Origin of the sequence: Sphingomonas hominis (assembly GCF_013328205.1) — a bacterium.
Classification (GTDB): domain Bacteria; phylum Pseudomonadota; class Alphaproteobacteria; order Sphingomonadales; family Sphingomonadaceae; genus Sphingomonas; species Sphingomonas hominis.
This window is the reverse complement of sequence record NZ_JABULH010000008.1, coordinates 1-55252: the sequence shown is the minus strand read 5'-3', so window position 1 is coordinate 55252 and position 55252 is coordinate 1. Positions and strand designations below refer to the sequence as shown.

The 55252-nt window shown below is 66.1% G+C and carries 59 protein-coding genes (1 of these 59 cut by a window edge); 33 read left to right on the top strand and 26 right to left on the bottom strand.

Annotation, left to right across the window (positions count from 1 at the left end; genetic code table 11):
• From HRV97_RS15175 to HRV97_RS15140, 9 genes are all read right to left on the bottom strand, one after another.
• Positions 1-202: the start of a HesA/MoeB/ThiF family protein gene (locus HRV97_RS15175; protein ID WP_174195091.1), read on the bottom strand. It extends 1145 nt beyond the left edge of the window; 202 of the gene's 1347 nt are visible here — the first part of the coding sequence; it begins with the start codon at positions 200-202; its stop codon lies beyond the left edge, outside the window.
• Positions 199-582, bottom strand: a complete 384-nt coding sequence (locus HRV97_RS15170; RefSeq protein ID WP_174195090.1) for an E2/UBC family protein — start codon at positions 580-582, stop codon at positions 199-201. Before HRV97_RS15170 ends, HRV97_RS15175 begins: the two co-directional genes overlap by 4 nt.
• On the bottom strand, positions 582-1325 hold the full coding sequence (locus tag HRV97_RS15165; protein WP_174195089.1) for a multiubiquitin domain-containing protein: 744 nt from the start codon (positions 1323-1325) through the stop codon (positions 582-584). The genes HRV97_RS15170 and HRV97_RS15165 overlap by 1 nt, the downstream gene beginning before the upstream one ends.
• 88 nt (positions 1326-1413) lie before the next feature.
• Positions 1414-4815 (bottom strand): UvrD-helicase domain-containing protein, encoded by a 3402-nt coding sequence (locus HRV97_RS15160; RefSeq protein ID WP_174195088.1) that lies wholly within the window; start codon positions 4813-4815, stop codon positions 1414-1416.
• Between the two features lie 3 nt (positions 4816-4818).
• On the bottom strand, positions 4819-5370 hold the full coding sequence (locus HRV97_RS15155) for a hypothetical protein (RefSeq protein ID WP_174195087.1): 552 nt from the start codon (positions 5368-5370) through the stop codon (positions 4819-4821).
• A gap of 31 nt (positions 5371-5401) precedes the next feature.
• The gene (locus HRV97_RS15150) at positions 5402-6211 is read right to left on the bottom strand and encodes an RNA polymerase sigma factor (RefSeq protein ID WP_174195086.1); all 810 of its coding nucleotides are present in this window, start codon (positions 6209-6211) and stop codon (positions 5402-5404) included.
• Positions 6212-6605: 394 nt separating this feature from the next.
• Positions 6606-7991: a hypothetical protein gene (locus tag HRV97_RS17485; protein WP_246248781.1), complete on the bottom strand. Its 1386-nt coding sequence runs from the start codon at positions 7989-7991 to the stop codon at positions 6606-6608.
• Positions 7992-8162: 171 nt separating this feature from the next.
• A complete protein-coding gene (locus HRV97_RS17480) occupies positions 8163-9236 on the bottom strand; it encodes a DEAD/DEAH box helicase family protein (protein ID WP_246248780.1) in 1074 nt (357 codons plus the stop codon).
• Positions 9236-10810 (bottom strand): site-specific DNA-methyltransferase, encoded by a 1575-nt coding sequence (locus HRV97_RS15140; RefSeq protein ID WP_246248779.1) that lies wholly within the window; start codon positions 10808-10810, stop codon positions 9236-9238. The genes HRV97_RS17480 and HRV97_RS15140 overlap by 1 nt, the downstream gene beginning before the upstream one ends.
• Before the next feature lie 93 nt (positions 10811-10903).
• Between HRV97_RS15140 and HRV97_RS15135 the strand changes: the two genes are divergently transcribed.
• The 3 genes from HRV97_RS15135 (at position 10904) to HRV97_RS15125 (ending at position 14536) form a co-directional block, all read left to right on the top strand.
• Positions 10904-12052, top strand: a complete 1149-nt coding sequence (locus tag HRV97_RS15135) for an AAA family ATPase (RefSeq protein WP_174195103.1) — start codon at positions 10904-10906, stop codon at positions 12050-12052.
• 149 nt (positions 12053-12201) lie between these two features.
• Positions 12202-13257 carry a ParB/RepB/Spo0J family partition protein gene (locus HRV97_RS15130; protein ID WP_174195085.1) on the top strand — a complete coding sequence of 352 codons (1056 nt, stop codon included), beginning with the start codon at positions 12202-12204 and terminating at the stop codon, positions 13255-13257.
• 103 nt (positions 13258-13360) lie between these two features.
• A complete protein-coding gene (locus tag HRV97_RS15125) occupies positions 13361-14536 on the top strand; it encodes a replication initiator protein A (RefSeq protein ID WP_174195102.1) in 1176 nt (391 codons plus the stop codon).
• 1010 nt (positions 14537-15546) lie between these two features.
• On the opposite strand, the gene HRV97_RS15120 is transcribed toward HRV97_RS15125, so the two are convergent.
• Positions 15547-15966, bottom strand: a complete 420-nt coding sequence (locus HRV97_RS15120) for a helix-turn-helix domain-containing protein (RefSeq protein ID WP_174195084.1) — start codon at positions 15964-15966, stop codon at positions 15547-15549.
• 6 nt (positions 15967-15972) lie between these two features.
• Here HRV97_RS15120 and HRV97_RS15115 point away from each other — a divergent pair, with 6 nt between their 5' ends.
• The 10 genes from HRV97_RS15115 to HRV97_RS15070 all read left to right on the top strand — a co-directional run bounded on the left by HRV97_RS15115 (position 15973) and on the right by HRV97_RS15070 (position 25106).
• Positions 15973-16491, top strand: a complete 519-nt coding sequence (locus tag HRV97_RS15115; RefSeq protein WP_174195083.1) for a hypothetical protein — start codon at positions 15973-15975, stop codon at positions 16489-16491.
• Entirely contained in the window at positions 16488-16817 is a 330-nt protein-coding gene (locus tag HRV97_RS15110) for a protealysin inhibitor emfourin (protein ID WP_174195082.1), read from the top strand. Before HRV97_RS15115 ends, HRV97_RS15110 begins: the two co-directional genes overlap by 4 nt.
• 254 nt (positions 16818-17071) lie before the next feature.
• Positions 17072-17908 carry a hypothetical protein gene (locus tag HRV97_RS15105; protein WP_174195081.1) on the top strand — a complete coding sequence of 279 codons (837 nt, stop codon included), beginning with the start codon at positions 17072-17074 and terminating at the stop codon, positions 17906-17908.
• Between the two features lie 53 nt (positions 17909-17961).
• Positions 17962-18357 carry a hypothetical protein gene (locus HRV97_RS15100; protein WP_174195080.1) on the top strand — a complete coding sequence of 132 codons (396 nt, stop codon included), beginning with the start codon at positions 17962-17964 and terminating at the stop codon, positions 18355-18357.
• On the top strand, positions 18354-18929 hold the full coding sequence (locus tag HRV97_RS15095; protein ID WP_174195079.1) for a hypothetical protein: 576 nt from the start codon (positions 18354-18356) through the stop codon (positions 18927-18929). Before HRV97_RS15100 ends, HRV97_RS15095 begins: the two co-directional genes overlap by 4 nt.
• Entirely contained in the window at positions 18926-19309 is a 384-nt protein-coding gene (locus tag HRV97_RS15090; protein WP_174195078.1) for a protealysin inhibitor emfourin, read from the top strand. The genes HRV97_RS15095 and HRV97_RS15090 overlap by 4 nt, the downstream gene beginning before the upstream one ends.
• 334 nt (positions 19310-19643) lie before the next feature.
• On the top strand, positions 19644-19961 hold the full coding sequence (locus HRV97_RS15085) for a hypothetical protein (RefSeq protein WP_174195077.1): 318 nt from the start codon (positions 19644-19646) through the stop codon (positions 19959-19961).
• Positions 19958-20770, top strand: a complete 813-nt coding sequence (locus HRV97_RS15080; RefSeq protein WP_174195076.1) for a hypothetical protein — start codon at positions 19958-19960, stop codon at positions 20768-20770. The genes HRV97_RS15085 and HRV97_RS15080 overlap by 4 nt, the downstream gene beginning before the upstream one ends.
• Positions 20767-23760 carry a MobF family relaxase gene (mobF, locus tag HRV97_RS17805; RefSeq protein ID WP_174195075.1) on the top strand — a complete coding sequence of 998 codons (2994 nt, stop codon included), beginning with the start codon at positions 20767-20769 and terminating at the stop codon, positions 23758-23760. Before HRV97_RS15080 ends, mobF begins: the two co-directional genes overlap by 4 nt.
• 143 nt (positions 23761-23903) lie before the next feature.
• Entirely contained in the window at positions 23904-25106 is a 1203-nt protein-coding gene (locus HRV97_RS15070) for a Fic family protein (RefSeq protein ID WP_246248778.1), read from the top strand.
• Here the strand turns inward: HRV97_RS15070 and HRV97_RS15065 are convergent.
• Complete coding sequence (locus HRV97_RS15065) at positions 25091-25495, bottom strand: dual specificity protein phosphatase family protein (RefSeq protein WP_174195074.1); 405 nt, start codon at positions 25493-25495, stop codon at positions 25091-25093. The genes HRV97_RS15070 and HRV97_RS15065 overlap by 16 nt on opposite strands.
• Before the next feature lie 121 nt (positions 25496-25616).
• Between HRV97_RS15065 and HRV97_RS15060 the strand changes: the two genes are divergently transcribed.
• The gene (locus HRV97_RS15060; RefSeq protein ID WP_066781557.1) at positions 25617-26636 is read left to right on the top strand and encodes an IS110 family RNA-guided transposase; all 1020 of its coding nucleotides are present in this window, start codon (positions 25617-25619) and stop codon (positions 26634-26636) included.
• 612 nt (positions 26637-27248) lie between these two features.
• Here HRV97_RS15060 and HRV97_RS15055 read toward each other — a convergent pair.
• Positions 27249-27917, bottom strand: coding sequence for a nucleotidyl transferase AbiEii/AbiGii toxin family protein (locus tag HRV97_RS15055; protein ID WP_174195073.1), 669 nt, complete (start codon positions 27915-27917; stop codon positions 27249-27251).
• A gap of 5 nt (positions 27918-27922) precedes the next feature.
• Positions 27923-28186, bottom strand: coding sequence for a hypothetical protein (locus HRV97_RS15050; RefSeq protein ID WP_174195072.1), 264 nt, complete (start codon positions 28184-28186; stop codon positions 27923-27925).
• Positions 28187-28571: 385 nt separating this feature from the next.
• Here HRV97_RS15050 and HRV97_RS15045 point away from each other — a divergent pair, with 385 nt between their 5' ends.
• The 3 genes from HRV97_RS15045 to HRV97_RS15035 all read left to right on the top strand — a co-directional run bounded on the left by HRV97_RS15045 (position 28572) and on the right by HRV97_RS15035 (position 29795).
• Positions 28572-29126: a hypothetical protein gene (locus HRV97_RS15045; RefSeq protein WP_174195071.1), complete on the top strand. Its 555-nt coding sequence runs from the start codon at positions 28572-28574 to the stop codon at positions 29124-29126.
• Positions 29127-29421: 295 nt separating this feature from the next.
• Positions 29422-29559, top strand: coding sequence for a hypothetical protein (locus tag HRV97_RS15040; RefSeq protein WP_174195070.1), 138 nt, complete (start codon positions 29422-29424; stop codon positions 29557-29559).
• A gap of 65 nt (positions 29560-29624) precedes the next feature.
• Entirely contained in the window at positions 29625-29795 is a 171-nt protein-coding gene (locus HRV97_RS15035; RefSeq protein WP_174195069.1) for a hypothetical protein, read from the top strand.
• A gap of 403 nt (positions 29796-30198) precedes the next feature.
• Here HRV97_RS15035 and HRV97_RS15030 read toward each other — a convergent pair whose 3' ends face one another.
• Positions 30199-30603: a MerR family transcriptional regulator gene (locus HRV97_RS15030; protein WP_174195068.1), complete on the bottom strand. Its 405-nt coding sequence runs from the start codon at positions 30601-30603 to the stop codon at positions 30199-30201.
• 63 nt (positions 30604-30666) lie between these two features.
• On the opposite strand from HRV97_RS15030, the gene HRV97_RS15025 reads away from it, so the two are divergent.
• Both HRV97_RS15025 and HRV97_RS15015 read left to right on the top strand, forming a co-directional pair.
• Positions 30667-31434, top strand: coding sequence for a MauE/DoxX family redox-associated membrane protein (locus HRV97_RS15025; RefSeq protein ID WP_174195067.1), 768 nt, complete (start codon positions 30667-30669; stop codon positions 31432-31434).
• A gap of 405 nt (positions 31435-31839) precedes the next feature.
• Entirely contained in the window at positions 31840-32055 is a 216-nt protein-coding gene (locus HRV97_RS15015; RefSeq protein ID WP_174195065.1) for a hypothetical protein, read from the top strand.
• 40 nt (positions 32056-32095) lie between these two features.
• Here HRV97_RS15015 and HRV97_RS15010 read toward each other — a convergent pair whose 3' ends face one another.
• The 9 genes from HRV97_RS15010 to HRV97_RS14970 all read right to left on the bottom strand — a co-directional run bounded on the left by HRV97_RS15010 (position 32096) and on the right by HRV97_RS14970 (position 38992).
• Positions 32096-32542 carry a DUF411 domain-containing protein gene (locus HRV97_RS15010; protein ID WP_246248777.1) on the bottom strand — a complete coding sequence of 149 codons (447 nt, stop codon included), beginning with the start codon at positions 32540-32542 and terminating at the stop codon, positions 32096-32098.
• A 57-nt stretch (positions 32543-32599) separates the two neighbouring features.
• On the bottom strand, positions 32600-32980 hold the full coding sequence (locus tag HRV97_RS15005; RefSeq protein ID WP_174195064.1) for a DUF305 domain-containing protein: 381 nt from the start codon (positions 32978-32980) through the stop codon (positions 32600-32602).
• 74 nt (positions 32981-33054) lie between these two features.
• Positions 33055-33657 (bottom strand): DUF305 domain-containing protein, encoded by a 603-nt coding sequence (locus HRV97_RS15000; protein WP_223176890.1) that lies wholly within the window; start codon positions 33655-33657, stop codon positions 33055-33057.
• 35 nt (positions 33658-33692) lie between these two features.
• Positions 33693-34406 carry a PepSY domain-containing protein gene (locus HRV97_RS14995; protein WP_343044529.1) on the bottom strand — a complete coding sequence of 238 codons (714 nt, stop codon included), beginning with the start codon at positions 34404-34406 and terminating at the stop codon, positions 33693-33695.
• 20 nt (positions 34407-34426) lie between these two features.
• Positions 34427-35698 (bottom strand): copper resistance protein B, encoded by a 1272-nt coding sequence (locus HRV97_RS14990; protein ID WP_174195063.1) that lies wholly within the window; start codon positions 35696-35698, stop codon positions 34427-34429.
• Entirely contained in the window at positions 35695-37650 is a 1956-nt protein-coding gene (locus tag HRV97_RS14985) for a copper resistance system multicopper oxidase (RefSeq protein ID WP_174195062.1), read from the bottom strand. Before HRV97_RS14985 ends, HRV97_RS14990 begins: the two co-directional genes overlap by 4 nt.
• 66 nt (positions 37651-37716) lie before the next feature.
• A complete protein-coding gene (locus HRV97_RS14980; protein ID WP_174195061.1) occupies positions 37717-38286 on the bottom strand; it encodes a sigma-70 family RNA polymerase sigma factor in 570 nt (189 codons plus the stop codon).
• Positions 38283-38723 (bottom strand): periplasmic heavy metal sensor, encoded by a 441-nt coding sequence (locus tag HRV97_RS14975; protein WP_069319183.1) that lies wholly within the window; start codon positions 38721-38723, stop codon positions 38283-38285. The genes HRV97_RS14980 and HRV97_RS14975 overlap by 4 nt, the downstream gene beginning before the upstream one ends.
• A complete protein-coding gene (locus tag HRV97_RS14970) occupies positions 38720-38992 on the bottom strand; it encodes a hypothetical protein (protein ID WP_069319182.1) in 273 nt (90 codons plus the stop codon). Before HRV97_RS14970 ends, HRV97_RS14975 begins: the two co-directional genes overlap by 4 nt.
• Before the next feature lie 119 nt (positions 38993-39111).
• On the opposite strand from HRV97_RS14970, the gene copC reads away from it, so the two are divergent.
• The 7 genes from copC to arsH all read left to right on the top strand — a co-directional run bounded on the left by copC (position 39112) and on the right by arsH (position 43780).
• Positions 39112-39483 (top strand): copper homeostasis periplasmic binding protein CopC, encoded by a 372-nt coding sequence (copC, locus tag HRV97_RS14965; protein ID WP_069319181.1) that lies wholly within the window; start codon positions 39112-39114, stop codon positions 39481-39483.
• 1 nt (position 39484) lies between these two features.
• Positions 39485-40414: a copper homeostasis membrane protein CopD gene (copD, locus tag HRV97_RS14960; RefSeq protein ID WP_131818579.1), complete on the top strand. Its 930-nt coding sequence runs from the start codon at positions 39485-39487 to the stop codon at positions 40412-40414.
• Positions 40415-40544: 130 nt separating this feature from the next.
• Complete coding sequence (locus HRV97_RS14955; protein ID WP_069319180.1) at positions 40545-40877, top strand: ArsR/SmtB family transcription factor; 333 nt, start codon at positions 40545-40547, stop codon at positions 40875-40877.
• A gap of 11 nt (positions 40878-40888) precedes the next feature.
• Positions 40889-41317, top strand: a complete 429-nt coding sequence (arsC, locus tag HRV97_RS14950; protein ID WP_069319179.1) for an arsenate reductase (glutaredoxin) — start codon at positions 40889-40891, stop codon at positions 41315-41317.
• Positions 41317-42603 carry an arsenic transporter gene (locus HRV97_RS14945; protein ID WP_174195060.1) on the top strand — a complete coding sequence of 429 codons (1287 nt, stop codon included), beginning with the start codon at positions 41317-41319 and terminating at the stop codon, positions 42601-42603. The genes arsC and HRV97_RS14945 overlap by 1 nt, the downstream gene beginning before the upstream one ends.
• On the top strand, positions 42600-43034 hold the full coding sequence (gene arsN2 / locus HRV97_RS14940; protein WP_420911749.1) for an arsenic resistance N-acetyltransferase ArsN2: 435 nt from the start codon (positions 42600-42602) through the stop codon (positions 43032-43034). The genes HRV97_RS14945 and arsN2 overlap by 4 nt, the downstream gene beginning before the upstream one ends.
• The gene (gene arsH / locus HRV97_RS14935; RefSeq protein WP_069319176.1) at positions 43034-43780 is read left to right on the top strand and encodes an arsenical resistance protein ArsH; all 747 of its coding nucleotides are present in this window, start codon (positions 43034-43036) and stop codon (positions 43778-43780) included. Before arsN2 ends, arsH begins: the two co-directional genes overlap by 1 nt.
• Positions 43781-43811: 31 nt before the next feature.
• On the opposite strand, the gene HRV97_RS14930 is transcribed toward arsH, so the two are convergent.
• On the bottom strand, positions 43812-44225 hold the full coding sequence (locus tag HRV97_RS14930; protein WP_173655664.1) for a MerR family transcriptional regulator: 414 nt from the start codon (positions 44223-44225) through the stop codon (positions 43812-43814).
• Positions 44226-44292: 67 nt separating this feature from the next.
• Here HRV97_RS14930 and HRV97_RS14925 point away from each other — a divergent pair, with 67 nt between their 5' ends.
• From HRV97_RS14925 to HRV97_RS14915, 3 genes are all read left to right on the top strand, one after another.
• Complete coding sequence (locus tag HRV97_RS14925) at positions 44293-44925, top strand: cation efflux transmembrane domain-containing protein (RefSeq protein WP_069319174.1); 633 nt, start codon at positions 44293-44295, stop codon at positions 44923-44925.
• Positions 44926-45005: 80 nt separating this feature from the next.
• Positions 45006-45338 carry a hypothetical protein gene (locus HRV97_RS14920; protein ID WP_131818578.1) on the top strand — a complete coding sequence of 111 codons (333 nt, stop codon included), beginning with the start codon at positions 45006-45008 and terminating at the stop codon, positions 45336-45338.
• Positions 45339-45392: 54 nt separating this feature from the next.
• Positions 45393-46655 carry a TolC family protein gene (locus tag HRV97_RS14915; RefSeq protein WP_174195059.1) on the top strand — a complete coding sequence of 421 codons (1263 nt, stop codon included), beginning with the start codon at positions 45393-45395 and terminating at the stop codon, positions 46653-46655.
• Positions 46656-46761: 106 nt separating this feature from the next.
• On the opposite strand, the gene HRV97_RS14910 is transcribed toward HRV97_RS14915, so the two are convergent.
• Positions 46762-49731, bottom strand: a complete 2970-nt coding sequence (locus HRV97_RS14910) for a Tn3 family transposase (protein ID WP_174195058.1) — start codon at positions 49729-49731, stop codon at positions 46762-46764.
• 136 nt (positions 49732-49867) lie between these two features.
• Here HRV97_RS14910 and HRV97_RS14905 point away from each other — a divergent pair, with 136 nt between their 5' ends.
• The 4 genes from HRV97_RS14905 to HRV97_RS14890 all read left to right on the top strand — a co-directional run bounded on the left by HRV97_RS14905 (position 49868) and on the right by HRV97_RS14890 (position 54098).
• Positions 49868-50500, top strand: coding sequence for a recombinase family protein (locus HRV97_RS14905; protein WP_174195057.1), 633 nt, complete (start codon positions 49868-49870; stop codon positions 50498-50500).
• Positions 50501-50521: 21 nt separating this feature from the next.
• Entirely contained in the window at positions 50522-51265 is a 744-nt protein-coding gene (locus tag HRV97_RS14900; protein ID WP_174195056.1) for a hypothetical protein, read from the top strand.
• Between the two features lie 32 nt (positions 51266-51297).
• On the top strand, positions 51298-53586 hold the full coding sequence (locus tag HRV97_RS14895; protein WP_174195055.1) for an ankyrin repeat domain-containing protein: 2289 nt from the start codon (positions 51298-51300) through the stop codon (positions 53584-53586).
• 206 nt (positions 53587-53792) lie between these two features.
• Positions 53793-54098, top strand: coding sequence for an SEL1-like repeat protein (locus HRV97_RS14890; protein WP_174195054.1), 306 nt, complete (start codon positions 53793-53795; stop codon positions 54096-54098).
• Positions 54099-54114: 16 nt separating this feature from the next.
• On the opposite strand, the gene HRV97_RS14885 is transcribed toward HRV97_RS14890, so the two are convergent.
• On the bottom strand, positions 54115-55119 hold the full coding sequence (locus HRV97_RS14885) for a hypothetical protein (protein WP_174195053.1): 1005 nt from the start codon (positions 55117-55119) through the stop codon (positions 54115-54117).
• Positions 55120-55252 lie beyond the last annotated feature (133 nt).

Sequence of the window (55252 nt, the reverse complement as noted above, 5' to 3'; positions counted from 1 at the left end):
ATCCGGGTTTAAGGACGGCCGAGACGCAGTCGCGACGTTCGTAGGCGTCGTCCGGCACGGGAGCGGCGTCGGCGACGATCCAGGACCCGCTGGCGGGATCGTGGTGGGCGTAGCCGATGGCGCAGCTCTCAAGACCGTCAGCGTCGAGCAGGCCGGAGGCCAGCGCCGAATAGGTCGACGCCGCGAAGCGCAGGCCGCTCATCGGACCTGCCTCAGACGGTCGATCACCACGTTCATCCACGTCGATAGGGTGTCGCGGTTCGGGTTCCAGGCGCTCGCGAGGTGCCACGAGAACCACATGCCCTGCTGCAGGGTCTCCGGGATGACGTTCAGCGCCGCGTTCTGCGGCGTGGCCCCGTGGGCGAGAAGGAGGTCGGGATCCGCCCAGAAGCAGTCGAGCTGCGCGAAGGGGTAGCCGGGCGGGACGAGGAAGCGAATGGTGGTCGAGGACCTCGACCACCCCCCCGGCAGGCGCACCCCGGGCACGGTGACGAGCGTGGTGCCGCTCGCCATCGTGCTGGCGTGCGCTTCGCCGAAGCGCTCCCGCAGTTGCTCCAGCTGCATGCTGAGAATGCCCGACATCAGCCGAAGTTCGCCTTGGGGACCGACGAGAAGCGGCGAACGCCGTGCTTTGGGTCGAGGCTGACCGTCTCATCGTCGCCGATGATGCGATCGGGATCGTCGCCCGCGCCTTCAAGGGAGAGGTCGTGGGTCTGATCCCAGTCGGACACCATCGCCTTGATCTGCGCGCCGGTGACCTTCTTCTTGTCGGTCTTGTAGGGCTTGCCGTTGACGAAGAAGGTGTAGGTGACTTTGTTCGGCGCGGTGATGAACTTCTCGACGCCGTCGCCGGCGAGATCGGCCTCGCTGCCCGGCTCGATCAGCTTGTCCTTGCCGCCGCGCACGTCGAGAAACACGGCCTCGTCGTCGCCGATGCCGGCGAGCGAGCGGAGCACCGCTTCCGGGATGGAGGGACGGCCCCACACGATGCGGCTGTCGTTGAGCTTCACACGGTAGAGCGGATCGGTGCTGAAGGCGACGAACCGGTGGGCGGCGCGGTCGCGCAGGTCTACCTCCTCGTCGGCGCGGACGTCCTCGAAGTCGCCTTCGGGGGTGATGACGAACAGCGCGTGGCCGTCGACGTCCTTGATGCCACCCGCCTTCAGGATCTGGCGGCCGAGGGGCACGGGATCATCGAGGACGATCGGCTGGTAGTTGAGGTCGTCGAGCGCGAAGGAGACGCGGTAGCGTCCGGGACGCAGCGCGCGGCTCTCCTGAACGGCGCTCTCGACGTCGTCGATGTCGGGGTGGTCGATGATGGTCATGGTGTTGTTTTTCCTCTTCGGACCTCGGCGGATCTGCGTCGGTCTCGAAGGGTCAATCCCGCCAGCCCGGGTCGACCGGTAATTCCGGTCAGAGATTTTTTTGCAGGTTCCCGTCGGCGAGAGGGCCGCAGGTGAAGAAGGCGGGGCAGAAGGGACAGGTGCGGTCGGACCGCTCGGGTTCGAACCGGCCCGAGGCGATCGACTCCAGCGTCTCCGTCAGCTTGCCCAGGTTCCTGCCTAGTGCCTTGCCGTCGAAGGCAAGCGCGATGGTCGGCTCGTCATCGCCGAGGTGGATGATCTCCACGACGCAGCCGGGCAGCGACGCCGCGGCGGCCATCTGAAAGGCCGCGTCGGCGAGCGCCTTGCCGGTGGAGGACGACTTGTGCCCGGTCCTGATGACGCGGGCCACGTGCCGGCCCCCTGCGGTGACGACGTCGTCGGCGACCGCGGTCACCTCGTCGCCCCCGATCGTCGCCACCAGCGGCCCCGTGTCGGCGCGGGCCGCTCCCGCGCGGATTGTCACGAAGCGTCGGAGGAGGAGCGTGGCGACCTCCCGATGGAGGCGATACTCCTCGGTGGCGAGGGGACCCTCGGACCAGCGCAGTTCGAGCAGCGCCTCCATGTCGGCCATCGAGGATGCGGAGGAGTCACTGGCGGCGAGCTCCTTCACCACGCCTCGCACCAGGTCGTGCATCCTCGTCATCGTGGTCGGCGTGCGTCGCCCGCCCACGTCAAGGACGTGCGTGTAGAGGAAGCGGCGGGGACAGCGGGAGTAGAGGTCCAGCTGCGCGGTGGTGATGCGCACGGGCGGCCCGATGCGGATCGGAAGCGGCAGGGTCTCGGGATCGGCTGCACGTTCTGCATGCGCGATCGCCGGGCGTGCGTTCGTCACCCCTAGCCGGGCGATGAAGGGGGAGGCGTCGCGCCGGGCCCCTTTCGCCGTCCTGGTGGCCGAATACAGCAGCAGCCGGTCGCGCGCGCGAGATGCGGCGACGTAGAGCAGGCATTCCTGTTCGAGCGCGTGGTCCGCGGCGGCGAGGGCGACAGTGCCGCCCTGTCCTCCCTCGATCATCCCGTCCGGGACTGGGCAGGCGGGTTTGCGCGCCGTGCTCGGCATCGCGTTCTTGTTGAGGCCCATGACGTGCACTGCGAGGAACTCGAGCCCCTTGCTGCCGTGGATCGTCATCAGCCGCACGGCGTCGATGCCCTGCGCCGCCGTAGGGAGTTGGCGGAGGTCCCGCTCGTCGGCGAGCTGGACGAGGCGCCTGATCCCGTCGAGTGTGCGCTGGATCGGGAGGCCGGGTCCCGATCGCTCCGCGCGCAGGAAGCCCATCAGCTGCCAGATCGCCACGCCCATGGCGCGGCTCGAGACGTCATCCGCCGAGGCGAGCAGTGCAGCCGTCCGCGTCCGGTCGAGCAGGAGGTGGGCGAGCACTGTCCAGGGCCTCGCGTCGATGCCGAAGCCGGCCAGCATCCCGGCGGCACGATCGAGAGCGTCGGCGTCGCCCTGTCCCAGGTGCGGCGCCGTGGTCGTCGCGGACGCCCACGCCATCGGCCCCGCTTCGGTGGCGCGCGAGTGCTCGACGACTGCCGATGCGCCGGCAAGGCTCAGGCCCGTCGCGAGCCCTTCGAGCGTAGGTTTCCGGACGAGGCCCATCGCGCGTCGGTCGACCAGCAAAGAGAGGACGGACAGGAGATCCTTCACCTCGGGACGCTCGAACAGGTTGCCGAGGTAGAGCACCGGGATGCCGCGCCGCTCCAGTTCGCGGCCGACGCGGGTGAGCCGATCGTTCCCTGGGCAGAGCACCGCCTGATCGCGGAACGGCACCTGCGGCGAGACCCGCAGGATTTCGTTGGCGAGCGCGTCGGCCTCGTCGTCGTTGTCGCCGAAGGTGACGTGCTCAGGTGTGATCCCGATGGAAGCGCGAAAGGCGTCGAGCGACGCGTCGCCGGTGCCTGCCTGCATGCTCCCGCCAAACCTGGAGAATGCGCCAACGATCTCTGGCGTCGAGCGGTAGTTGACGCGCAGTCGGCTGCCCAAAGCGCGCGGGAAGTCGTGGGTCGCGAACCGGGACATGTTGAAGGACGAGGCGCCGCGAAACCTGTAGATCGCCTGCCGCGCGTCTCCCACGGCCCAGAGGTTCCGGCCGGCGTCGGTCAGCTTCTGGAGCAGCCGCACGCTGCTGCGGTTCACGTCCTGATACTCGTCGACGAGGATGTGCGAGTAGGTAGCGCGAAGCGCGGCCGCCGCCTGTGGATCGCCGTCGAGCAGCGTGACCGGCAGCGACACGAGGTCGCCGAAATCCACGGCGCAGGCCGCCTGCTTCAGCTCCTCGTATCTCCTGTAGACGAGCGCGACCTCGGCGCACCGCTCCCCCGCCTCGCGGGCGTCGGCGTCGACGGCGTTGTCCACCATCTTCTGAGCGAGGGACGCGAAGCGCTCGGCGTCGGCAACCTCGTCCTTCGCCCGCGACATCGCGCCGAGCATGTCCTTCAACGGGCGCGCCGGATCCATAAAGTCGCGGTGGTGCCGGAGTTTCAGGGCAAGGTATTCATGCTCCATGATGGCGATCGCCTCACTGCGATCCATCATGCGAGGTTCCCTCGCGAAGCCCAGCTGACGATGGTGGCGCCGTACGATGTCCAGCCCGAACGCGTGGAAGGTGCCGATCCACATCGCCGGTGCGGCGTCGGGGCGGAGCAGCGCGATGCGGTCTGAGAGCTCGCCTGCGGCCTTGTTCGAGAAGGTGAGCACCAGGATCGAGCGGGGATCGACACCGTCGTCGACCAGCCCGGCAACGCGCCCGACGAGCGTCTGCGTCTTGCCGGTACCCGGTCCCGCCTCGAGTAGGTAGGGGGCGCCGCGGTGTCGGGCGGCTTCTGCCTGTTCCGGGTTGAGGGGCTTGGGTGGGGACGCCGGCTGCTGTGGAAGGGCGGCGTCGATCTCGGGGAGCAGCAGGGCGTCGAGCAGCTGCATCGCGACCACGTCGAACGGAGCGCCGAGCCGATCGGCGATCTGCGTCGCTGTCATGCCGTCGAGATGCAGGGATCGCGCACGCGGCCGTGGCAGGATCAGCTCGCGGCCGAAGAGGTCCATCTGGACCTCCCGCCGTTGCCGCCGGCTGTAGTCCACGACCCGGTCCTCGCCGACCGGCGCCGCCTCAGCCGGACGGGCGGGATCGACCTCCAGAGCGATGTGCTCCGCGCGGTCGTCGCCCAGGGTGGCGTGCCCGAGCTCGTGACCGATCAGAAATGCCCGCGCGAACGCGTCACCCGCGTCCTCGTAGCGGATTGCCCGGTCACTCGGATCGAACTGCGCGCGGCCGCCGGCCAGGATGGGACTTCCCGCCTCGACCGGCTCGACGTCGAGACCTCTGTCGGCGGCGACGGCCGTGACGATGTCGATCGGATCCCAAGGGTCCGCGCCACCCGCGACGGCCGCATCATGCATGGCCCCGGCGCGCTGCCGCGCGAGTTCGACGGCGTCCACCCCTCAGTCTCGCAGGTTCAGCAGCTGCCTGCGCCTGTCCTCCGGCACCCTGCACTGCTCGAGCAGTGCCTCGAAGGTCACCTTGTCCCCGTCCGCGCTCGGCGCGTCGTCGGACTTGTAGCTGAGGCCCGGCGTCAGCCTCGGCGGACCCGCCAGGAAGGCGCTCAGCTCGTCGACCCCGGTGCGCAGGCCGCGGGCCATGTCCGCGAGGAAACCGACCGGGACGCTGGCGATGTCGACCGCCCGGGAGCGGAAGCCCTGTACCACGCCGCTGGGGACGTCGAGCGAGCGCCTGAGGGTGACGAGTTCGCCGGAGGAGATCGTGGCGAACGGATCGGCTACCTGCGCCGCCACGCGTGCCGGCGCCGCGGCATGGAAGTCGGCCAGCGACGCCTCGACCCAGGCCTCGTCGACGGGCGCCGAGATGTCGGCGGTCGCGCGCTGGAGCCGCAGCTCCATAGACAGATCGATGAGGTCCTCGGCGAGTTCGGGGTGGAGGCGCAGGTATCGTTCCAGCGTGCCCCGATCGTGCTCGGGCTCCACAGCGAAAGCCATCAGGACCTCCTCGGCGTCATGGTGAGCCTGGTCAGTCATTCCAGCTTCCGATCCCCAGCTGCTCCCGTATGGTCGCGATGGCGGCGTCGCGTCTGTTGCGCACGGTCTTCTCCGATCTCACGCCGAGGACCTTGCGTATCGTTAGGACGTCGTCGTCGATCGAGTCGATGGGCATGTCTTGGAGGAGCATCTCGATAACTCTGCGTTGCTTGTCTGGTAGCGTCCTGATCGCCTTTGCGACCTTCGACCGGTAATTTGGGTCGTCTGATAGCAGCTCCTGTTTGACGTCGAGGCTGCCGACCGCCTTCTCCACCGCGATGGATGGTTCGCCGCTCTCCTCGTCGTCGATGGCGTCCCTTCTCGCCATCTGCCGTCGCGCTCGGCTCATGGAGGTCTTGCGCAACGCCGCGACCGCGCCCGAAAACATGACTTCGAAGTAGTCGAGCGCGGATCCAGGAGCCGCACGGTCCTCGATCAGCCTGGCCTTGAAGATGTCGCGCACGCGATCTCGTGCGTCCGCCCCATAGACGTTCTCAGGACCGCCGGCCCGCTCTCCTTCAACGCGGGGAAGAGCGGACGCCAAACGCCGCATGAGTTCTCGGTAGAGTTCGTTGAAGTACCGCTCATCGTTGTCGTTCCGCGTGGCACGGATCAGGTAGACAAGGCACTCTGACTGCACATAGTTCGGTGAGGTCGAGTCTCGCACCTTCAGCCTCTTGAGGATCTCCTCGCGCGATAGATTGACCAGCGATTCCAGCGCGGCCTCAACCTCCCCACGTCGAGCGTAGGGAGTTCCATCCCGTTTCCTCTTGGTGAGCCCCTCTACCTGCCGTGTCTGCAAGATCATCCTCTGAGGTTTTCGCCCGTTTGGCGTTCTACTCCAAAGACCCGAGTGGCAGGCCGGACTGACCGACTGCTTCCACTCAAAATCTCTTTCGAGCCGATTCATAGAGCGAGGCGGGTCCTGGGCCAAGCGCCGCTGTCCGGGAGGGCGGGGTTCGAACCCCTTGTTCGAGCCTAGGTTCATTGGCTCTTGGTGTCACGACCGGTCAGTTCTGATCCTGCGCGTTGACGCACGGGTTTTCGCCGGCTTCCAAGTGTCGGAAGGCTACGTCACAAGTCCCAAGGGACGACGCGTTCAAGCTCACTGCGTCGCCTCATGAGCGAACGTCCGCTATACCGCGATCGCCGCCCAAAAGGGGCCATTCCGCTATCCACCCCGAAAGGCCGCCCGATCAGTTCCGCCCGATCGCGCGACGGATCTGATCTCGTACGTTTAACGCGTCTCGCTCCCGCTCAGCAAAGACATAAAGGCCTCCGCCGCTTCTCTCCCAAAGCTCACCGGCGAGACGCTTTTCCGATGCGTCGCGAACGAGATGGCCGCCCTTATATTCGACGACCAGGAGGCGGCCGTCCTTCAGCCGCGCCACGAAGTCAGGGTAGGTGCGACCGGTCGCCAGCGGCAGCCAGAAGGCGGCGGGATGGCTCGCGACGTTGCGGACCCAGACATCCACCTCCAGCACGGCGTCGAGCTGTTTGGCGGCGCTGAGCTCCTCGCCGTCCTCGCCGCTATCGAAGGCGGGTACCGCGGGCAGAAAATGCTTGGTGAAGCAATAGCTGCCCCGATAGGCGGGCACCCCGTCGAACATGCCATCAGCGAAGCGGAAGCCGTGGTCCGTCGACACCGTCGGCGCAGCGTCAGGGCCGAACAGGCAGCTCTGGTACGCTCGTTCACGCGCGGCCTGGCGAACGGCGGCGATGCGGTCGCGCAGGCGGCGCGCAAGCAGGAAGCGGCAACGCATCAGCGCGGCGAGCGGTAGGCGACGATCTCGGACCAGGAAGCCGACCACATCGGCCAGCCACGCCAGCAGCTCGGCGGGGCGCACGTCGTCCTGTCGCACCTGCCGCGCTAACAGCGCGACGAGCCCGCTTTCCGTCCAGCCCTCTACCGGTACGTCGAGCAGCAACTGGTCGCTGACATCGCTGTGCGCCACGGTCAGTCGATCGCCGTCGAGGTCGATCTGAAAGGCGTCCGCCGTCTCGGCCACGTCGAACTGGTCGCGGGTGAGCTGGTGCCCTGCCTCGGCAAGCGACCAGTCGAAGAACTCGGCCAGGCGGTCCGTATCGGCGAACACCAGCTCGCCCTGCACCTGCACCATTAGGCGGGGCACGACGAACGTCTGCCCAAGCTCCGCGGGCGCCGCTTCATGCGCGTGCTCGGCCTCGTAGGCGGCAACCTGCTCCCGAACATGGTCCGCTGCGGATGCGGGGAGCGCGGCATAGACCGCCGCCTTCTCCGCCTCACGCAGGAAGCCGGTGATCCGGATCGCCCCATCCTCGACGCTGACCCGGTCGGGCGCGGCGACCTTCACCGCCGCGAGAATGCCCGCATCCGCCGCAACCTCGATCCGCGCGGACGGCAGCGGACGCGCGCGCGCGCCGCACAGCCCCTCGCCCAGCGTCGGCGCCGCTTCGATCGAGGCTTCCGCCTCCTGCTCCTCGAAGCCCATGTCGACCAGCCGGTCCTTCAGGGCCGTCGCGGCCTCCGCGAACGACCTGGACACGAGGTGCGCATAGGCCTTGTTCAGCGCGGGCGCCTTGCGCCGCTCAGCATAGGGCATGCGGAGCACACGACCGAGCAGCTGCTCCGCGTCGGTCGCGCTGCGTATGTTGGCGACCGAACAGAAGACATAGGCGAACGAACAGTCCCAGCCTTCCTTCAGCGCCTCGACGGTAATGATGTACTCGATAGGGCAGTCGGGCGAGAAAAGGTCTATGCCGTCCAGCCCGCGCTAATCGCCGGTTGCGACCGCGATCCGGTCGGCGGGGATGTGATGGACGGACCGGAGGTGCTCCAGCAGCACGTTGACCGTCACCTCGCGGCCCTTGTCCTCGGCCTGGAACAGCACCAGCGGGCGGATGTAGCCGTCGCGGTCCCGGGCGGCCTCCTCCGCCAGCTCGGCGCGGCGCGCGATCGCACCGGTCACCGCACCCTCCCAGGTTTGATGCTCGTCAAGGCGGACGGGCAGCTTGATCATCTGCTCCGCTTTCAGCTCGGCGGCGCTGACCGCGTGGAGGATGTTGCTTCTGGGGTGCGGGGTCGCGGTAAACTCGATGATGGCGGACGGGTTCACGCGCGCCTGCATCTCGCGCGACAGGCCCGTCACCGCCTTGTGCGCCTCGTCCACGATCATCAGCGGACGGTGGAGGTAAAGCAGGTTGGCGAAGGAATAGCGGACGTCGTCCGGATGACCCCCTACCCTCTCCGCTATCTCCGCACCGAGCGGCTCCAGCCCTGAGACCCGCTTCGGCACGTCCGCGAACAACGGCTCTAGCGCCTCATGATGCGCATAGACCTTGCGACCCTCGGTGTTCTCCACGCGCAGCGTCTGGATGGTGGCGACGAACACGCACAGATGCCGCGACAGGTCGGCCTTGGTTAGCCGGGTGAAATCGGCGATGTCGAACACCCGCACCGGCTCGCCGAAGGCGGCAGCCAACGCCTGGCGGTAGGGATGGTGCGCGTTGTTCAATGCGTCGACGGTCTGCCGGCGGATCGTGGTGGTCGGCACCAGCCACAGCACCGGAGGATAGTCGCGCCCGATCCACGCATCGCGCGCAACGGCGATGCTGTGCGCGGCGAGCAGCGTCTTGCCGCCGCCCGTAGGCAAGCGCAGGCAGACATAGGGCATCGCCTCCTGTCCGAGCAGCGGCGTGTAGCGCCCGCCATAGCCGCGCAGCCGCTTGGCCTGCTCCGGCTCGGTCGTGATCGCCTCGTACGCGGCCTTGGGCCCGTGCGCCCGCGCTGCCTCGAAGAAGCGGCGCAGCGTGTCGAGCGTGGCCTGCTGATAGGTCTTGAGCTGCATCAGCGGGCCTTCACATCGTAGGGCGTCTGCTTGAAGGTGACGCGCTCGGCAGCGAGCGTCGCGGACGACCGCCGGCTAGCCTCGCCATATATGGTGACCGGGCCGGTGAAGTCCCCTGCCCCCTCCCGGATCAGCGCCAGCGTGGCGCGGGTCAGCACGTTGCCGCCCGCCGGACGCTTGTCGCCGAGGATACCATTGTAGAGCAGCGCGACTCCTCGCCCGTCATGGTGGCCCAAGAACGGCGTGGCGGCGGTTCCGGCGAACGGCGTCGCGGTTTCCGCGAACCAGACGTGCGCAGCAAGCGGGGTAAACGCGATGCCGGTCGCGATCGTGCCGTCCGCATCGAACACCGCGGGGCCGAGCCGGTAGAAGTCGAACCCGCCGCCGCCCTGCCAGCCGACGCCCGCGCTAATGCCGCCCCCCTCCCCTTCGATCACCTTGTTCAGCCGCGGCGCGCAATGGGTGACTGCATGATCGCCCATCTCGATCCCGATCCAGCGCCGCCCCATCTTTTGCGCGACCGCGGCCGTGGTCCCGGAGCCGAGGAAGGAATCGAGGACGAGGTCGCCGGGGTTGGTGGCGATGTGGATGATGCGTTGCAGCAGGCGTTCGGGCTTGGGGGTGATGAAGACATCTTCACCGGATAGAGCCAGTATCTCCTTCTTCGCGTCTTGAGTGTGACCGACCTCATCATACGACCAGAAGGTCTGAGGAACCACGCCTTGCTTCACTTCTGACAAGAACCGCTTGATTTGCGGGATGGCAGTTCCGTCCTTTCCCCACCAAATACGGTTATCCGCATCAAGCTCCCAAAAGCGCTCTTCGGACACACGCCAGTAGTTACCACCCGGTGGACCTTCGATGACCCGGCTGGACGGACCCACGATCCGGTACTTGCCCTTGCTGTAGAAATTTCGTGCAGATAGATCGCTTGTTTTCCAGGGGCCTCGCGGATCATCGTCCAAGTTCCTATACGCCCTATCCTGCTTTTCTGATCGGGGCATAAGGTTCGGCAGCCATGCGTCGCTACTCCGCGCGTAGACTAAGATATAGTCGTGATCCTCCGAGAAGTGGCGAGCTGTTGACTTAGGTGAGTAGTTCTTGCGCCAAATCATAGTAGACAGAAAAGAAGAGCGCCCGAACACCTCGTCCATCACGACCTTCAGATAATGCCCCTCATTGTCGTCGATCGACACCCAGATGCTGCCGTCCTCGCTCAGCAGCTCGCGCAGCAGCTCCAGCCGCGGCCAGATCATCGCCAGCCACTGGCTGTGCTCCAGATTGTCGTCGTAATGCTCGAACGCGCTGCGCGTGTTGTACGGCGGGTCGATATAGATGCACTTCACCTGCCCGCGGTAGTAAGGCAGCAGGCTTTTCAGCGCCTCCAGATTGTCGCCCTGGATCAGCATGTTTCCGCTGCCGGGCGTGCCCGCGGAAAGCGCCCCGTCGCGCTCCAGCAGGCGGTACGGAACGGCATCGGCCGCCTTCACGTCGCGGTCGCGTGTCAGCCAGTGCAGGATCGGCATCGTGTCCCCTTCAGCCGCTTCCTTGCCGTCCTGAATGAAATCTGGCAAGCTCCCGTCCGAAAAGGTTCAAGGGGCTTTGTCTTGGCACAGGATGGTGCAGTGCTGACGCAGATCGGCGATCTCGCCGATGCCGGCGAGCGGATGATCGAGCGGTTGCGGCGCAAGGCGTTCCTGCCGGAAAGCCGCAAGGGGCTCAACGTCCGCTTCGGCATCGCCGAGGCGGCGCAACTGCTCGGCTGCTCCACCAACCGCATCCGCATGGCGGAGGATGACGGGCGCCTCCCCCCTGCCCCGGCTTCCGAGAGCGGACGCCGGCTGGGCTACACGGTGGAGGAGATGCTGCGGATGCGCGAGGTGCTGGGCGCCTCCCCGGCGCGCGCGCCGCTCGACGTGCCGGCGATCATCGCGGTGCAGAACTTCAAGGGCGGCGTCGGCAAGTCGACCGTCACGACCCACCTCGCGCATTATTTCGCGGTGCAGGGCTATCGCGTGCTGGTGGTCGATTGCGACAGCCAGGCGACGACGACGACGCTGTTCGGCTTCAACCCGCACTTCAACATCACGCGCGAAGAGACGCTCTACCCGTATCTCTCGATCGACCCGACCCAGGCGGACTTGCTCTATGCGGTGAAGCGGACGCCGTGGCCGAACGTCGACCTGATTCCGTCCAACCTCGAGCTGTTCGACGTCGAGTATGAGCTGGCCGCGGCGGGGAGCGATGGCGGATCGGTGCTGGCGGCGCGGTTCCGCAAGCTGAAGCGCGGCCTGTCGGACCTTGCGCGTGACTATGACATCGTGCTGCTCGACCCGCCCCCTGCGCTGGGCACGATCAGCCTGGCGGTGATGCAGGCGGCGAACGCGCTGCTGGTGCCGCTGGCGGCGACGACGCCGGACTTCTGCTCAACGGTGCAATTCCTGTCGATGATGGACCAGGTGCTGCATCAGCTGACCGGCGCCGGCATCGAGGTCGATTATCAGTTCGTCCGTCTGATCTGCTCCAAGTTCGACGGCAACGATCCCAGTCACGCGATGGTCCGCGCGATCATGGAGCAGAGCTTCGGCCCTGCCCTCCTGCCGGTGCCGATCCTGGAATCGGCCGAGATCAGCCACGCGGCGATGCGGATGATGACCGTGTATGAGCTGGAGAAGCCGATCGGCACGCCCAAGACGCACAAGCGCAGCCGCGCCAATCTGGACGAGGCGCTGCGGCAGGTGGAACAGCTCGTGCGCCAGGGCTGGGGCCGGGTCGAACCGGCCAGCGAGGAAGCGGTGATCCATGCGGCTGCTTGAGGCGCAGCGCACCGCCGCGCGGCGCCAGCGGCCCAGCCGCTGGGCGCTCAAGCCCGTCCGACGGCACGTTCGCGAAGGCGGACGTGACCGGCTGCCCTCTCTTTCCTACAACCCGACGTTCTGCTTACGTTCCGTCTGGGAGACACGGCATGGCGCGTAAGCAATCGGACTATCTGGCGGCGCTGCTCGCCGACGACGCATCGGAGGGAGGCGAGGCCCCCTCCCCTGCCCCGACGCGGGAGGCTCCACCGGAACGCGCGCGTGCGACGACGCTGCTCGGTCGCGAGTCCGCGCTCGCACGGGTGGCGAGCGGCGAGGTGCGGCAGGTCACGCAGCTTCTGCTCGATCCCGCGCGCGTCCGCATCTGGCCGGGCAACGCGCGCACCTACGCGCACCTGTCGGAGGAGAATTGCCGCGAGCTGATCGACTCGATCGTGGCCGAAGGCGGGCAGAAGGTGCCCGCGGTCGTGCGCCGCGTCGACGGCGATCCCGATCACGACTATGAGGTGATCGCGGGCACGCGGCGCCATTGGTCGATCAGTTGGCTGCGCGCGCACAGCTACCCGGACATGCAGTTCGTGGCGCAGGTCGCGAGCCTCGACGACGAGGCGGCGTTCCGGCTCGCGGATCTCGAGAACCGCGCGCGCGCCGACGTGTCCGACCTGGAGCGGGCACGCAACTATCTCGACGCGCTGAAGGCCCACTACGGCAATCACCAGACGCGGATGGCCGAGCGGTTGAAGCTGTCCAAGGGCTGGCTGTCCAAGATGCTGAAGGTCGCGACCATCCCCGACGCGGTGATCGCCGCCTTCGCCTCCCCGGGCGACGTGCAGCTGAAGCCGGCCTATGCGCTCGCCCAGGCGCTCGACGACAAGGATATCGCCAAGGCGATCACCGCGGTGGCGCGGCAGGTCGCCAAGGAACAGGCGGCGCGGCGCGAGGCGGGCGACCTCCCCTACCCTGCCGCGGACGTGCTGCGGCGGCTGATCGACGCGCCGAAGTTTCTGGCGGGCGAGGAAAAGCCGGAACCGTATCGCTACGCCACCAGGTACGGGCGCACGGCGCTGACGGTGCAGTCGGCCAACCGGCAGGGCGTGACGATCCGCCTGCACGCAGGATCGGGCGCCGACACGGACGAGCTGGTGGCCGCCGTGCGCAACGCGTTGGCGCACCTCGAGGCGACGGGAAAGGGACTCCAGCGCTGATGTGTTTTCCCGGGGAAACATGCCGCACTATGTTGCCGATGTTTCCCCGGGGAAACATCGCGACACGATACGCGGCACCTTCACCAACATCGGCGACGCGCGTATGACCCGCGCGCGCCGGGAGGCCGTGTCCGAGCAGTTCGAGCTGTTCCTCCCCTATCTCGCCGACCTGCCGCTGCGCGATCAGCGCGAGATGATGGAGCGGCCTTTCTTCAGCCTCGCCAAAACGAAGCGCGTGAAGCCGATCGACTACCGATCACCCGACGGCAAGCTGTGGGTCCACGTCTCGGCCAATCCCGATTACGGCATGGCGACGATCTGGGACGCCGACATCCTGATCTACTGCGCCTCCATGCTCGCCGACATGGCGCGCCGCGGCATCAACGACGTGCCGCGCAAGCTCCACCTGATGCCATACGACCTGCTGCGCGCGATTGGGCGGCAGCCGACGGGACGGGCCTATGAGCTGCTCGGCCAGGCGCTCGACCGGCTGGTCTCGACCACCGTCAAGACCAACATTCGCGCGGAGAACCGGCGGGAAGCGACGTTCAGCTGGCTCGACGGCTGGACGCAGTTGGTGGACGAGAAGACCGAGCGCTCGCGCGGCATGACCATCGAGCTGTCGAACTGGTTTTGGGAAGGCGTGATGATGACCGGTGGCGTGCTGTCGATCGACCGCGCCTATTTCGACATCACCGGCGGGCGCGAGCGCTGGCTCTACAAGGTCGCGCGCAAACATGCGGGCGGGGCCGGCGAGGCGGGCTTCGCCATCTCCATGCCGACCCTATTCGAGAAGTCGGGCGCCGAGGGCCAGTATCGCCGCTTCAAGTTCGAGATCGCCAAGATCGCCGAGCGCGACGAGCTGCCCGGCTATGCGCTGACGATCGAGCAGCCGGAGGGCAAGCGCGAGCCCGCGCTCCGTATGCGCCGGAGAAGCGAGGGCGAGACGAAGGCAATACCATCATCGAAGCTAGCGAAGGCAGGTACGGCACCCTCTACCCCGAAGCCTGAGCACGTGGCCGAGCCCGGCGTCGATGCCGCCGCCCTGATCCGCCGCAGCGTAAAGGGCCTGTCGAACCGCGCCACCTTCGGCGAGATCACCGACGCAACCCTGGCAACGCTGCGCGCCGAATGTCCCGGCTGGGACTATCAGACCCTGCACGCCGACTTTCGCACCTGGATTGAGGCGGACCCGGCGCGCACCCCGGTCAGCTACCAGAACGCCTTTATCGGCTATGTTCGGCGCTTTGACGCGAAGAACCGGCATACGCTGCGATAGGCCGAGACCTGGTCGCCCCTCGTTCGGCGGCAGCGCAAGTTGACGTCGCTGCGTGCCTCGGTAGCTTCACAGAGTGTTGAGAGCCGGTCCCCTTACCTTGCTCGTGGCGTGTGCTCCCGTCTCTCAGGAGAGCGTCCGCACTGTGGCGGCATTGGAAGTCGTGATACACACGCCGTCCGATCGTGCTGATCTCCTCACAATCATCCGTAGGCAGGCGGCGACTGATCCGGACTGCATGTCGACGATGTCAGCGAGCGCTGGCAAGCCTTCAAGGCTCAAGCCAAAGATCTACCCCAGGAGGCAGACCGTACGCTGTACGTTGGCGTCTGGCGCGACATCAACGACGACGAACAAGAAGCGGATGCTAGTGACATGGGCCACAAGGGAAGGGTGTGGCTGACCTTTCCTAGAGGCCAGGGCCCGCGCCGTTCACTGAGGCTTCGACAGCGCTTCATCGCAGCCAATCGCAGCAGATTTCCAGCCAGTCGGGCGATCCCGATCCTGCCATCCGGCGCGCTCCCGCTCGCAGCTGAGCTGCGCGATGTGCAAGGCGGCTACAAGATAACAAGATCAGCCGCACAGCGTTATGGTCTACCGAGAGCATCACAGCTTGTGGCGCCCTGCTAGATATCCGTCACGCAGCCGCAGCGGCAGCCGCCCTCGATTATGATTATTAGCGGGTGGCTATAGCGTTCCCGATGTATCGGCCAAACGTGGCCCCATGAGCGACCGTAGGAGAGCACGGCATCTGGCGAGCCGAAGTTTGAACATCGTCAGCGCACCGCACATGGAAACTGATTCAATCTGAGGGTCCGTTTCTCGTTCTACCTCTAACCATCGACACTCCGGGAACGCTGTTCGACACTCCCGGAACGGCGAGGCGATACATCGGGAACGCCACTGTCGATCTTTCGGGAACGCTGCAACGATACTCCGGGAACGCGCGATGACCGCGACTCGTACGAAGCCGGGAGCTTGGGCAGCTTGGCCAGCCTTTAACCCTCTAACCTCTATTTGAACCCTCTAACCCGTGAGATGCCTTTTTTAGTTTCGAGAGAGGAAGAAGGGGGTTGGAGCGCTTCATTCAACAACGCCACGGGATCGGTCCCGATCGCCAGCGCCACGGCGACGAACTCGTCGACGCCCAGCATCCGCTCGCCGGTCTCGTACCGCGACACATAGGCCTGCTGCCAACCGAGTTTCCCGGCGAGATCGACCTGACGCAGCTTGGCGTCTTTGCGCGCCTGCGTGAGCAGGGAGACGATCCGGGCATGCAGGTCGGACGGGACAGGGGCGGTGGGCACGTGCAGGATACTAGCCGCCTTGTTCGATATGCGTAAACCGTATATCGTTCGGCCTGGTTTTCGGAGGGCCTTATGCGATCTGACGGGCAGAATAAGGTCGGCGCTGTCGTAGATCGGGCGGCCCATCTGCCCATGCTGGATCGACTGATCGCCCGCATGGAGGTGAGCCGGACCTACCCGCTTCCTATCGTGAGCATCCTGACCTTTTGGTCCGGGCTGATCGCGCTCACCACTGTCGGGAAACTGACCGGAGCCGCGCCCGTGACGGCGGGACGTCTCTACGTGCTCGCGTGGCTGGTGATAGTGGGCCTGGAGCTCGGTCGCGACGTCTGGGTCCAGCGGCACCGCTACGCGTCACCTCGCTGGCTGCGAGCCGTGGAAGCAGCGGTGGGCCATGAGGTGACCGTCCACGCACTGGCCGAACTGATCAGACAGCACCAGCACGATCCGGACTACGTGGTCACCCGTTCCGACCTGCGTTTCGCGGTCCAGCAGGAACGGGTCAAGCGCCGGGAGGCTGCACGGCGAGCGGAAGGCTTCCAGCTTGTCGAAGCGCCGACGATCGATGCCGCCCAGGTCGCGCGGGACGAAGAACGCCGCCGTCGCGCTCGTGAGCGGCGAGCCGCCAGGCAGGGCAGGGTGCTTACTTGACCGGCTCCACTCCGGAGATGGAAGGCGATCTGGTCGGCCTGACGATCTCAGGCGGGACCGCGCACTTTCCAGGACGGGCTGGGGAGCGAATCCGCCACCTCGCCGATCTCGAACCTGCGCTGGTTGCTGAGCTGCTCGCTGCTGCCGACGCGGTTGCCTTCTTCACCCGCCCAGATCCGGTTGAGACTGCGCCTGTCCGCCCTGACGCGCGCACGTATGGCATACGTCTCGTGCATGCCGACCGCTCACGGGTGCTGACAGTTCCGGAGCCGTTCGAGGTACCGGAGCTGGCGCAGCTGGTCCGAACCGTGCGCCGCTGCCTGTAGGGCAGGGGGCGACACCACGCTTCGCATTTGCTCGGCGCTCCCGACGTGATAGCGTCCGCTCGCCGCCCGGTCAGTCCCGGCGGTGAGGCGTCAGAACCTCAAGTCATAGCAGCCGGTCGACAACAGGTGTCGGCCGGGTGGCCGACACGCATGTCCAGGGCTTCGCCTAAAGGTGGCGGCGCCTTGTGCTATGCAGGGTTCTGAACACCCGGCTCACGGGCCGGAGAACGCCTCCAGGCAACGAGGAGGCGGTCATGGCAGGGCAGGGTGCGTTTCGGGCTGTAGCGGCGCTCACAGCGGCTCTGGCGGGCATTCCAGCCATGGCGCAGCAGTCACCCGGCATCGCCGACTTCCTGACCACCATCGGCGGCGACACCGACATGAAGACCAGCGGGTCGCTCCGGACCCGCCCATCGCCGCAGGTCTTCCCGCTGCTCGACGACGCCGACGAAATCATCGGCTACCGCTTCTTCTCCGAGAAGATTACCGCCAACGGCTCGGCGACGGCCGAACGCGCCCGCGACGCCTTCGCGCAGGAATGCACTGCCAAGGGCGGTCAGATCGAGCCGGAGGATGGGGACGCGGCACGCACCTTCCGCGATCGCGCGCTCGGTCGCAGGCTGCCGCCTCGGGGCGAGTTCAAGCATTTCTGGTCCGGCATTTCGGCGGTGTGTTCGCGCGGACCGGATCAGGTGCTCGGCGGCTTTGTCGCGATCACCTATGACACGACCGAGGTGGCGACCAAAGGCGACCTCGGCAGCCGGCTGATGAGCCGCGTGTCGATGGTCCCGACCCGCACCGCGGTCTATGCATACCGCCCCGACCAGGTCCGGTCGGCGGCGTGGTTTCAACGCGCCCAGGACAGCTACGTCGCCGACCGCGAAGCCGAGCAGAAGCGTCGCGAAGCGTTCCGGCGTGACCTCGCGATCGGGACCGTCACCAACTGCGGCACGGTGATCCAGATCCGCGGTCCCATGGTCGAGATCGCGGTGCCTCCGACCACGCTGACGCCCAATGGCCAGTACACCTTCTGGTCGCGGCGCGACGCGCTGGCGCCGACCTTCTCGACGCCCTGCACCTACGGGCTCTGAGGAGCCGATCCGCCCGGATTGCATATGACTGAGACTCGCAATGGAGCAACGCCATGACCCTCGACCTGAGCGACTTCAAGCCAACGCCTCTGCCCTCCCGTGACACCCCGCCCTATGCGTCGGCCAACCCTTCGACGGACCTGCGTTTGCTCCTTGCCGGCACCGAATGGAGCGAGCCCGGACACGGCGGACACCCGACCCGGACCGAGGCGGGGGACTGGATGATCCGGGTCATGGTGGACCTGCCTTACCCCATGCTCGCAAGCCTTGAAGCGAAGGCCGGATCGCATGACATCGGCGCGCTTGTCCGGGCCGCTCTCGTGGACGCTGGACATGGCTCGGAGGCGGACATTGTGGGTATCAGGTCCGACCGCTACGCAACCCGCGATGAGCAGCGTGAACGGCTCGGGATACCTGCCCGCATGAGCGGTACGAGAGAGGGCGGATGACCGATCGATCCGGGAACGAACGGCTGCGCTACCAGGCGGTTCTGAAGCCGCTCGAATGGGAGCAGCGGATGCGTGTCGACTACCGCGATGACGTGCTCCGGATCGTAGCCGTCCTGGCGGCCGACGGCATCGCGATCAGCGAGGATGTCGCGTTCATGGCTTGGCGTCGGTTCTCGGAAGAGGACCGGTGTGCGGGGTGGTACAGCCCTGGCGCCGACGAGGAGATCCGGCGCAACCTGATGCCGCATCTCGAGCTCAGACCGCTCGCGGAACAGGATGGCTCTGCGAATGGCCATCGACCTCCCGCCATCCCGGATCACGGCCCGTCCAAAGGCGACGTCGAGCACCATGATGTCAGGACGGCACTGGCGCTGATGCGCACGGCGCTGGAGTTGCTCGACCGGGCCGGATGCACCCTTGTTGCGGCTCGCCTTCAGCATGCGATCGACACGGTTAAAAATGACCCGGGAGCCGCCGCGATGCCGCGCCATGCTGACGCTCCCCGCGGTGCTGAACACGACTGGCACAAGCATCAGCGCTCGACCGACAACGGGGAGGGAGCCGACCCATGACGGACGTCATCACGCTTGGTATTTCGGGATGGTTTACGCCGCATGGTACCCTCTACCATGAGGAGGGTCGCACGCTCGATGAGATCGCGCCGGAGGACTGGGCCAACCTCCTCGCCCACGCCGACGCGATCGACTTCTTCACGCGGCCCGACCCGGCTCGTCCGGCCGCTGACGCCCGCATCTTCCACCTCACCATCACCGACGGCGAGCGGTCGCGCGAGCTGGCGGTGAACGACCCGTTCGAAGCGCCGGAACTGGCCTTGCTCATCCGGCTGACGCGCCGTGCCATGCGGGACCGGCTGGTGCTGACGCCTGAAACGCTGAGCGAGGAGGCGCTCGAAGCCTTACGGGCAAGCCTGCGTGAGGCGGGGCAAGACTGAGTCGGCTGGCCGGCTTGTACGCCGGCCTGGTTGCCTCGCCGGACGCCGGATCGGCCCCGAAGAGCCAACCAACAGCAACATCAGCGACCTGAGCAGTAGGAGTAGGGGGGGCACACCCGATGCACCCAGACGGGGTGCGAAAAAGGGCAGATTTGCGTCGCTTGAGCGGCATGGTCCGACGCAGATGCTGTGCTCGGACCGTCTGGTCCCCTATGGTCCACAGAGCAACTAGAGCACGAATTTGCGGCGTTTCTTCTGGCGCTGCTCTGCACTTCCTCCTTGCGCGCCCGTTATGCGCAATGCACACTCCCTACCGGGGTAGAAGGGGGTCCGCATGGCGCGCGTACCGATCACGGTGTACCTGCAACCCGACCAGCTTGCCGGCATCGAGCGCCGCGCGGGCCAGGTCGGCAAGACGCGCAGCGCTTGGGTGGCGGACACGCTGGTGCGCTCACTCGAGGACGAGCTGCTGCCGCTCGACGAGATCCTGCTCGACCAACTGACCAAGGTCCGTGCCGGCCTGGAGGTCGTCGCGGAAGCACAGGTCGGGCGCGGCCCGGATAGCAAGAAGGGGCTGGCCGAGATGCGGCAGCGCCGGACCGACCTGGCAACGCGAATGCTGGCCGAAGCGCGCGGGATGCTGCGGCGATGACCGATGCCGGCCGCAGGCGGATCGACGTCTCCAGTGACGTCCACAGCCGCCTGGACGCCGAATCCAAACGGCGCAACATTCCCATCCGTGATCTCGTCGAACAGGCGGTCACCACCATGTTCGACAGGGAGGCACAAGCGGCCCTGTCGGTGCGCCAACAACGTGAGCGCCGCCATGCCGATCGCATGGAGGAACAGACCGCTCAGATCGGCGAGATCACCCGCCGCGTCTCGACCCTGATCGCCCAGCAAACGAAGGATCTGCCCGGCGCGTTGAACGCAGGCTTCGACGCGATCAAGACGACCATCAAGGAGACCGGCGGGACCGGACATCTCCGCGACATGGTTGCCAAGTTCCAGACCGACTTCACGACGATTTTTAAAGACGCGCAGGGCGCTCTCGCCGCCTCGGTTGGCACTGTCACCGAGGCCGTCGAAGAGCAGGCGAAGGCCCTCGGAAAGCAGCTCGATCGGATCGAAAAGCGTCAGTCGGGTACGCGTACAAAGCTCGGCGCAGGTGCGGTCCTTGGCATCGCCGGACTTCTTCTGATCTGCCTGCTTTTCGCCAACACGGCACCGACCCGCTGGCTCTCCATCCGCCTTCTAGGTGAGAGTGATCCAGGATCGGCGGCATGGAGCCTGGCGGGCGATGGGCGCACGAAAGGCGAGCTTATGGCGGAGACCAAAGGCCTTCTCGCCGACGACACATTCCGGGTCCGGTACGCTGAGTGCGTGGACCACGCGAAGCGCATGCAGAAGCCGTTCCCGTGTCGGCTCACCTTTCCGGCTCTGAACGCCAAGGCGCCGTGACCGTTCGCCCCAACTCGATCGCGGGAGGCGGGGATGCGGCGAGCTATTACGCGGCCGATAACTACTACACCGGCGAGCAGGAGGGGCCGTCCGAATGGGGCGGGGGAGGGGCCGAGGAACTCGGTCTGTCCGGCACCGTGGATGCCGGAACGTTCGCCGAGGTGCTGGACGGCAAATTGCCCAACGGAGCCGTCATCGCAAGAGGCGGCAATGGCGAGCGGGCGCCAGGTTTCGAGCTGACGTTCAGCGCGCCGAAGTCGGTTTCGCTGGTCGCCATGATCGGCCGCGACGAGCGGATCATGCCGGCGTTTGCGGAAGCCATCCGGAGCACCATGGCGTGGGCCGAGGAGCGGTTCGGGGAGGTGCGGTCGGGCAAGGCCGGCGCGGTGATCGAACCCGGTCGCCTGGTGTACGCGATCTTCCACCATGACCTCAGCCGGAAGCTCGATCCGCAGGCCCACGCCCACGTCGTCGTCGCGAACGCCGCGCAGCGGGGTGACGGCCGCTGGGTCGCCCTCCACAATCCGGCGCTATGGAAGCATTCGAGCACGATCGGCGCCGTCTTCCATGCCGACTTCCGTGCCCGGTTGGAGCAGCTCGGCTACCGGACAGAGATCACCGGCAGGCACGGTCAATTCGAGATCAGCGGGATCCCGCGTGCCGCAATTGATGCGTTCAGCGCCCGGCGCGAGCAGATCCTCAGCCGGGCGGCTGAGCTCGGCGCCTCCGGGCCGAAGGCGATGGAGACGATCGCGGTCAGTACCCGCGATGCCAAACAGGCGGGCGATGCCACGTTGGCCCGCGCCATGTGGGCCGAGAAGGCCGTGGTCCATGGTGCCGCCATCTCAGCCGTCGTGGACGCCGCCCGCGGGGTCGAGCGGCCGCGGTCCGTACTTGATGCCGTGCGTGCCTGGGGCGCCGCTTTGCTTGAGCGGATCACGCATGCCTTTGGACCACGACCCGAGCCGCTGCTTCACGGCACGGATGCGGTGCGCCGGAGCGCCGAACTTGCGAGCGGCTATGCGGTCGCGGCCGGTGTCCGGCACCTCGGCGAACGCGAAGCAAGCTTCACCTATGCGGACCTGCTGAAGAGCAGCCTCGATATGGCGGAGAAGGGCGCGACGGTGCGCGGTATCGAGGCGCGCATCGAGCGACTGCGCGACGCCGGTTTCCTGATCTCCGGACCGCGCGGCGGCGTACATGCCGACCGGCTGACGACCCGCGACATGCTGGTGACGGAGAAGGCGCTGGTCGTGGCCGCGCATGGCGGGGTGGGGCAGGGCACACCTATCGTCGATGCCGCTTCGGTCGACACCGCGCTCGACCGCTCGGCCGACCGGCGCGAGGTCACGCTTTCCGCTGAACAGCGCGTTGCGGCACACGCCATGCTGTCCGGCACCAACCGCATCCAGGTCGTCCAAGGCGATGCCGGCACCGGCAAGTCTTTCCTGTTCGAACTCGTACGGGAGGTCGGCGCGGAAGTAGGGGCCGGAATGCTGGTGCTGGTCCCGCAGAACAAGTTGATGGATGATCTGACCGGACGGGGGCTGGAAGTGCGTTCGCTCGCATCCGTGCTGAAGGAGCATGCTAGTCGGGCCGGCCCGGCCAAGCCGAACGAGCAACTGTCGGCACTGATGAAGGGCAAGATCGTGGTGCTGGAGGAAGCCTCCATGGTGTCCTCGCGTCAGCTTGCCGGGCTATTCGAGGTCGCCCGGAACGGCCAGGCCGCCAAGCTGGTGCTGGTAGGCGACGTGAAGCAGATACCCGCGGTAGAGGCCGGTCGACCGTTCGCGCTGCTGCAGGAGGCGGGCGCTCCTACAGTGCGGCTGACTGAGAACCGGCGGCAACAGACCGATGTGCTCCGTGACGCCGCCTTCCTTGCACGCGAGGGCAGGGTCACTGCCGCCTTAGAACGGCTCGGGGACAAGGTCCAGGAGAGCGCTCACCCGGCGGGAGCGGCTGTGGTCGAGTACCTGGGGCTTTCGCCCGAGGAACGCAACCGCACCGCCTTGCTTACCTCGGGGCACGTCCTGCGCCAGGCCGTGCTGGAAACGGTCAGGGCCGAGCTGCTCGCGCAAGGCAAGCTAGGCGCCGAGGCCTTGAGTCTGCGTAGCTGGGACACGCTTAACCTGACCCGTGAGGAGCTGCGGCAGATCCGGCACTGGGCGGAAGGCATGCGGCTCGACATCTACCGCCATCAGGCCGGGCTCGTGCCGGGCTCCTACGAAGTTGGCTTGCTCGATCGGGCAAGCGGCATGCTCGAGCTCGCCCGTGACGGTCACACCAGGCTCTTCGATCCTAGGAGCCTGCGATCGGGAGGGGAGGGAGCCGCGCTCTCCGTTCCCGGCGAGATCGACGTCCGCGAAGGTGACCGCCTGGTCTTCACGTCCAGCGACCTGAAACGCGGGATGGCGAACGGTGCCGCGATGACGCTCACCGCGATCGACGGCGACACGCTTCACCTCTCCGGCCGTGACCGGGACCACGTGATCGGGCCCGACGACCCGATGCGCGAGCGGCTGGGCCATGGTGCCGTGATCAACATGCACCGCGCGCAGGGAATGACGGTCGACCGGGCGATCACAGTCATGGACAGCCGCGACAGGCTGCTCAACAGCGAAAGCCTCTACTACGTGCTCCAGACCCGCGCGCGCGAAGACGTGTCGCTGCACACCGACGACAAGAAAGCACTCGCCATCGCAATCGAAACGCATCGGGGCGACGTTCCGCACGCAAGCGACCTCGCGCCCGAACTCTCATCATCCGGCAGGGAGCGGTTCGATCCGGCAACGGGCGAGCTGCCCCGACTGGATGATCCGAGTGCGAACGATCGCCGCCAGCTGGATGCGATGAGTGCCGCCCTGCGATCCATCGGCAGCGAGCCTGCCAGACCAGCGCCGGAGGCTGTTCGGCAGGCGCCGGTTCCGGTCAAAGAGCTGGTGAAGGAGCCGGAGATCGAGATCGACCACGATTACGACTTCGACATGTGAGACATCGCGTTGCGATTACGGTTGGGCGGATCAGCTTCGTTCCTGCTCATATGATCTGGGTCTGCCGGCCGTCGAAGCGGACATTGTAGCGGCCAAGGATGGCGGAGATCGGACGACCTTAGCGAGGCAAGCAGGTAATCCAGATGCTGCAGGACATGGCCAACGAACCGGACTTCGGGGTAGTCGCCGACCGGGGCGAGGGCATCGACGCCATGCAGCCCATGAAAATAGGGGAGGGCGGGCCGCGGTACCGCGACGCCGTCGACCTCGCGATCGAGCTGACCGCCAAGTCTGCCGCCTTCCGCAGCAGTCTGCCGCCCGCACTCCGGGCTGGGCTCGCCGGTCTCGTCCGAACGGTGACCTGCTACTACAGCAACCTGATCGAGGGGCATGATACCCGCCCCGTCGACATCGAGCGGGCGCTGAAGAACGACTTCAGCGCTGACCCGGCCAAGCGGGACCTGCAGCTCGAGGCGACCGCCCATATCGCGGTCCAGGGCTGGATCGACGGGGGAGGGCTGGCGGGCCGGGCGACGAGCGTGGAGGGTCTGCAAGAGGTTCACCGACGCTTCTGCGAGCATCTGCCCGAGTCGATGCTCTGGATCGAGCCGGTCGACGCTGGCGAGCGCGTTCCCGTCGAGCCCGGTGCCCTGCGGACCCGCGATGTCCGGGTCGGGCAGCACATTGCGGTCAGCCCCGGGGCCGTGCCGCGCTTCCTCGAGCACTTCGCTTGGGCGTATCAGAAGCGCGGCGCGACTGACGCCATCGTGTCGCTGGCGGCCGCGCATCACCGGTTCGCGTGGATCCATCCGTTTCTCGACGGCAATGGGCGGGTCGCCCGCCCCATGTCGCATGCCATGCTGCTCGACGCGCTCGACACAAGCGGCGTGTGGTCGATCGCGCGCGGCCTCGGCCGCAACGTGCAGGCCTACAAGCGACACCTCGCCGCCTGCGACCTGCCCAGCCGCATCGACTTTCAGGGCCAGCCTAGCAGCCGAGCTTACCGGCCCTACAAGGCATTCGAGGCCGTCATCGACAGTGTTCTCGGGGAGCGGGTGAGAGCGGACGGCGCGTGCGGCGTCGACCTCTGGTGTGCGCTCGCCAACATTCGTTGGTCCGGTCCGGATGGTATGGACATCTCATACGGCTTTCGGCGGGCCGGCGAAGTGGTGTCTTGGGTGCGCGAGGAGGGGGACTATCTTACCTGGTACTACAGCGGCGAGCCGGGGTATGTCGCCGCTTGGATCGAGGGGGCGCTCGCGGGAGCGGGCTGGTCGTGGAGTCGGTTGGAGCCGGACGCCGCGGACACCGGCGAGGTGTCCGACGACCGTCAGCGCCTGGCATAGAGTTCGGGATGCCGCTCCACGAACGTACGGCGGACCGCGCGCAGCCGAACGGCTTCCGGTGTTCTCGCTTCCCATCCAGCCACGGCGTGCAGGAGACTACCGCCGCGGCCGAGCACCGCGTCCGCGTGGCTCACGACGACCAGGTTGGGCGTCGCCTCCGGACGGATCGTCAGCAGCTGATTCATCGCCTCGTCTTCGCTGCCCGGTCCGAGCCGGTCGGCGAGCACCGCCAGTGCGATCGCGGCCGAACGGCCGACCCCATGATAGCAATGGATGAGCAGGGAGCCGGTCGCCTGCTCACGCGCGAAAGTGAGGGCCGCGGCGACCTGCTCCCGGCTCGCCACCCGGATGAAGCCATCATCCCGGTCGACGTCCTCGAAGTCGAGCACCAGATGCGGAGGGTGAGGTTTGCTATAGAAGCGTAGCTGGTGACGTGATGGGGTGGACGACCCCTGCACCAGCGTAGCTGTGCAATGATGTGGTCGTTGAGCCACGTCTAGGAGTCGATCCATGCAGCAGGATGTCGTGACCGTCGGTGTCGATCTGGCGAAGAACGTGTTTCAGGTTCATGCGATCGGCGCTGATGGGAAGGTGTTGGTCCGTCGGCAGCTCCGTCGCGGCGAGGTGCTGAAGTTCTTCTCATCGTTGCCGCCGTGCCTGGTCGGGATGGAGGCGTGCGCGTCGGCGCATCATTGGGGGCGCGAGCTCCTGGCGTTGGGCCATGATGTCCGGCTTATGCCTCCGGCTTATGTGAAGCCGTATGTGAAGCGCGGAAAGACCGACGCCGCTGACGCTGAGGCGATCTGCGAAGCGGTGACCCGGCCGACGATGAGGTTCGTGGCGGTGAAGAGCGTTGATCAGCAGGCGGTGCTGATGCTCCACAAAACCCGTGATCTGCTGGTGCGACAGCGAACCGCGCTGATCAATGCCCTGCGAGCGCATCTGTCGGAGTACGGCATTGTCACCAGCAAGGGGCCTGGCGGCGTCACGGCGCTGATGAAACTTCTTCACGAGGAGCAGGAGAAGCTGCCGGCACATGCGCGGTCGGCACTGCATACCATCGGTGCTCAACTACGATCGCTGACAAGCGAGGTGGATCGGCTCGAGGCACAGATACTGGCCTGGCACCGCGCTGACGACACCAGTCGCCGGCTGGCGACCATCCCCGGGATCGGTCCAATAACCGCATCGGCTATCGCTGCGGCTGTGCCCGACGCATCGATGTTCCGCTCGGGCCGGCAGTTCGCTGCATGGCTCGGGCTCACACCTCGAGCCCATAGCTCGGGTGGCAAGGAGCGGCTTGGCGGCATCAGCAAGCAGGGCGACGGATACCTCCGCAAGCTGCTGGTGGTTGGTGCGACCGCGGTGATGCGCATGGCGCGCAAGGATGCCGCCCGCCAGCCATGGGTCGCGCAGCTCCTCGACCGCAAGCCAGTGAAGATTGCGACCGTCGGGCTCGCCAACAAGACAGCGCGCATCGCCTGGGCGGTGATGGCACGCAAGGAGGTCTACGCGGCGGTTGCCGCGTGACCGCCGTCCTCGTTGCCCGCTGAAGCGGGCGACAGGATGGTGTAAGGGCAGCTGAGTGGTGATGACAAACCGGTCAGACCGGGGATCGAACTAGCCCAGGGGAGCAGAGCGCTTCGAGCGCGATGACGTGATTAGGGATCCGATCCGCGGACTTCATCAGGGCCAGCAGCCATGCGGTTCTGCACGAACAGGCCGAACACATGGATGCACCCGACCGGTGCTCATCGCCGCACGAAAGCTCTTGCACCGCAGGGGTCGTCCACACATGGCTCAACGACCACATCATTGCACAGCTACGCTGGTGCAGGGGTCGTCCACCCCATCACGTCACTGGTTGGAGCGGCGGCAGCCCGGGTTTTCCAGGGTGATCACGGCGTCATACTGACGCTTGTGCTTTCGTGCCTGAGGCAGCGAGCCGACGGTAATGCTTCCGGGTGTCGGCGGGGTAAGAGGCGAGGACATCAGGACGCGAGATCACGGGTTCAGCGTGTTCGCAAGCTTCCCCAGCCTGGCTAGAACGACAATGGTGGTACTTCTCTCAAAAAGCAGATGGTATACGCTTTTTCGTTTATCATGAGCTTATACGGATAAGCGCATCGCTGGTTTATCTTCTTACGTGAGCGCCGCACGTAGCGCCGCCTGCGTCAGTGTTTGAGCCTTGCGAACGAGCGGTAGATGGTGCTCGCGGTACATAAGCTGGCTGATCACGCCGGTCGCGAGGTCGGGCGACATTGCCTCGGCTACACGCAAGGCAGCCGCGCAGCGATCTGGTCCACACTGCCTGAGCGCCGCAGCAAGGTAATCCTCCCCCTCCCGAGTGACGACCGCCGCGAGGTCGAACATGTCGCGCGGCTGCAGGCGCGAGCCGCGGTAGTAGATCTTCTTCGCGATGATCTCACCGGGTGTCTCGAGCAGGACCTCGCGCGCCCACACGGTGACGCGGTTGGCTGGACGCTCGGTGATAGAGGCGCAGCAGATGAAATCGATCTCGCCGACGTTGCCAAATGTCAGCTTGAGTACGTGACTACCGTCCGTGTCGTAGCCGTCGGGCGCTCGATCAAGTGCATAGCCCTGCGTTCCGGGATTGAGAAAGGGTAAGACCTGGGGATCATCGAGGAACAGGTCGATGTCGTGGCTCTCACGGTGATCGATCTGTAGCATCAGAGCCGTACCGCCGCCGAAGGTCCACTCGAAAGGGTAGGCAGCTCTCTTCGCTTGATCGATAATGCTGCCGGCAATGTCGAAAAGCGACGACCATTGACTAGGCCGTGCGACAGGCATGCAGGTCAGGCGGCGAGGGGTAGGACGTACCCTGCCTTGGCAGCGAACTGGTTTGCCATCCAATGGACCTGATCATGATCGACGCCCATGATATCGATAAATTGGTGCTGCAATCCCTCGTTCACCTCCGAAAAGAAGGCGAACACCGGCGCATCGAACGCGTAGAGGCTGGCCGGATCAACGATCTTCGCGGCAAGCTGACACGCGGAGAGGTTCGCCCCGTAAGGAGCGTTCACCGTCGCCAATACTGAGGTCGCTACGTCCGCCATGACCTACCTAGGTCCTGCTCCTTGCTACGGCATGGGATATAACCTGCCGGGGTAACCGAAACAAGAACGAGCGGGGCCCGTTCCCTGGCTCGCTGACCCACTGGTGCGCGATGTTGTCCGACGGTGCCGTGGCACGCGGGCGCTTGTTCGCGGTGGTGACGGGCAGATCAGGCAGGGGGACGGCCAGCCAGTCAGAACACCCCGAGCGAGGATCAGGGCTGATTGCGAGAAAGCCGGTCGGATGTGTGAGCGCCTCGAGATAGCTAGCTAGGAAGTGCCGATGGTGACACTCTGCCCAACGGCAAAGTGTCGCTGCTGACAGAAACGTTGCCGGTAGGACCGGATGGGATTCACACGATTCCCGTTTCGTGCTTCTCCTGTTCCCATGATCCAGGGTTACTTGTTCTCCGCATCCCCGGCGATCCCGCCGGAGCTTCCCTCCCAGCTGCCCTTGGCTGAGGGTCTGCCGTCGCTGATTGATGTCATTGCACAGGTGTCGACCCGGCCGCGCTATGCCTTCATGGTCTTGAACCTGATCGCGCGCGCTGCAGGGCAGGGGGGCAAGGCAGGACCCTACGTCGTCCAACAGGGACGGGCCGTTCGGCTACGCGACTGGTTGTGCGACGCGCTCGCCCCCATGGCAGCCCGCGATCCGAAGCGGTTGGCGCTGGCCGAGCAGGTGAGGGTGGAACTGGCAGAGCAGGGGGAACTACCCGGAGACCCTGACGCAGCGTCAAGATTGGTGGACCAGATAGTGCTGGAGCGGGTGCGCCGCTCCGGCCGGTGTAATGTCAGTCGGGCGGTGTCGGAGCTGGTCCGGGCAGGGCTGGTCCGGCGCCACTATGAGGGCTGGCGCGTGGATCACCACAATCGAGGCGCCCGACGTGAGGCGGTGTACACGCTATTGCCCAACACGATGCGTGCATTAGGCAGGGCATAGAGTTGAAGCTGCATGCGCAATCACAAACCGCAATCTCCTGGATCGGGGTCGCTTGGCGACGTGACGCAGTTGAGTTTGCCCGTTGACTGGCGGTACCATCGCTAGACCCGCTGGCAGGGGTTCTTGCCAATCCAGGAGCCGCTCGAGCGTACGTCCTCGGCGGCTCCTGCTTACCATCTAAAAAAAGCGCTTTGACCCCGGCCATTCAGTGCGGCGAGACCAGGGTCTTTCAGATCAGCTCTGTGGCGCTTGGCGGGATCAGCGCAGGAGTCGTGTGCCATCTGGGAGCCGGGCGGTGCTCGGCATGGTGAGAAGCGGTCTGACCGCCGACGAAGTCAGCCTGCCGATCACCTATGCGCTTGCGAGCGAGGTGCTAAAGCCCTTCGCCGACGCGATCAGCTTCGATGTCGGTGCCGGCGAGCGGTGGCGCTAGCACGGGCTCGACTGGCAGCGGGAGCCTCGCTTGCGCGTCACGGAGTGAAGGATCATACTGCCGGCATGGCAGCGAGGTCCAACACGATCACCACCAAGGGCGGCAAGCCTAGCGTGCTTGGGCGCAGTGCTGCGACCGGCCGCTTCGTTCTGGCGCCGGCCGCGACCAAGAAGGCGACCGTGTCCGACCAGCGCATCGCCGCGGCCGTGCAAAGCGTGCTGGCCAAGAAGAAGTAGCTTGGCTGCCGGCCAGACGTCGACCGAGGCGCCGGTCACGATCGGGGGTGGCGTGAGGCACCATCGGAGTGCCGCGCCATGTTGCCGCCACTTAGAAAAGACACATTCTGCGCTAGATAGAAATGACACTCGTGGTGGCAGCGGGAGCAGCGTGGAGCCCCCCAAGCAGCGCAGCGCTGCTCCCGCTGAAGCGGCGTCGTCACGGCTCCTGCGCCCTTGGCGCGAGCTGGTCGAGGCGCCCGACGACGTGCGCATCACCGCACCGATCTTTATGTCTGGCGCGTCGATTCAAAGCCCCTCCCGCGATCGTCAGGGTCGTTGGCGAGCGGGGCGTGACCGGCGACAATGTCCGCGCCCGCCTCCCACCGGTTCATGAAATCGCGCAACTGACCGTCGAGTGCCGCTAGCCCTCGAAGGCCGTGAGGATCGGACATGGTCCCTCCGCACCTGACCCGCACTCATGCGCGAGCCGGCGAAGCGAGGCGCGCACCCGCTCGAGCTCCTCAATCTTCGCGTCCAGTTCGGCGATGCGCTCGCCGGCAAGCTGACGGGCGCGGGCGCGATCGTCGGTCGCGTCCAACGCCAGAAGCTCACCGATCTGCTCGAGCGTGAAACCGGCCGCCTGGGCCGAGCGGATGAAACGAAGGCGGCGGGCGTCATCGCTGCCGTAGCGCCGGATGCCGCCTCCGGTGCCAGCCCCGGTCGGGCGGTCGGGCTCGTCCAGCAAACCGCGACGCTGATAGTAGCGCACCGTTTCGACGCCGACGCCGCCTTCGCGCGCGAGCCCTGCGATCGTCATGCCGGTCATGCCTTGACTCCGTACTATGGTACGGATCCTATATAGGCGGGGCGAGAATATTGGAGAAGCGGCATGGCGAGCGCCCCCGCCAAACAGGCGACGATTTACCGGATGGTGATGCCGGAACATACCTGCCCTTACGGGCTGAAGGCGAAGGATCTGCTGCGTCGGGAAGGCTATGCGGTCGATGACCATTGGTTGACGACGCGGGAAGAAACCGACGCTTTCAAGGCAAAGCACGGAGTAAAGACGACCCCGCAGACGTTCATCGCGGGGGAGCGGGTCGGCGGCTATGACGATCTACGCCGCTTTTTCGGCAAGACGGTCCGCGACCCCAAGGCCGTCACATATCGCCCGGTGATCGCCGTGTTCGCGATGACGGCGCTGATGGCGCTCGCCGTCAGCTATGCGGTATTCGGCACGCCCTTCACGGTGCGCGCGGGTGAATGGTTCATCGCGTTCTCGATGTGCGTTCTGGCGATGCTCAAGCTCCAGAACGTCGAGAGCTTCTCGAGCATGTTCCTCAACTACGATCTGCTCGCGAAGCGCTGGGTGCCCTATTCCTATGTCTATCCCTACGCGGAGGGAGCGGCGGGCGTCCTGATGGCAGCGGGTGCGCTGACCTGGCTGTCGGTGCCGGTCGCCCTCGTCATCGGGACGATCGGCGCGGTGTCGGTCATCAAGGCGGTTTATATCGACAAGCGCGAATTAAAATGCGCGTGCGTCGGCGGGGACAGCAACGTGCCGCTCGGCTTCCTTTCGCTTACCGAGAACGTGATGATGGTCGCGATGGCGCTTTGGATGGTCGCGGCGCCGGCAGTCCTCTCGATCACGCATTGACATCGATCTTCGGTCGGGGCGGATAGCGACCATGGAACGCCGACTGCCCCGTCTTGCCGGCACGCTCCGCCTCGTGGCTCTGGCCATGCTGGCGATGATGCTGGTCATGCGCCTGGGGCCGATCTGCGAGGCGATCGCGAACGCCGCGCCGGTCGCGTCCGAGATGGCCGGCTGTGAGGGCACGCAGAAGCCTGCGAAGGCGCCGCAGCAAGCAGCCTGCTCGACCCCGTGCACGGCAGTTCAGCCCACTGTGTTGGCGCCGGTCGACGCTGCTCCTTCCGTTCGCATGGCTCTCCGCCCTCGGCATGTTGAAGGACTCATCGGCATGCCCGTTCCTCCAGCCACGCCGCCTCCGCGAACCGTGTGATCTTCCCGACCACACACATTCAATCGACGGAGTTACCGATGACCAAGATCAAGCTGATCGGCGCCGCTCTGGCGCTGGCGATCCCCGGTGTCGCATTCGCGGCCGGCTCTTGCTGCGCCGACATGGCGTGCTGCAAGGACGGCGCAGATTGCTGCAAGGAAAAGGACGGCAAGAAGGCCGACTGCTGCGCCGGCATGAAGGACAGCAAGCAAGGCGATCATCCCGGCCACGACATGTCGGGCATGAAGCACTGATCCAGAGGCGGCGGGGGCGGCTATCCGCCCCCGCCGCTACCTAGCCATGATGGGCGTAGACGCGACGTCCACCCGGTCCGAACGCAATCACGTCGTAGGCCTGAGCCTTCATGCCGGGCATCTCCATACCCAGCGATCCCATCGGCATGCCCGCTACCGCGAGCCCGGTCACACCCTTTGGCTTGGTCGCCAACGCGCGCTTCATGTCGGCGATCGGTACATGGCCCTCGAAGGTCATGCCGTCGATGATCGCAGTGTGACATGATGCAAGGTCACCGGGCACGCCGCGAGCCTTCATTAGCGCCGGGCGGTTCGCGTCGTCGACGACGCGCACGGCGCGGCCGAACTGAGCCTTCACCTGCTTCGCCCATTTTTCACAGCACGGGCATCCCGGATCGCGGTGCATGGTGATGTCGGCCGCAGCCATCGCAGTCGCCGGGACACCGAGCAACAGAGCGGCCATCGCTGTGCGGAAAGATCGGCTCATCCCCAACTCCTCGAAAGCCTGCCCCCCTCACGGAGAGAGGGGCTAGGCTTGCATCCGTTACTGGGCGCGCTTGCCCATTTTGCGAAGCATCGCATTCAGCGTCGCGATCTCGCGGTTCTGGCTGTCGATGGTCTTCTGCGCCTCACGTCGGATTTCAGCGTTCTGGGTGCTCCGGAGTGCCGTCTGCGACATCGCGATCGCGCCGCGGTGGTGCTCGATCATCTGACGAATCCACGTCTCGCCGGCATCGGCGCCCTTCGCCGCCATCATGCGCTCGTGCATCTTCATCATGTCCGGGCCATAGGGATCAGCCGCCGTCGGCGGCATCATGCCGGAATGATTCATGCCCTGATGGTTCATACCCTGGTGCCCGGCTTGCTGGGCGAGCGCCGGTGAGGCGGCAAGCAGGGCGGCGGTCATGGTCGCGATCATCTTCATCTGGTTTCTCCACGTGGCCCCCGCCCGTGAAGATGATACGCGTCCCGACGCGCCATCCCTCAAGGCGGCGGGAATTACCGGATCGGCTGGAGCGTATTCACGCCAACGCTTTCATCCCTCTCCGGCGGGGGAGGAGCGACCTGCTTGTCCCGATAGGAAGGAAGGTCGGGCGCATCGTCGGCGGTTGGGTGAGCCTCGAGCCGAGCGATAGCCCGCTTCATTTGCGCGATCTCACGCACCTGGGCGTCGATGATCCCATCCGCCAGCTTCCGTACCTCAGGGTCTTTGATATGCGCGCGATCGCTCGTCATGATCGCTATCGAGTGGTGCGGGATCATCGCTTTCATATAGGCGACGTCGCCCACGGTTTCCTGACTGCGAACAAGCCATAGAGCGCCCGCAAAGACGACGATCGCACCGGCGACGATGCCGAGGTTGGCGCGCCGGTCGGGGTACATACCCCACATGAAGCCGATCATGATGAGCGCCATCACCGCTCCCATGACGATCGCCATCCATGTCCTGGTCTGGCTGTATTCGACATGGCTCAACGCATAGGTGTTGAGGTACATGAGCCCGAACATGACGATCGTGGAGGTCGCGATCATCGCCGCGAACCGTCCATAGCTCATTCCCATCCCGCCACTCTGGCCAGACTGATGATCCTGGGGGTCCATCGCACATTCTCCTCTGGCACGCCGCCTGAAGAGTATTACGCGGCGCCCTGACGCATCCCTCGGGATTTACGCCGTCGACGCGGCCAGCGCATGAACAGAAGGATCGCGCCCGCCACGCCGAAGACGAGACCGCCGGCAGCGAACGCCTTCAGCCAAGGCGTGTTGAAACGCTCGTGCTGGGTCCAGTCCATGATGTGGAGCCCCCAGAAGAAATCGTAGAGCCGCCACGTGCCGGTGCGCACCGACGTCAGCCGTCCTGTCTCGGCCGACACGTAGATGCGGGTGGCATCGTCATCGGCGAACGAGGTGCGCCATGCTGGCAGTGCGCCACGATATTCGGGGCTCGCCCGCTCGACACGCTCCACGGTCGAGGTGGCGGACTTACCGCGATATGCCTTCCTGGCGATGGCGCCAGCGGTCGATGCATCAATCGGCGGGAGCACGGTCGCGGTGCGGGCGTCCAGCAACCGGACACCGCCCGACGCAAGTTGCGCTTCGACCACAGGCCGACCGAGCAGCACGCGATGCTGAAGCTGACGGACGGGCGAGCCAGCAGCCGTTAACAGCGTCGGAACGGGTGCGAATGCCTGGGCGCTCGAAAGCGCCGGCTCGGCATCACGATCTATCCGGTGATCTCCGTGCACCGTATCGATCGGCAGCAGGGCCATGACGAGCCCGCTGGTGAACCACACGATCACCTGCGCCCCGATCAGGAGGGCGAGCCAGCGGTGGACCTTGCTCGCCCCGATGTGGAGGCGCAGCCGCGGGCTCAGAACCAGGTCCTCACACCCGCCACGAAACTGAAGCCGCCGGTGTTGTCACCGCGTGCGCGGGTAAAGCGCGCCGTGTCGCCGAACTGCCGTTCCCAGGACACGCCGATGTAAGGGGCGAACTCGCGACGCCCCTCGTAGCGAAGACGAAACCCCGCCTCGAGGTCGGTGAGCCCCGAGCCGGTGCCGGTTTCGGGCACATCCTGGGCCGAGAGGTTGGCCTCTACCCGGGGCTGGAGCACGAACCAGTTGGTGATGCGCTGATCGTAATAGCCTTCGGCACGGCCAAGCACGTCGCCCTTGTCGGAGAGGAACAGCGCGCCCTCCACTTCGAACCAACCGGGGGCCAATCCCTCGATCCCTACCGTCGCATAGGTGCGCGAAGGGTTGGGCTTGAAGTCGTAGCGAACGCCTGCCTGGAGGTTCCAGTAAGGATCGAGCGCCCGACTGTAGAGCGCTTGCACCTCGGCCTGTTCGAGCGGCTTGCCGAACGTACCTTCTCCCTCGGTCTTGAGCGTGAAGCGATTGATGTCGCCTCCGATCCAAGCCTCGCCATCCCAGCGATAGCCGTCACCGCCCTTGCCCGCCTGATATTCGGCGAGGTTGAAGAGGATTTGATAGACGGTCATCCCGCCGTGCTCGCGGCGCAGATCGTTTTCGCGCGAGCTGGCCATGACGTCCGCTCCCCACAAACGGTCCGCGAGGTGGTCGCCGGCAGGGGCGGGAGCGGGCTTGTTGCCGGGGGAAAGGTCGGTTCCGACCTTCGCGGCCGACTGATTACCGGACATCGCCATGCCCGGCATCGCGCTCATGTCATGGCCCGCATGTGGGTCCTGCTGAGCGCCGGTCGATGCTCCCATGCCGGGCATGGCCGACATATCGTGCCCGGCGTGCGGGTCCTTGGCGGGCGCGGCCTGCTGACCGCCCATATCCATCCCCTGCATCCCGCTCATGTCGTGGCCGACGTGGGGATCGGGAGCCGGGGTCCGGCCCATGCTCATCCCGGGCATCTTCATGCCTGTCATGTCGTGCCCGGCGTGAGGGTCGGCCGCGGGCCGAGCGGCGCGCCTGACCGGTGCCTTCCGAGCCGGTGCCTTCCTGACCGCCGGCTTCTTCGTGGCCGGCTTCGCGCGCGCGGCCGGTTTTTTGGCGGGCATCTTCATCCCGGGCATGGACATGCCCGGCATCATGGAGTGGTCCATGCTTTGCCCGATCGCGGGGGCGGCGAGGCCGAACGACGCCAGGCCGGCAAGAAGAAGCGCGCGCGTCATGCTGCCGCTCCTGCCTTGCGGACCTGGACGACCCGCATCATGCCGGCATGCATGTGGTAGAGCATATGGCAGTGGAAGGCCCAGTCGCCTTCCTCCCCGGTCACGTCCCAGCTCACAGTGCCGCCCGGTTGGACCAGCACGGTATGCTTCCGAGGCGCATAAGCGCCCTTACCCGTCACCAAGTCGAAAAAGTGGCCGTGAATGTGGATGGGATGACCCATCATCGTGTCGTTGATGAGCGTCACCCGCACTCGCTCGCCATGGAGGATGGTAATCGGATCGGGGTTCTCCGACAGCTTTTCGCCGTCGAAGCCCCACATGTAGCGCTCCATGTTACCGGTCAGATGCAGTTTGATCTCGCGTTCCGGCGCACGCGTGTCCGGATTGCGATCGAGCGCCATCAGATCTCGATACGTCAGCACACGGTGCCCGACGTTCTCGAGCCCCTGTCCGGGATCGCCGGTGCGATCGACCGGCATTGGCGAGATGGTCTGCACGCCCGGTCCCTTCGTCACCTCTGGCGCTTTGGAGAAGTCGCGCATGTTCATCGCGCCCATGTCCATGCCCGACATGTCCATGCCGCCCATCTGATCGCCGCTCATGCCGGGCATTGCCCCGCCTGCCTGGCCCATCCCGGGCATGGCGGAGCCTTGGGCCTGCCCGTGGTCCATGCCCGCCATGCTGCCCGCTGCGGCGCTGGCCGCCCCATGGTTCATTTGCGAATGATCCATGCCCGGCATCGTGCCGGTGCCGTGACCCATCGCGGCATGGTCCATGCCCGACATCGATCCCGCCGCGGCGCCCTTAGCACCATGGTCCATCGTGCCATGATCCATGCCGCCCATGCCCATGTCCTTCATGGTCGCGAGCGGGCGCTTGCGGAGCGGAGGCACCTCGGCAGCCATGCCTTCGCGCGGCGCGAGCGTCGCGCGCGCCATGCCGGAGCGGTCGATGCTCTCGCCGACCAGCGTATAGGCGCGCAGGTCGGGCGGCGTGACGATCGCGTCATAGGTTTCCGCCGGGCCGAACTGGAACTCGTCGATCTCGATCGGACGGACGTTCAAGCCATCGGCCGCGACGATCGTCATCGGCAGGCCCGGGATGCGGACGTTAAAGGTGGTCATCGACGATGCGTTGATGAAGCGCAGCCGCACTCGCTCGCTGGGTCGGAACAGCGCCGTCCAGTTGTCCTTGGGTCCGTAACCGTTGACCAGGTAGGTGTAGACCGAACCCGTGACGTCGGCGACGTCGGCGGGGTCCATCCGCATCTTGCCCCACTCCAACCGCTCTTTCAGCGACTGATCCTTGCCGGCGAGAAGCCCGGCCAGGGTCTGGCGCTGGCGGTTGAAGTAGCCCGACTCCTTCTTCAACCGATCGAAGAGGTAGTGCGGGTGGTGGAAGCTGTGGTCGGACAGCACGATCACGTGCTCCCGGTCGAACTTCACCGGATCGGGGTTCTTCGGGTCGATCAGGATCGGGCCGTAATGCCCCTCCTGCTCCTGAAGCCCCGAATGGCTATGGTACCAGTAGGTGCCGCTCTGGATGATCGGGAACTCGTAGGTGAACGTCGATCGCGCCGGAATGCCGGGGAAGGCGATCCCGGGAACCCCGTCCATCTGGAAGGGGAGAAGCAGCCCGTGCCAGTGGATCGAGGTTTCCTCGTCGAGCTCATTGACGACGTGGAGGCGGACGTTCTGCCCCTCGCGCAAGCGGATGAGCGGAGCGGGCACGGTGCCGTTGATGCCGATGGCGTGGCTCTGCCGCCCGTCGATCATCATCATCTGATGCGCGACCTTGAGCGTGATGTCCTCGCCCGACACCGTGGGCAACAGCTTGGCGATGCCGGCCGAGACGGGCTGTGCCCATGCCGGCATATAGGCCGACAAGGCGAGGCCGCCGCCTGCCAGACTGGCACCGCGCAGCACCTGGCGGCGGTCGAGAACGCGCGACATGCAAGCTCCTAAGAATGGGGCCGTGAAGGGCCGTCGACCCTTCTACGCGGCCGATCTGTCCAACCCTCAGCGGTTCCCTAGTTTTTCGAGCAGCCGCGCCCGCGCGCGATAAAGGCGAGTTTCCACCGCCTTCTGGCTGATCCCCAGCACCTCGGCCGTTTCGGCCTGGCTCAGCCCTTCGATCGTCCGAAGTACCAGAGGCTCCTTCAGGTTAGCCGGCAGGGTCGAGATGGCGCGTGTCACGCGGTCCAACTCCTGTCGGTCGGCCGCGCTGTCATCGATCGGCACCTGATCGTCCACGATCGTCTCGGCCTGCCCGTCGATCGGAAGGGCGAAGGAGACGAAGCGGCGCACAGTGCGCTTCCTCGCCCAATCACGACATTTGTTGATCGCGATCGTCGACAGCCACGCCTTCATGGCGCGCTGGGCGTCGTAACGGGAAAGGGCTTGGTGCGCAGCGACGAAGGTCTCTTGAACGAGGTCGAGCGCTTCGTCGGGCTCCCCGACGCACGCCCGGACAAGCCGGAACACCGGCTGACGATAGCGGCGCACGATTTCGGCAAAGGCGGCCTGTCGACCGGCGATGCTGAGCGCCGCCAGCTCGCCGTCGGACAGCGCGGTCCAGTCGAGGCTCACCCCTGGCCGTCGGTGAGCGCCTTCACCACCGCGTCGTCGAATTGGGATGTCTGATTGGGCCGCAGGAGCTGCCGCATGGCGAAGATGTGCGCGAGCGTCGCCTTCTGCAGCTCGCCCATTGCGGCATGGCTCTGATCGACCGCAGCCGTGACCCGCGGGCCATTGCCGTGTTCGGCTTCGATCGCCTCGGCGAGGTGGGCATTGGCGGCGCGCAGCTCGAGTTCGAGCGCACGCCGCTGCACCGCGAAACGGTCTTCCAGAATTTTCAACCGGGCCTGCTGGTCGGCATCGAGCGCGAGCTTGTGGTGCAGCACCTCGTGGAGCGCCGCGCCGGGCTGCTTGGGCTGGGGCAACAGCGCTCGTCCGACGAACACGCCTCCGATCGCCGCCAGGAAGGCTAAGAGGACGCAGAAAAGGAGGCGCCTGGTCGAGGTCATGGTTCGCCGATCAGCAAGCTCGACGGCGCGAGAGGCGATGCGCCCCCTAACGGAGCGAGCGATACCGCCGGGCTGGCGGTCGCCGGCAGCTCCGCGCCGATCACGCCCATCGCGAGCGCCGCGATCGTCACCGCGCCGAGGCCGAGCCCGGCTTGGCGCACGACAGGGCGCGTGCCGATGCGGGCGAGGACCTGATCCTCGATCCCCTCCAGCGCGGCAGGGACAGGTGCGCCTGCCAGCCTCGCCAATGCTCTGTCCAGATCTTCCATGCTTTCCACTCCACCCCTCTAGCATTCGATACGCGAGGCTGCCCATCATCCCTCATGCGGCGGTGAGGGGTGGGCGATCGGGCCGCGTAAATAGAGCACGAACCTCACGGAGTAGCCCCATGCGTCGCATCTTCCTGCCTGCCACCTTGGCCCTTCTCGGCATCGCCGGCGCCGCCCAGGCTCATCCCAAGCTCCTGTCGGCCTCGCCGGCAGCGAACGCGACCGTCGCCAAGCCTGCGCGCATCACGCTTCGTTTCAGCGAGAAGCTGATGCCGAAGTTTTCGGGCGCGGACCTCGTGATGACCGGTCATGGCGGCACCGAGCATGCACCGATGAAGGTCACCGCCGCGGCCGCGGTCGGCGGAGATGGCCGCACCCTCGTCGTCACGCCGAAGGCGCCGCTCGCCGCAGGACGCTATAGCGTCGCATGGCATGTCGTCTCGGCCGACACGCACCGCGTCACCGGCAATATCGCCTTCGCAGTGAAGTAAGGTGGACGCCGACTGGCCGCTGATCGCGGTTCGCTTTGCGCTCTACATGACGCTGAGTGGCCTGTTCGGCTTATCGACCTTCGGCCTCTACGGCCTCAAGGGCGGCGAACGCGCGGACGCCATCGCCTTACGCCCGTGGCTCGTCGGATGCGGCCTGCTGGGGCTCCTGTTCTCCTGCATCGCTCTCGCGCTCCTCGCTGCGGCGATGGCAGGGGCGCCGCCCTGGCCGGTCGACCGCGAGGCGATCGGAATGCTGCTTACCAGATCTGCGACGGGCACGGCGTGGGAAACTCGCATGATCGCGCTGGTGGTCGGGACCATTTTCGCGCTGATCGCGCGAGGACGGACCGCTCCGCTCGGCCTGGTTGCGGTCGCGGCGGGGATCGCGCTCGCAACGCTCGCCTGGACGGGTCACGGCGCAATGGACGAGGGTGCGACCGGCTGGGTTCATCTACTGGCGGATATTCTGCACCTATGGGCAGCCGGCGCCTGGGTCGGCGCCCTGCTCGGTCTGACGCTGCTCGTCACGCGTGCGCCTAGTCGCGTCGACGTCGCCCATCTCCGACTGAGCCATCGCGCACTGCACGGCTTCGGTCTCGCGGGTACGATTCTGGTCGGCACGATCGTGGTAACGGGTCTGGTGAATGGCTGGCTGCTGGTTGGCGTCGGCAATCTGCAGCGCCTTCCCGACACCCTCTACGGCCAGCTTCTTCTCGCCAAACTCGCGCTGTTGGGCGCGATGCTGGGGCTCGCGTCGCTTAATCGCTTCCGGCTGACACCGGCTCTCGAGCGCTCGATCGCCGCGGCCGATCTTCGCGGCGCACTCGGCACTCTGCTGCGCAGTCTCGCGATCGAGGGTGGCTGCGCCATCACGATCCTGGCGCTCGTTGCCTGGCTGGGCACGTTGGAACCACCCGTATCGGCGATGTGAGAGGCCGGCGCCGGATCGACGACTGGCGCGATCAATCCCGCATGGCCGTTATTGCCATTCCGGCAAGTGCTGACGGCGAGACAGCGTGCGCAAAACTGGACAAGCCCAATATATCGTCTATTCTGGATATATGGAAAACGATTCGGCTATCGCTGCGCTAGGCGCGCTTGCGCAAGGGACACGGCTCGACGTGTTCCGCCTGTTGGTGCGGCACGAGCCGGACGGCATGGCTGCGGGTGATATCGCCCGCCAGCTCGACGTGCCGCAAAATACCATGTCGGCGCACCTCGGCATTCTTGCTCGCGCGGGACTGGTCCAATCGGAACGCCATAGCCGATCGATCATCTATCGCGCCGATCTGGACGGCCTGCGCGCGCTGACGCTGTTCCTCGTCAAGGACTGCTGCGCCGGCAATGCGGAGCTGTGCGCGCCGCTCGTCGCCGAACTCACCCCCTGCTGCTGAAAGGACGTCCCATGTCCGTCGATATCGTCATCTATCACAACCCCGAGTGCGGCACGTCGCGCAACACGCTCGGTCTTATTCGCAACGCCGGCATCGAGCCGCACGTGGTCGAGTATCTGAAGACCCCACCCGCGCGTGCGCTGCTGGTCGAGCTGATCGACCGCGCCGGCATGACGCCCCGCGCGCTGCTGCGCGAGAAGGGGACGCCCTATGCCGAGCTGGGCCTGGGCGACACGTCGCTATCCGACGATGCGCTGGTCGATGCGATGATGGCACACCCGATCCTCATCAACCGGCCGCTGGTCGTCTCGCCGCTCGGCGTGGAGTTGTGCCGCCCTTCTGAAGCCGTCCTTGATCTGCTGCCGAGCGGCCAGCTCGGCGCGTTCGCCAAGGAAGACGGCGAACAGGTGGTGGACGCGTCGGGCCAGCGCGTCGCCTGATGCTCCTTGCCGTCCTGATCTTCGTCGCGACGATCACGCTCGTCATCTGGCAACCCAAGGGCCTCGGGATCGGGTGGAGCGCGATGGGCGGGGCGGTGGTGGCGCTGCTCGCGGGTGTCGTCACCCTGTCCGACGTGCCGGTGGTATGGGTCCTCGTCTGGAACGCGACGGCCGCGTTCGTCGCGATCATCGTCATCAGCCTGTTGCTCGACGAAGCCGGATTTTTCGAGTGGGCGGCGCTGCACGTCGCCCGCTGGGGCGGCGGGCATGGTCGCCGGCTGTTCGTCCTGATCGTGCTGCTCGGCGCAGGCGTGTCCGCGCTGTTTGCCAACGACGGGGCGGCGCTGATCCTGACGCCGATCGTCATCGCCATGCTGCGGGCGCTGGGGTTCAGAGACAAGGCGACGCTGGCGTTCGTCATGGCGGCCGGGTTCATCGCCGACACCGCCAGCCTGCCGCTGGTCGTATCGAACCTCGTCAACATCGTGTCGGCCGACTTCTTTCGTGTCGGGTTCGGCGACTATGCTTCCGTGATGGTGCCGGTCGACCTGGTGTCGATCGCAGCGACGCTTGGCGCGCTGCTGCTGTTCTTCCGGCGCGACATACCGGCGAATTATGACGTAGGCGCGCTACGTACGCCGCGTGACGCGATCCGCGACGCCGCGACCTTCCGCGCCGGATGGATCGTGCTTGGGCTGCTGCTCGCCGGGTTCTTCCTGCTCGAACCGCTCGGCGTGCCGGTCAGCGCCGTCGCCGCTGCCGGCGCGATCCTGTTGCTGGTGATCGCGGGGCGCGGCCATGTGATCTCAGCGGCCAAGGTGCTGCGCGGCGCACCCTGGCAGGTCGTGATCTTCTCTCTCGGCATGTACCTGGTCGTCTATGGCCTGCGGAACGCCGGCCTGACCGACCATCTGGCGGCGCTGCTCGATCGCACGGCGCAAGGCGGCGTGTGGGGCGCCGCGCTGGGTACGGGTGTGATCGCGGCGATTATGTCGTCGGTGATGAACAACATGCCGACTGTGTTGGTGGGCGCGCTGTCGATCGACGCCACCCACGCCACGGGCGCGATCAAGGAAGCGATGATCTATGCCAACGTGATCGGCTGCGATCTCGGCCCCAAGCTGACGCCGATCGGCTCACTCGCGACGCTGCTCTGGCTCCACGTCCTCGGGCAAAAGGGCGTGCGGATCGGATGGGGCTATTACTTCCGTGTCGGCGTGACACTCACCGTGCCGGTGCTGCTCATCACGCTCGCGGGGCTTGCGATCAGGATCAGCATCGCATGACCAGAATGGTCGCCACGGTGCTCGAACCTGCCGGTCTGGCTGGCTTGGCACAATTGCTCGATGCCGCGAACCTGCCGAGTGCCGATCTCGCCGATCCCGGCCGCCTGTTCTTCCGGATCGAGGCCGGTAGCCTCGTCGGTTTCGGTGGGCTCGAGGGAGCAGGGGCCGACCGCTTGCTCCGCTCGATCGTCGTCGTCCCCGATCGCCGTCGACTTGGCCTCGGGCGGGTGTTGGTCGCCGACCTCGAACGACAGGCACACGACCTCGGGGTGGAGCGCCTGCACCTCCTGACGACCACGGCCGCACCATTCTTCCGGGCGCTCGGCTATGCCGATGCCGATCGCGGCGCTGCTCCCCCGGCCATCGCCGCATCGCGCGAATTCACCGCACTGTGCCCCGCGTCGGCCGCCTATCTCGTGAAAGCTCTCTGATGCCGCTCCGCACGCTCGCCGATCCCGATACCCTACCGGCGCTCGATCCCGCCTATGCCATCCAGCGACCCGCTGTCGGGCTCGGCCCGTGCAATCCCGCGCCACGTATCCTTCTGCTCTATGGTTCGCTGCGCGAACGGTCCTTCTCCCGGCTGTGCGTCGAGGAAGCGGCGCGCCTGCTCCGGTTCTTCGGGTGCGAGACACGCATCTTCGATCCATCGACGCTGCCGCTGCCCGACCAACATGCCCGCGACGACCATCCGGCCGTCCACGAGCTGCGCGAGCTGTCTCTATGGTCGGAAGGACAGGTGTGGTGCAGCCCGGAACGTCACGGCCAGATCACCGGCATCATGAAGCTGCAGATCGACCATCTGCCGCTGTCGATGGGCGGGATGCGTCCGACGCAGGGACGCACGCTCGCGGTCATGCAGGTGTCGGCCGGATCACAGTCTTTCAACAGCGTCAACACGCTGCGCGTGCTGGGTCGCTGGATGCGGATGGTGACGATCCCGAACCAGTCGAGCGTCGCCAAGGCGTTCAACGAGTTCGATGACACCGGGCGCATGAAGGCGTCGAGCTATTACGACCGGATTGTGGATGTGATGGAGGAGCTGGTGCGGTTCACGATACTGCTGCGCCCACACACTGCCCAACTCGTAGATCGCTATTCGGAGCGCAAGGAAGCCGGGATGCCGATCGACACCACCACGGACCCCTCCAGCATCGCGACAGCGCCGCAATCCTGACGGGCTTCGTCAGGAGTTGCGTATGTGCAGCTTAGACCCGCGTTCCGCTGTCCAAATCAGCCGGCATCGTGATCGCTTCCATAACCCGGCAATCGGCGATCCTGCCGCCCTCGCAATCCCGTGTCGCATCAGCCAATGCGTTTCGGAGCGCCGTCAGGCGGGCAATGCGGTCTTCCACGCTCGCAAGGTGCCGGCGAGCGAGCGAGCCTGCTTCCTTACAATCCTGATCGGGGTTGGCCGACAAAGCGATCAGGGATCGGATTTCGTCAGTCGAGAACCCCAGATCACGGGCGTGACGGATAAAAGCGAGCTGGCGAACCTCCGCATCACCATAGGTGCGGCGCCCGCCTGCCGTGCGCGCAGCCTCCGGCATCAAGCCTATATCTTCGTAGAAACGGATCGTGTTGACCTTGGTCCCGGTCCGTTTCGCTATGTCGCCGATCATCAACACCCTGCGGTCCTCGCAATTTTACGCTTGCTCCTACAGTGACTGTAGATCGTAACGGAGCGGGATGAGCGCAAGCGAATCCTCTACGTGCGGCTGCACGGGCGACACGAAACGTGCGGAGCGCGACGCTGCCTATCGGCGTGCCCTATGGATCGTGGTCCTCCTGAACCTGGGCTTCGGGCTGATCGAAATCGTCGGTGGATTCGTCGCCGACAGTCAGGCGCTCAAAGCCGATGCGCTCGACTTCATTGGCGACGGCACGATCTCATTGCTCGGCCTCATCGCGTTGGGCTGGACGGCGCCAGCCCGTTCAAGGGTCGCTCTCGCCCAAGGCTTGTTCCTCGGAACACTGGGTCTGGGTGTCATCGGCTTTGCCATCTGGCGCGCGATGAACGCCGTGGCACCCGACGCCGATCTGATGGGCGGCATCGGGATCGTCGCCCTTATCGTCAACGTCAGCGCGGCGCTCGTCCTGTCACGGTTTCGCGAGGGCGATGCCAATGTACGGGCTATCTGGCTGTTTAGCCGGAACGATGCGCTCGCCAACATCGCCGTCGTCATTGCCGCCGGCCTGGTGGCATGGACCGGGAAGGCATGGCCCGACCTCGCGGTCGCCGGCATCATTGCGGTCCTGTTCCTGCACTCCGCTTGGGAGATTACCCGAGGTGCATTGGCAGAAATGGGTGGCAGCTCATGAAAGTCGAACGCAACGCTGGCCGGGTAGCGTCCGATGATCGCGGGTCACGCCATTCTCGCGGAATGATAAGGAGCAAGCTCATGCGCAAGCTGCTGCCCTTTCTCGCCTGTCTGATGCTGGTCCTGACCGGCTGGGCGGGCATGGCGGAGGCTACGGAAGGCGTCGGGTGCATCGAGACCTCTCAGGTCAACACAATCATGCACATGGCTGGCGACTGCGACGAGGTGCCGGCGGATGCGGATAAGGGCTATCCTCATCATCACACCGTCTGTCACGGCCACCATGTCGCCGCACCCGCTGAGCATAGTGTCGACGTCGCCGTGATCGACAGTTGGGCCGAATTTGCGAGCCACAAGGCTCCGGTCTGGCTTGCGCATCAGAGCGACCCGGCGCTTCGACCACCACAGGCCTGACGACGCACCGGGCGCCTTCCGGCGCCTGAGACTGGTTCGTCAGGAGCATCTACAATGAAGCGCATGATAGCGGCCGTGCTGGTCGCGACAGCCTGTGCGTCGAGCAACTCGGCACAGGCACAGGACACGGAGGCGTCGGCACCGCCGCTGACCCTTGATGAAGCTCTTACCGCGGCCGGTGCAGTATCGCCGGCGGTCGAGGTCTCCCGATCGGGCATTCAGGCGGCGCAAGCGCAACGCTCGATCGCCGGCTTGCGGCCTAATCCGTCGCTCGACGCGATGAGCGAGAACGTCGCCGGCACCGGTATCTATAAGGGACTGCGCTCGGCCGAAACGACGGTCGGCGTATCTTTGCCGCTTGAACTCGGCGGCAAGCGGTCCGCGCGCGTCGCGGTCGCCAATGCGCAACTCGACCGCGCGTCGCTCGAAGCGGCAATCATACAGGCCGATCTCCGGTTGCGGGTCACGCAGGCCTATAACGATGCCGCGGCGTCGCAACGCAGGGTAGTCACCGCCCGCGAACAGGTCGGGATCGCAAACGAGGTACTGCGTGCAGCGCGGGTTCGCGTTGCGGCCGGTCGCGCCTCACCGCTCGAAGAGCAGCGCGCCGACGTAGCTCGGCTGAATGCGGAAGGAGCGGCCGAGCGCGCGGAGCGATCCGCCCAAGTGGCGCTCGGCAATCTTGCCCGGCTGATCGGGCGCGGCCCCAGCTCGCTGGATACAGCCTGGTTCGCCCGGATCGAAGGCGCAGGACCACGGTTGCCGGTGCGCAGTGAAGGCACGCTGACGGCCGCGGCGGTGCAGGCCGATCTCACCACGGCGACGGCGCAGGTCCGCCTTGCCAGAAGCCAGAGGGTTCCCGACGTAATGATCAGCGCGTCCGCACGCAGGCTGGAGATGACCAACGATACGGCCGCGGTATTCGGCGTGTCGGTGCCCTTGCCACTGTTCAACAATGGCCGAGCGGCCGTTGATCTGGCCTCTGCTCAACGCACCCAGGCGGACGCGCAGCGCCGCCTCGCGCTGCTCGATGCGGAACAGGCCATCGCCACGGCACAGGGCGACGTTGCGAATGCGGCGACGACAGCCCGCAACGCGACCGGACCGACGCTTGCCGCGGCGCAGGAAGCCTCGCGGATCGCGCGGATCGGCTACCGCGAAGGCAAGTTCGGTCAGTTGGATCTCCTCGAGGCCGAACGCACGCTTGCCGACACCCGTGCGGCCGCGGTCGACGCGCTGGCCGCCTATCATGACGCACAGGCCCGGCTGGAACGGCTCGCCGCCCCGGCGCCTAACGATGCGAAGGACGCACGATGAAAACCAATAATGCGCGGACCCTACTGTCCGCCTTGCTTCCGCTGGCGCTCGCTGCGTGCGGCGGGGCCGAGAAGGGGACCGGTGAGAGAAGGCCCGAAAACGTACGCTAAGCTCGGCGCTCGGCCGTGGTGGTGCGCAGCGGCCTGAAGCGCCCGCGCGGCTTCTCGATCTCGCTCCAGAGATAGTCGCCGGTGAGGCCGATATGCTCCCAGCCCAGCGGTGCAACGTGGGCGAGCAGCTCGTCGGGTACATCTGTGCCTGTCGACCGCAGGTGGCGGACGGCCCGGTCGAGGTAGACGGTATTCCAGAGCGCGACCGCAGCCGTGACCAGGGTCAGCCCGGAAGCGCGGTGCCGCTGGTTCTCGAACGTGCGGTCGCGCAGTTCACCCAGACGGTTGAAGAAGATGGCGCGGGCGAGCGCGTTTCGGGCCTCTCCCTTGTTGAGGATGCTGCCGGTGCGGCGTCGCTGCTCGGGATCGTCGAGCCAGTCGAGCATGAACAGCGTGCGCTCGACGCGCCCGATTTCGCGCAAGCTCCGGGCAACCGGGTTCTGGCGCGGGTAGCCCGCCAACTTCTTCAGCATGGCGGACGCGCTGACCGTACCCGCCCTGATCGACGCGGCAAGCCTGAGCGTCTCGTCCCAGTTCTCCTCGATCGCCTTGATGTTGATCGGCCCGGCGACGAGTGGACGAAGCGTCGGCCACGGATCGAGCGGGGCCAACCCGTAGAGCCGGCGCTCGTTCAGGTCGCGGATGCGCGGTGCGAACCGGAAGCCGAGGAGGTAGCAAAGCCCGAACACATGGTCGACTGCGCCGGCGGTGTCGGTCGCGTGCTCCCGGATGGTAAGTTCGCTCTCGTGGTCGAGCAGGCCGTCGATGACGTGGGCTGCCTCGCCGGCGTTCGCGGCGATGACCTTGGTGTGGAACGGCGTGAACCGGTCGGTGACATGGGTGTAGAACAGAACGCCAGGCTCCGATCCGTAGCGGGCATTGACGTCGGCGCGTGCCTCGCCGCGACCGCCCGCTCGGAAGAACTGGCCGTCCGAGGACGACAGCTCGCCCGAGCCCCACACCTGGCCGAGCGGATGCGCGTTGTGCGCGTCGACGATGGAGGCGAGCCCTGACAGGTAGGTCTCGTCGCGCACGTGCCACTCGGCCGTCCAGCGCAGGCGCGCAAGGGTCAGTCCGCGTGAACTCTCCGCCATGCGGCCAAGGCCGAGGTTGGTCGCGTCAGCCAGGATCGTGCCCATCAGTGCAGCCTGGTCGGCCGCGGGCTCGCCGCTGCGCGCGTGGACGAAGCCGTCCGCGAAGCCCGACCAGGCGGCCACCTCGACCAGCAGGTCGGTGACACGCACGCGCGGCAGCAGAGCGTAGAGCTTCGTCTTCAGCTCGTCGGCAGGATCCGGCACCGCGCGCCTGAGCGGTGAGACGACGAGATCGCCGCCTGCAATCACGACGTCGACCAGCTCGCCGGCCGAGGCCGCACGTTCCACCTCGCCCATGCGGCGGGCCAGGGTAGCGCGGCGTTCGGCATGCCAGTCCGCGAAGCTTGACGGAACCGCCAATCCCAACCCGTCATCGTCGCGCATGGCCGCAAACGCGGGTTGGGGCAGGAGATAATCGTCGAGCGTGCGATAGGCACGGCTCCCGTCGACCCAGACGCTCCCCGATGCGAGGCGCTCGCGCAGGTGGACGATGACGGCGACCTCATAGGCGCGGCGGTCGATCCCGCCTCCATCCGGAAACACCACCTTCCGCCATCGCGGGCGCAGAAAGGTGGTTGGCACGCGCTTGGGCAGCACCGATCGGCCGTCGCGATACATGCGTCGCAGCACGTCGATGGCACCGAGCAACGGATCGCCGGAGCGGGCGGCGCGGAAGGTGAACGCATTATAGAGTGTCGGGGCGAAGCGTCGCACTTCGGCATGTCGCTGCACCACCTCGTCCAGCCCGTCCTCGTTGCCACGGGTCAGCTCTTCGGCGAACCGCACACTGCGCTCCAGCTGGTCCCATCCGATCCGGTCACCGATCGCTCGCAGCGGGTCGCGGCCGCTCACGCGTGTGTCGATCAGCAGGCGGCCGAGCTGGGCATGGACGCGAGCCGTGTCCTTGAGCAGCCGTGCCTCGCCGAGCAGCCGCTCGGATCGGGTCCGGTCGGCTCGCCGGAACAACGAGCCGACCATTTTCTCGGCCATGACGAGCGCCGCGTCGGTCAACGCCGCCTCCAGCTCGATCACGGCCGCGACCAGCGTCGCCACTCGCCGGCGCCGCTCCATACGCCGCAGCGCCTGCGCTGTGACGATATTGGCGACACGGGCAATCACGGAGTAGCGGGCAGCGTGAATGCGCCGCGCCCGCTCTGGCTCGATCCTTAGCGAGCGAACGCGGGACAGCCGCTCGGCGATCGCCTTCAGATTCGATGCGGTCGGGGCTTCCGGCCACTCCCGGAGCCAACCAAGACCGGTCCGACCCTGTTCGCCGGGATCGATCAGGCCTGCGAGCGCCAGCTCCTGTTCGGCTGTCAGGTCGCGGATCAGTCCGGCATGTGCGACGCGTCGCGCCTGGGCGCGGGCGATCAGCGCTACGCGCTCCAGTGTCGACGCAGCGGGCACGACCACGCGGACGTGTCGCAACCGCTCGACCATGGCGGCGACGATCGGCTCGCCGCGATCGGTCGATGTCGCCACCTCCTGCCCGAGCGTGAGCATGGCGCGCAGGTCAGAGCGCTCGAACGGGCGCATGCCGAGATATGGCCCGATCTCGGCGCGGTGCTCGCGCAGCGTCGGTGCGCGCTCCGCATAACGGGCGAAGTCCTCGGCCGACCCGCCGATCTGTGCCGCGAGCAGATCCAGCATATCGCGCGAAGGCAGTTCGTCGGGAAACAGCGCTCGGCCGGGATGCCGAAGATAGCAGAGCTGGACAGCATAGCCGATGCGGTTGGCCCCGCGCCGTCTCCGGCAGACCTGGGCGAGATCGTCAGGGCCGAGCGTGTAAAGCCGCTCGATGGTGTCGCGGTCGCCCGGAGGGTTGAATAGGGCGGCGCGCTGGCCGGGTGAGAGGATCGTCTTCGCCGGCATCGTGCTCCCTTCGGCGTAGCGTCACGAAATCAGCTGCTCGGATTGTTCGCGGAGCATAGACAGGAACACGGGTTAAGTGACAGGATGTGTGCTGTTGGAGCAGCGTTCCTGCTCCGTCACACGAACGGACGTATATGTGACGACCCAGATCGGCTACGCACGGGTGTCCAAGGCGGACGGCAGCCAGGTCCATGACCTCCAGCGCGACGCGCTGGTTTCGGCCGGTGTCGATCCCGAGCACATCTACGAGGATGCCGCTTCGGGTCGGCGCGACACGCGCCCCGGGCTCGACGCCTGCATCAAGGCGCTGCGGCGCGGCGACACGCTGGTGGTGTGGAAGCTCGATCGGTTGGGGCGCGACCTGCGCCATCTCGTCAACCTTGTTGGCGAGCTGACGAAGCGGGAAGTCGGCCTCAAGGTGCTGGCGGGGGAAGGTGCGTCGATCGACACGACCACCGCCAACGGCCGGCTGATCTTCGCGATCTTCGCCGGCCTTGCCGAGTTCGAGCGCGAATTGATCGTCGAGCGCACCCGTGCCGGCCTCGCATCCGCTCGTGCGCGCGGTAGGCATGGCGGACGCCCGTTCAAGATGACGCCTGCCAAGCTGCGCCTCGCCCAGGCCGCGATGGGCAAGCCCGAAACCAAGGTGGCCGAGCTGTGCGCCGAACTCGGCGTCACCCGGCAGACCCTGTACCGCCACGTTACCCCCAAGGGCGAGATCAGGCCCGACGGCGAGAAGCTGCTGCAACGCAGGGGGCGGTCTGCGTAGCTTGTCAAACGAGGAACCCTGATGGGCATCAAGCGAGAACCGGAGGGGTCGGGATCGATCGCTCGGATCGGCTTGTGGCTGGCCTTCCTCGTCGTCGGGCTGTCGTTGCCGCTCACCTATCTTCTTCAGGCACCAGTTCCCATCGGTAGCGGTCTTCTCCAAGTGTTCGGTTGGGGCGGGCTGATCGGTGCCGCGGTGGGCGCACTTATCCGCACCCTGTGCTCTCCACTTTTTCAGGCGCGCACATGGTGGTCGCGGGGGAAGGTGACCGCGGGTTGTATTCTCCTGGGTGCGCTGGGAGGGGCAGGAAGCGGCGCCTGGCTGGATCAACTGCGCGTCGTGCACCGGCAAGAAGTGGAGCTGCCCATCGTCAAGCTGGAGAAGCTACCAGCCCGACGACGGACGTCGGGCATTCAGATCGCGACCCTCTCCCCGCTCGATCCGACCGGGCCGGATCATATCGCGGCCGCAAACATCAAAGGACGCTACGTCAGAGAAGGTTATTGCCTGACCGGTGTCGTTGAACGCGGGTGGCTGGGAGGCCTATGGGTGCGACACTTCGAGGCGCGCCCATGTTCGAAGGTGCGCGGTTCACCCGGATCGCACGTGATCGTAGCGGCTAGCGACTTTTCGTCGTGGCGCTGGCACCGACCTCGCGACTTCCGACCAGAACGAGAAGGGCAAGCTTGGGACGACGCCCTGCCAGCTGATCTGAGTTGCCGCGTTCGGCCCGGTGCTTGGCTCTACCGGTGTTCGCCTAGATAAGTCGCTCACGAGTTCGACAAGGGGAGAGAGCAATGTTGCGTTCGGTGCCGGTCGTTCTGTTCTCCCTGCTGATACCGACTGCCTGTACGGGGCAGTCTTCAGCGCAGACCGTGGAACAGGTTCTGCGGCAGAAGACCGCTCGGCTGAAGGCGCGCGATCCGGCCAAGGAGGCCGCGAGTGCTGCCACCCGAGGCGACTCCCGCCTTGCCGGGACCAACTACATCGGCCCGATGCCGTCTGGCTGGAGCCTGCCAGGTGTTTCCTGCGCCGTCTGGACGCGGCCCGCGATCGGCAAATGGTATGTCGCGGACGATGTCATCACCAGCAAGGAGGAGGTGACCCACGGAGAGGCGGCCGTCCGCTTCGTTACCCGCTATAATCAAGCACTCGTCGATCAACCGGCGTTCCTTTACCCCGAACTCTGCGCACGTGAGGGAAAGCGGCCGAAGGCCCGCTATACCGGTACGGTACGCACCTTTGCCGAGGCTGCGCGCAGCGCCGATCCGGCCGTGCTGGCGAGCGTGCCGGCCGGCGCCGACATCAATGCGCGTGACCTGCTGGGGCATACCGCCTTGAACTGGGCCCTGTACCGCAACGATGGCGAGATGGCGCGCCTGCTCGTCGAACGCGGCTCCGATCCCAGCATACGGCCACCCTCCAGCGGGGGTGACTATGACGGGCCGGCTCCGCTCGCGAAGGCCGTCCGGATGAAGAATGCCGCGCTCGTTGCCACGATGCTGGATCGCGGCGCCAAGTTCAGCGGTACGACCGGCCTGTGCGTGGACCGTCCCGAACCGGAACAGCTGACCGCACCCGAGTGCGACTGGATCGGCCTTCTGGTCATGGCTGGCCAAGCCGACCTGCTTGAGCGTGCCGTGCGCGACCGGAAGGCGACCGCTGTCGCGGGCGAGCGGACTGCTATCCAGGCCGAGATCGGGTCTGGTTTCACTCGCGCACTCGACACGCGGCAGGAGGTTGCCGTCGCCCGGCTATTGCCGCTGCTGGAAGGCGGCGATCCGTCCTTCTGGGTGCATCGGCTGATGAGGGCGGACCGCTTCGATCTGGCGCAGCGCTACGTGGCTTTGCACGAAAAAGAGCTCGGCCGATCAAAAGCAGAGTCGGTGCTATGGGCGGCTGCAGCCAAGGCTGGGCAGGAAGGCGCTCTGGTCTTCCTCGCGAACTATGGCGGCGAGCTGAACCTTCTGCCTCAGCCACGCTTGGCTTCCTGCCGGATGGCCGCTTCACGCGGCGACATCGACGCGCTTGCCACGTGCGTGCGCGAAGCCGCTGATCGCCGACTTCGGATCGAGGCTAGGATAAAGGCGGGCGACACCGCCGGGCTCCTCGCACTCGCCCGCGAGGCGGCCGACCTTCACGAGTATCGCCGTGCGACGATCGTCGACGTGGTCGCACAACACGGGACCGCAGCCATGATAACGGCGCTGGCACCGCTGGCTGGGCCTATACGGTTGGACCGATTTCACGACCAAAGTCAGACAGCCTTTCCCGACTCTCGGTTTCCGCAGATCGCATCATGGGACGGTCTGCTCGCGCTCAAGCAGCGGCTCGACAGTTTTCCTAGGGCTGCCAATGCGGCAGTTGAGAGAAACGATCCGGCGCTCGTCGCATCACTTGCAGCCCTGAAGCCGATCGGCGTAACTCCGGCCCTGACCGGCTACATGGGGCGGATCGAGCCGCGCATCCCCATGGAGCCGCTTGAGGATCCCACGACCGAGGCACTGCCGAACGCACCCGATGCGGAGAAGATGGCAATGATCCGTTCGCTTGTTCAACTGGTCGCGGCCACTGATGGCCCGCAAGCGATGGAAGAAGCGCTGGGTCCGGCAGTTCGCGCAGGATGGGACGACGTCATTCGCCTGATGCTTGGAGCAGGGTTTCGTGGTGAAAAGGCGGAACGACCCGACCAACTGTGGCAATCGTGGGCAGGCCTGTCGAGTGCGTGCAAGCCGTCGACAGGAGAACTCCTGACCAGTGCCGGGGTCAAGATCAACTACCCGCTCGACGCGCGTCTGAACGGCGAGCCGCCGCTCTGGATTGTCGCTGCCGCATGCAAGAACCCGGCGAGCGCCGCAGTGCTGGTCAGGGCGGGAGCGGACGTGAACACCCTTTCGGGACTGGAAGGAGACGGCGACACCATGGTCGACGTCGCGCTCCAGCGGAGAAAGCCACTGATGGCTGAGGCGTTGCGCAAGCTGGGCGGCGTGACCTCTGCCCAGCTGCCATCGGGCAAGTCGAGCAAGCGACAGGAAGCGCGCGGCGACGTCGATTGGGATCTCGTGCCGAACGGGGAAGTGCAGTGAAAGCTGGGTCGATGGTCTTGGCCCTTTTGCTCCTTGCCGGTTGCGCCACGCCTAAGATGTCAACAAGCTGTGCTGGCCTACGCGGGATCGGTGCCGTTCCAATCGCCGACGCAAGCGGCGTCACGCGCATCCGCTACACCTACGCCGACGAGACGGTGCGCCTCCCACATCTGCGATGCCGAGCCGAACAGGGCGAACGGTCGGCCATGATCGAGCTCGCCCGCGCGCTGGAAACGGGCGAGGGCGTCACGCGTGACGACGTTAGCGCCGCTGCGTTGTACGAGAAAGCGGCGCAGGACCGGCCCGCCTTCACCAGCATCTACTCGCCGCCCGTGCGACTTGGCGGGTCGGGGCAGGTCATGATGATTCCGAACGCTGACGGCGGACCGGGTAATGCGGAGGCGAAATATCGGCTCGGACGAATGCTCGTCGAGGGACGCGGCATCGAGCAGGAAGTTGCGCGGGGACAGGAGCTGATGGCAGCCGCACAGCGTCAAGGATTTCATCCGTGAGCCGGCCGATCCACGCTCAGTGGTCAGCTGGTACTTCCTGAAGATCAAGGAACGGGCCAGCCCAAGTGGGGCCGGCACGCTCGCGATTCATCGTCGCAACAATGACGGAGTAAGCGAAACCACGCCACCCCGGACCGGGGTAAGCAGCAGCAAGCCGCTCGGCCATTTCGGCTTCGCCGACCTTAGCGAGAAGGTGGATCAGCTGAATCCGCTGCCGGGCAGCTGCGGCGCGGGCAAACTGGTCGCCGACGTCCAGCGCGGGAGCTGCGGCTGCTGCCGTCTGTAGCAGTGACCTCGCGCTGGCCATGTCGCCCGATCCGAGGCGGCGTTCAACAATCGCGAGACGCGTCTTTGCAAGGACCAGAAGACTACCGGTTTTAGTCGCGGCAGCTAACGCCTTGGCGTCGTCACCTGCCTGGAGCCAAACTTCTGCGGCGATCTCTTCGCCCAGTCCGTTCGGGCACAGGCGCGCCAATGATCCCGACGACTCAAGCCGCGCCATATAGGTCGCTACCACCGTGCTTTCCTGCGTCGGAAGAACCCATCCGGCGACACCGGTCAGCCCATCATCCACCATCGTGCAGTCGGCGGAGGGAGGCAGCAGGTTCGTCACCAGCATGGCGCGGTCGAAATCACGCGCTTTGAAGAACTCGGCAATGAGGCCTTGCGCCTGAGTTCCCGGCTCCGGCAAAAGCCTCTCACCCGTGGCTCGCTTCTTAGCAAAGCCGCTTTGTATCCTCGCGATGGCATCATCCGGCCTGCCCTCGATCAGATCGACCTCGATTGTATCGAGCCGTTCGACTGCCTGCCGTCGCGTGTCGCCATCGAGAAGGGGAACCAAAGCGCGCAGTCGGCGAACAGCATGGGCCGCCCCGCCAACGGGACGTTCGGGTACGTTATCCCATGTCGCCATATAGAGGAGCTGTGCCTTGGTCGGTCCGGGCGGCAGCGCATCTGCCGCCACCAAGATCAAACGAAAGGGCGGGATCGGAGGCGGCACAATGCCTGGAGGCGCATCCATAGAGAAACATTCGCGAATGCGCCGATCGTCCGCGGGCGTAGCGCTTGCGGGCTTAAGGCTGTGGATCGGCGTGGAAAAAGGACCCCGGTAGCGGGGTGATCGGCGTCGAAAAGGGACCCCTCATCCCGGTGGT

Coding starts and splice junctions, on each gene's coding strand:
- HRV97_RS15170 (WP_174195090.1), bottom strand. CDS start 582: ATGTCGGGCATTCTCAGCATGCAGCTGGAGCAACTGCGGGAGCGCTTC.
- HRV97_RS15165 (WP_174195089.1), bottom strand. CDS start 1,325: ATGACCATCATCGACCACCCCGACATCGACGACGTCGAGAGCGCCGTT.
- HRV97_RS15155 (WP_174195087.1), bottom strand. CDS start 5,370: ATGGCTTTCGCTGTGGAGCCCGAGCACGATCGGGGCACGCTGGAACGA.
- HRV97_RS17485 (WP_246248781.1), bottom strand. CDS start 7,991: ATGCCCTATGCTGAGCGGCGCAAGGCGCCCGCGCTGAACAAGGCCTAT.
- HRV97_RS17480 (WP_246248780.1), bottom strand. CDS start 9,236: ATGCAGCTCAAGACCTATCAGCAGGCCACGCTCGACACGCTGCGCCGC.
- HRV97_RS15135 (WP_174195103.1), top strand. CDS start 10,904: ATGATCGAGCGGTTGCGGCGCAAGGCGTTCCTGCCGGAAAGCCGCAAG.
- HRV97_RS15130 (WP_174195085.1), top strand. CDS start 12,202: ATGGCGCGTAAGCAATCGGACTATCTGGCGGCGCTGCTCGCCGACGAC.
- HRV97_RS15125 (WP_174195102.1), top strand. CDS start 13,361: ATGACCCGCGCGCGCCGGGAGGCCGTGTCCGAGCAGTTCGAGCTGTTC.
- HRV97_RS15120 (WP_174195084.1), bottom strand. CDS start 15,966: ATGGGCCGCCCGATCTACGACAGCGCCGACCTTATTCTGCCCGTCAGA.
- HRV97_RS15115 (WP_174195083.1), top strand. CDS start 15,973: ATGCTGGATCGACTGATCGCCCGCATGGAGGTGAGCCGGACCTACCCG.
- HRV97_RS15105 (WP_174195081.1), top strand. CDS start 17,072: ATGGCAGGGCAGGGTGCGTTTCGGGCTGTAGCGGCGCTCACAGCGGCT.
- HRV97_RS15100 (WP_174195080.1), top strand. CDS start 17,962: ATGACCCTCGACCTGAGCGACTTCAAGCCAACGCCTCTGCCCTCCCGT.
- HRV97_RS15095 (WP_174195079.1), top strand. CDS start 18,354: ATGACCGATCGATCCGGGAACGAACGGCTGCGCTACCAGGCGGTTCTG.
- HRV97_RS15090 (WP_174195078.1), top strand. CDS start 18,926: ATGACGGACGTCATCACGCTTGGTATTTCGGGATGGTTTACGCCGCAT.
- HRV97_RS15085 (WP_174195077.1), top strand. CDS start 19,644: ATGGCGCGCGTACCGATCACGGTGTACCTGCAACCCGACCAGCTTGCC.
- HRV97_RS15080 (WP_174195076.1), top strand. CDS start 19,958: ATGACCGATGCCGGCCGCAGGCGGATCGACGTCTCCAGTGACGTCCAC.
- HRV97_RS15070 (WP_246248778.1), top strand. CDS start 23,904: ATGCTGCAGGACATGGCCAACGAACCGGACTTCGGGGTAGTCGCCGAC.
- HRV97_RS15060 (WP_066781557.1), top strand. CDS start 25,617: ATGCAGCAGGATGTCGTGACCGTCGGTGTCGATCTGGCGAAGAACGTG.
- HRV97_RS15055 (WP_174195073.1), bottom strand. CDS start 27,917: ATGCCTGTCGCACGGCCTAGTCAATGGTCGTCGCTTTTCGACATTGCC.
- HRV97_RS15050 (WP_174195072.1), bottom strand. CDS start 28,186: ATGGCGGACGTAGCGACCTCAGTATTGGCGACGGTGAACGCTCCTTAC.
- HRV97_RS15045 (WP_174195071.1), top strand. CDS start 28,572: ATGATCCAGGGTTACTTGTTCTCCGCATCCCCGGCGATCCCGCCGGAG.
- HRV97_RS15035 (WP_174195069.1), top strand. CDS start 29,625: ATGGCAGCGAGGTCCAACACGATCACCACCAAGGGCGGCAAGCCTAGC.
- HRV97_RS15030 (WP_174195068.1), bottom strand. CDS start 30,603: ATGACCGGCATGACGATCGCAGGGCTCGCGCGCGAAGGCGGCGTCGGC.
- HRV97_RS15025 (WP_174195067.1), top strand. CDS start 30,667: ATGGCGAGCGCCCCCGCCAAACAGGCGACGATTTACCGGATGGTGATG.
- HRV97_RS15015 (WP_174195065.1), top strand. CDS start 31,840: ATGACCAAGATCAAGCTGATCGGCGCCGCTCTGGCGCTGGCGATCCCC.
- HRV97_RS15010 (WP_246248777.1), bottom strand. CDS start 32,542: ATGAGCCGATCTTTCCGCACAGCGATGGCCGCTCTGTTGCTCGGTGTC.
- HRV97_RS15005 (WP_174195064.1), bottom strand. CDS start 32,980: ATGAAGATGATCGCGACCATGACCGCCGCCCTGCTTGCCGCCTCACCG.
- HRV97_RS15000 (WP_223176890.1), bottom strand. CDS start 33,657: ATGGACCCCCAGGATCATCAGTCTGGCCAGAGTGGCGGGATGGGAATG.
- HRV97_RS14990 (WP_174195063.1), bottom strand. CDS start 35,698: ATGACGCGCGCGCTTCTTCTTGCCGGCCTGGCGTCGTTCGGCCTCGCC.
- HRV97_RS14985 (WP_174195062.1), bottom strand. CDS start 37,650: ATGTCGCGCGTTCTCGACCGCCGCCAGGTGCTGCGCGGTGCCAGTCTG.
- HRV97_RS14975 (WP_069319183.1), bottom strand. CDS start 38,723: ATGACCTCGACCAGGCGCCTCCTTTTCTGCGTCCTCTTAGCCTTCCTG.
- HRV97_RS14970 (WP_069319182.1), bottom strand. CDS start 38,992: ATGGAAGATCTGGACAGAGCATTGGCGAGGCTGGCAGGCGCACCTGTC.
- copC (WP_069319181.1), top strand. CDS start 39,112: ATGCGTCGCATCTTCCTGCCTGCCACCTTGGCCCTTCTCGGCATCGCC.
- HRV97_RS14955 (WP_069319180.1), top strand. CDS start 40,545: ATGGAAAACGATTCGGCTATCGCTGCGCTAGGCGCGCTTGCGCAAGGG.
- arsC (WP_069319179.1), top strand. CDS start 40,889: ATGTCCGTCGATATCGTCATCTATCACAACCCCGAGTGCGGCACGTCG.
- HRV97_RS14945 (WP_174195060.1), top strand. CDS start 41,317: ATGCTCCTTGCCGTCCTGATCTTCGTCGCGACGATCACGCTCGTCATC.
- arsN2 (WP_420911749.1), top strand. CDS start 42,600: ATGACCAGAATGGTCGCCACGGTGCTCGAACCTGCCGGTCTGGCTGGC.
- arsH (WP_069319176.1), top strand. CDS start 43,034: ATGCCGCTCCGCACGCTCGCCGATCCCGATACCCTACCGGCGCTCGAT.
- HRV97_RS14930 (WP_173655664.1), bottom strand. CDS start 44,225: ATGATCGGCGACATAGCGAAACGGACCGGGACCAAGGTCAACACGATC.
- HRV97_RS14925 (WP_069319174.1), top strand. CDS start 44,293: ATGAGCGCAAGCGAATCCTCTACGTGCGGCTGCACGGGCGACACGAAA.
- HRV97_RS14920 (WP_131818578.1), top strand. CDS start 45,006: ATGCGCAAGCTGCTGCCCTTTCTCGCCTGTCTGATGCTGGTCCTGACC.
- HRV97_RS14915 (WP_174195059.1), top strand. CDS start 45,393: ATGAAGCGCATGATAGCGGCCGTGCTGGTCGCGACAGCCTGTGCGTCG.
- HRV97_RS14910 (WP_174195058.1), bottom strand. CDS start 49,731: ATGCCGGCGAAGACGATCCTCTCACCCGGCCAGCGCGCCGCCCTATTC.
- HRV97_RS14900 (WP_174195056.1), top strand. CDS start 50,522: ATGGGCATCAAGCGAGAACCGGAGGGGTCGGGATCGATCGCTCGGATC.
- HRV97_RS14895 (WP_174195055.1), top strand. CDS start 51,298: ATGTTGCGTTCGGTGCCGGTCGTTCTGTTCTCCCTGCTGATACCGACT.
- HRV97_RS14890 (WP_174195054.1), top strand. CDS start 53,793: ATGATCGAGCTCGCCCGCGCGCTGGAAACGGGCGAGGGCGTCACGCGT.
- HRV97_RS14885 (WP_174195053.1), bottom strand. CDS start 55,119: ATGGATGCGCCTCCAGGCATTGTGCCGCCTCCGATCCCGCCCTTTCGT.